We start from the raw sequence: 57671 nt of genomic DNA, 5'->3' as shown, positions 1-57671 counted from the left end.
GATGGCGATGCAGCCGATCACGCCGGCGGTGAGCAGGCCGAAGACCCAGCGGTTGGAGGCGCCGGAGGCGAGCAGCACGCCCAGGATGATCGCCACCATGGCCAGCACCGAGCCGAGGTCGGGCATCAGCAGCAGGATCATGATCGGGACGGCGGCCAGGCCGAGGGACTGCACGACGGTCCGGTGGTCGGGGTGGATCCGGTCCCCCGCGTCCACCTGGGCGGCCAGCATCATGGCCATGCCCAGGATGATCGTGACCTTGAGGAACTCGGCGGGCTGGAGCGAGAAGCCGCCGATGACGAGCCAATTGCGCTGGCCGTTGATCGTCGCCCCGAGCGGGGTGAGGACGACCAGGGCCAGCAGCACCGAGACGCCGTACAGGAGCGGGACGGCGTTGCGCAGGGCGCGGTGGCCGAGCCAGACCGTGGCGATCATCAGGGCGATCCCGATGCCGAGGTTCATCAGGTGCCGGACCAGGAAGAAGTACGGGTCGCCGTGGTTGAGCTCGGTGCGGTTGCGGGTCGCCGAGTACACCAGCAGGGAGCCCAGCAGGGACAGGGCGGCGGCCGCGAGCAGGATCGGCCAGTCCAGCCGGCGGGCGAGCGAGTCGCGGGCGAAGATCCTGGTCCAGCCGGCCCGCTCGGGGCCGTACCGGGAGACGGAGAAGCTGTTCGCGGCGGTCATGAGGGCATCCTCCGGCTTCCCCTCTTCCGGTTCCCGCCACGTCGCCTGCGGGTGTCGCGGTTGCCCGTGGGCGGTGCCGTGGTGGCCGCGGGCTGCTGGTCGTCGCCGTTGGTGGGGTTGTTCTCCTGGGCGGCCTCGGCGTCCTTCGCCGGGTCGCCGGTGACCTTGGGGGCGGCGATGGTGCCGTCGGTGCGGACCTTGGGCAGGCCCTTCTGCGGCTGGGGCAGGAGCGCCTTGCTGTGGTCGATGGAGCCGTCGCCCTGGACGCCGTAGAGCGCGCTGTAGATGTTGCGCACGGCCTCACCGGAGGCGCCGGAGCCGGTGCCGGCCTGGGCGATCGTCATGATCACCGTGTAGTCCTCGGAGTAGGTGGCCAGCCAGGAGGTGGTCTGCTTGCCGTAGACCTCCGCCGTGCCGGTCTTGCCGTGCAGCGGGATCTTGTCCTGCGGCCAGCCGCCGAACTTCCAGGCGGCCGTACCGCGGGTCATGACGCCCGCGAAGGCCTCGTCCATGCCCTTGAGGGTGGCCCGGCTGACCGGGAGCCGGCCGCGCTTTTTGGGCTTGATCTCCTGCACTTTCCTGCCGTCGGGGCTGATGATGGCCTTGCCGATGGTGGGCTGGTACATGGTGCCGCCGTTGGCGACGGCGCCGTAGATCACGGCCTCCTGGATCGGGGTGACGAGCGTGTCGCCCTGGCCGATGGAGTAGTTGATCGCGTCGCCCTCGCGCATCTTGTTGCCTTCGAGGCAGTTCTCGTAGGCGATCTTCTCGACGTACGAGCCGTCCTTCTTGCCGGTCTTGCACCAGGCGTCCTTGTTGGCCTTCCAGTACGCCTGCTTCCACTGGCGGTCGGGGACGCGGCCGGTGACCTCGTTGGGCAGGTCGATGCCGGTCTCCTTGCCGAGGCCGAACTGGTGGGCGGCCTTGAAGAAGTAGTCCTTCGGCCGGCCCTTGCGGGGGTTGATGCCGCCGTCGCGCTTCCACTCCTTGTCGGCCAGGTAGTAGAAGACGGTGTCGCAGGAGACCTCCAGGGCGCGGCCGAGGGGGATGGGGCCGAAGCTCTCTCCTTCGAAGTTCTTGAAGACCTGGCCGCCGACCGAGTACGAACTGGTGCACGGGTAGCGGCCGTCGAACGGGTAGCCGGCCTCGACCGCGGCGGCCGTGGAGACCACCTTGAACGTCGAACCGGGGGCGGCCTGGCCCTGTATGGCCCTGTTCAGCAGCGGGTAGTTGGAGTCCTTGCCGGTGAGCGCCTTGTAGTCCTTGGCGGAGATGCCGCCCACCCATGCGTTGGGGTCGTAGGTGGGGGCGGAGGCCATCGCGACGATCCGGCCGGTCTTGGCCTCCATCACCACGACGGCGCCCGAGTCGGCCTTGTAGTTCTCACCGGTGATCTTGTCGAACTGCTGGCGGGCGGCCTTCATGGCCTTGTCCAGCTCGTACTCGGCGACCCGCTGGACGCGGGAGTCGATGCTGGTGACCAGGTTGGCGCCGGGCCGGGCCGCGTCCGACTCGGCCTTGCCGATGACCCGGCCGAGGTTGTCGACCTCGTAGCGGGTGACGCCGGCCTTGCCGCGCAGCACCTTGTCGTACGTCCGCTCCAGGCCGGAGCGGCCCACCATGTCCGAGCGCAGGTAGGGCGAGTCGGTGTCCTTGGCCTGCTGGATCTCGGCGTCGGTGACGGGCGAGAGGTAGCCGAGCACCTGGGCGGTGTTGGACTTGCCGGGGCCCGGGTAGCGGCGGACGGCCTCGGGTTCGGCGGTGATGCCGGGGAAGTCCTCGGAGCGCTCACGGATCTGCAGGGCCTGCTTGGCGGTGGCCTCGTCGGTGATGGGGATCGGCTGGTAGGGCGAGCCGTTCCAGCAGGGCTGGGGGGTCTTGGCGTCGCACAGCCGGACCTTCTGCATGACCTCCCCGGGGCTCATGCCGAGGACCCGGGCGAGCTTGGTGAGGACGGCCTTGCCGCGGTCCTTCTGCTTCATCAGGTCGGTGCGGGAGGCGGAGACGACCAGGCGGGTCTCGTTGTCGGCGAGGGGCACGCCGCGGGCGTCGAGGATGTCGCCGCGCACGGCGGGGTCGACGACCTGCTGGACGTGGTTGCCGGACGCCTCCTTCTGGTATTCGGCGCCCTCGCGGATCTGCAGGTACCACAGCCGGCCGCCGAGCGTGCCGAGGAGGGAGAGGACGAGGATCTGGATGACGACGAGCCGGATCTGGACCCGCGGGGTCCGACCGGTCTCGGGGATGTTGGTCACTGCGGCTGTCTCCTCCTCTCAGTGCGCGGGCGTCTGGGCGCGGCGTGCGGGTGCGCACAGCGCCGGCGTGCGCACCGCCTGGGCGCGTACGGATGATGAACGGCCGGACGGTGGACCCGCGTTCCGGGAGTGCCGACCCGTTCGGGTGAACTTCCCGCCGCTCACAGCCGCTTGACCCCCTTGATGCGGCCGACCCGGGCGGAGCGGGTGCGGGCCCTGGCCTTGAGGGCGCCGAGGCCGCTGCGCGAGTCGCCGACGCGCAGGCCGGTGCCGGAGGAGAGCCAGCCGGAGGAGATGTCGCCGGCCTTGGCTGCGGGACCGGTCTCGTCGAGCGGGTCGTTCTCGCAGCGCCGGGCCAGCCACATCACCGCGGGGACGACGAACGGGGCGAGCAGCAGGTCGTACAGGGCGGCCGAGAACAGCAGTCCGGGCAGGCCGACGTGGCGGGCGGCGGTGTCGCCGACCAGGGCGCCCACTCCGGCGTACAGGAGGGTGGAGCCGACGGCGGCGGCGACCACGACGGCCATCGGGCCGGTGGCCGACTTCAGCCGGCCGTTCTCGGGCCGGATCAGCCCGGCGAAGTAGCCGATGACGCAGAGCACGAGGGCGTAGCGGCCGGCCGCGTGGTCGGCGGGCGGGGCGAGGTCGGCGAGCAGGCCGGCGCCGAAGCCGACGAGGGCGCCGCCGACGTGGCCGTACACCATGGCCAGGCCGAGGACGGTGAGCAGCAGCAGGTCGGGCACGGCGCCCGGCAGGTGCAGCCGGGCGAGGACGCTCACCTGGATCACCAGGGCCACGAGGATCAGCGCGCTGGAGAGCAGGATCCGGTTGACACGCATGGGACGGCTCCTACTGCTGCTGGTCGGTGACGGGAGCGCCGGCGGACGGGGTGACCGTGACGGTCACGGTCGGCGTCGGGCGCGGCTTCTGCCGGTCCGGCAGGACGGTGTCCCGCGGGTCCTTCTTCGGGCCCTCGACGACCACGCCGACGACGTCGAGCTTGGTGAAGCCGACGTACGGGGTCACGTACAGGGTGCGGGTGAGGCCGCCGCCGGAGGGGTCGACGCGGGAGACCACGCCGACCGGGACGCCCGGCACGAACGGCTTGTCGGCCTGCGAGCCGAACGTGACGAGCCGGTCGCCCTTCTTCACCTCCGCCTTGCCGTTGAGCAGCTCCACGCGCAGCGGGCGGTCGCCCTGCCCGGAGGCGAAGCCGAGTTCGTCGCTGCCCTCCATGCGGGTGCCGACGGTGAAGTCGGGGTCGTTGGCGAGCAGCACGGTGGAGGTGCTGGGGCCGACGGTGGTGACCCGGCCGACCAGGCCGTCGCCGTTGAGGACGGTCATGTCGCGCCGGATGCCGTCGTCGGCGCCGGCGTCGATGGTGATGGTCCAGGAGAAGCCCTGGGCCGAGCCGATGGCGATGACCTGGGCGCCCTTGATGCCGTACTGGCCCTCGCCGGCGATCTTCAGCAGCTTGTCGAGCTGCGCCAGGCGGCTGCGGTTGCGGTCGTCGCTGCCGAGCTTCGCCTTGAGGGCGGCGTTCTCCTTCTCCAGCGCGGCGAGCCGGTCGTGCCGGCTGCCGGAGTCACGGATCGCCGAGACGGCGTTGCCGACCGGGTCGACCGCGGAGGACAGCCCGTTCTCGACCGGGCCGAACACCGCGGCGGCGGCCTGCCGGGCACCGTCGACCGGGGAGTTCCGTCCTCCGCGGATGTCCACCGTGATCAGCGCGAACGCGATGGCGACCAGCAGGACCAGGAGCAGCCGGCTCTCTTTCGTGTCCCTCACGTGCGGCGTGCCGTGCCCTTCCTCAAGTAGGAATCGGGGGACCCAGGGAGGACGCCGGTCAGCGGCGCGGATCCGCAAGGTCTGTTCGGGGAGCTTATGCCTCGATATCAACGATCCGCCGCACGAGAGGGGAACGTCTCGTACGGCGGAATCGAAGCGTTACGTCATCTGCGCGGCTGGGCGTCCAGGACCTGCTGGAGCGCCTCGAACTCCTCGACGCACTTGCCGGAGCCGAGCGCGACGCTGTCCAGCGGGTCCTCGGCGATGTGGATCGGCATGCCGGTCTCCCTGCGCAGCCGCTCGTCGAGCCCGCGCAGCAGCGCGCCGCCGCCGGTGAGGACGATGCCGCGGTCCATGATGTCGCCGGACAGCTCCGGCGGGCACTTGTCGAGGGTCGTCTTGACCGCGTCGACGATCGCGTTGACCGGTTCCTCGATGGCCTTGCGGACCTCGGCGGCGGAGATGACGACGGTCTTCGGCAGTCCGGACACCAGGTCCCGGCCGCGGACCTCGGTGTGCTCGTCGGTGTCCAGGTCGTACGCCGAACCGATCGTGATCTTGATCTGTTCCGCCGTGCGCTCGCCCAGCAGAAGGCTGTACTCCTTCTTGATGTACTGGATGATCGCGTTGTCCAGTTCGTCGCCGGCGACGCGGATGGACTGGGCGGTGACGATGCCGCCGAGCGAGATGACCGCGACCTCCGTGGTGCCGCCGCCGATGTCCACCACCATGTTGCCGGTGGCCTCGTGGACCGGCAGGCCGGAGCCGATGGCCGCGGCCATGGGTTCCTCGATGATGTGCACCTGGCGGGCGCCGGCCTGGGAGGACGCCTCGATGACCGCGCGGCGCTCGACGCCCGTGATGCCCGAGGGCACGCAGACGACGACCCGCGGCCGGGCCAGGTACCGCCGCTTGTGGATCTTCAGGATGAAGTAGCGGAGCATCCGCTCGGTGATCTCGAAGTCGGCGATCACGCCGTCCTTCAGCGGGCGGACGGCCACGATGTTGCCCGGCGTCCGGCCGATCATCTTCTTCGCTTCGGCGCCGACCGCGAGGATCCCACCGGTGTTGGTGTTGATCGCCACGACGGACGGCTCGTTCAGTACGATCCCGCGACCCCTGACGTACACCAGCGTGTTGGCGGTCCCGAGGTCGACAGCCATGTCACGGCCGATGAACGACATTGAGTTCCCCATCCGGATTCATCTGGCCTTCCTGAGCTTTTGAGGGCATGTCAGGTAGGCGAGGCGGGTGCTGTGACGTGAAGGCTTCCATCGTAAACGCGCCTGCACGATCACGGTGCGAGGGTCTCCGCCATTGTCACCAGATGGCGTGCCGCCCCGCTTGTGGAGACGGGCGTTCGGGGACGTCCGTTCCCTCGATCGCCGGTACTCGCGGCAGGAGGGACCGGGGTCCGGGGACGCCCCCCCCGGACCCTGTGACGCGGCGCCCCGCGGGCGTTACGCGCGGCCCGGGAAGAAGATCTTCACCTCGCGCTCGGCGGACTCCTCGGAGTCCGAGGCGTGGATCAGGTTCTCGCGGACGATCACACCGTAGTCGCCCCGGATCGAGCCGGGCGGGGCGGCGATCGGGTCGGTCGGGCCGGCCAGCGCGCGCACGCCCTCGACTACCCGCTCGCCCTCCACGATCAGCACGACGACCGGCCCCGAGGACATGAACTCGACCAGCGGCTCGTAGAACGGCTTGCCCACGTGCTCGGCGTAGTGCTGCTCCAGCGTGGCCCGGTCCAGGGTGCGCAGTTCCAGCGCGGTGATCTGCCAGCCGGCCTTGCGCTCGATGCGGCTGATGATCTCGCCGGTCAGGCCGCGACGGACAGCGTCGGGCTTGAGGAGGACGAGGGTGCGCTGGCTCACGGAGGGCTCCTTACGCGAGGTACGGGTGCGGTGGGACGAGGTTACAGGGCGTTTCGTGGCGCCCGTCACGCAGCGTCAGGCGTTGAGGAGGAGGACTGGGCCTGGGCCGCGAAACGCGCCTTCGCCTCGTCCACCTTCCTCCCGAAGTGCACCGAGGCCCACCACAGCGCCGCGAAGACCGCGCCCATGAAATACATGGTCGGCACGAAGACACCGGAGGCGATCAGGGCGAGCTGCAGGGCCCAGCCGAGGGCCACCCCGCCGGGCCGGGTCACCATCCCGCACAGCAGCACGCACAGCAGCATGGCGATGCCGCTGACCAGCCACACGGTCGAGGTGGACAGGTCCGGGTCCTTCATGGCGACGAGCCCGGCGAAGCCGATGATGAAGAACTCGCCGATCAGGGTCGATGCACAGAGCGTACGCATGGGGCTCTCAGCCCTTCCCCAGCAGCAGCCGGGCCTCGCCGACCGTGATGACGGAACCGGTGACCAGCACGCCGCCGCCCGCGAACTCGCCCTCCTCCTCGGCCAGCGTGATCGCGGCCTCCAGGGCGTCCGGCAGCCGCGGCTCGACCTGCACCCGCTCGTCGCCGAACACCTCGACGGCGATCGCGGCCAGCTCGTCCGCGTCCATGGCGCGGGAGCTGGTGTTCTGGGTGACGACGACCTCGGCGAAGATCGGCTCGAACGCCTCCAGCAGCCCGCGCACGTTCTTGTCGGCGCTGGCGCCGACGACGCCGATCAGCCGGGTGAAGTCGAACGCCTCGCGCACCGCCTCCGCGGTGGCCTCGGCGCCCGCCGGGTTGTGCGCGGCGTCCAGCACGACCGTCGGGGAGCGCCGCACGACCTCCAGGCGGCCCGGCGAGGACACGGCCGCGAACGCCTTGCGGACGGTGTCCACGTCCAGCGGCTCCGCGCGCTGCGCGCCCACGCCGAAGAACGCCTCCACGGCGGCGAGCGCGACGGCCGCGTTGTGCGCCTGGTGGGCGCCGTGCAGCGGCAGGTACACCTCGGGGTACTCGCCGCCGAGGCCGCGCAGGGTGAGCAGCTGCCCGCCGACGGCGACCCGCCGGGAGACCACCCCGAACTCCAGGCCCTCGCGGGCCACGGTGGCGTCGACGTCCACGGCCTTCTTCAGCAGCACCTGCGCCGCGTCCACCGGCTGCTGGGCCAGGATGACGGTCGCGTCCTGCTTGATGATGCCGCTCTTCTCGCCGGCGATCTGCGCGGGCGTCTCGCCGAGCCGGTCGGTGTGGTCCAGGTCGATGGGCGTGACGACGGCGACGTCGCCGTCGATCACGTTGGTGGCGTCCCAGGAGCCGCCCATGCCGACCTCGACGACGGCCACGTCCACCGGGGCGTCCGCGAAGGCCGCGTAGGCCATGCCGGTGAGCACCTCGAAGAAGGACAGCCGGTACTCCTGCGAGGAGTCGACCATCTCCACGTACGGCTTGACGTCCCGGTACGTCTCGATGAACCGCTCGGCCGGGATCGGGGCGCCGTCCAGGCTGATCCGCTCGGTGATCGACTGCACGTGCGGGCTGGTGTAGCGGCCGGTGCGCAGCTCGAAGGCGCCGAGCAGGGCCTCGATCATGCGGGCGGTGGAGGTCTTGCCGTTGGTGCCCGTGATGTGGATCGAGGGGTACGACCGCTGGGGCTCGCCCAGCACGTCCATCAGCGCGGCGATCCTGCTGACCGAGGGCTCCAGCTTGGTCTCGCCCCAGCGGGTGGCCAGCTCCGCCTCGACCTCGCGCAGGGCTTTGTCGACCTCCGGGTCCTCCGGGCGCGCGGGCACGTCGGCCTGCGGCGGGCCGCCCTGGGTGCGCAGGGTGCGGCTGCCGGCCTCGATGACCGCGAGGTCGGGGTCGCGGTGGGTCTCCTCCGCGATCAGGTCGTCGAAGACGTCGAGGGGGTCGGGGGTGTCACTGGTGCCTGGCGCTTCGCTCACGACGCCCAGTCTACGGAGCGGGACCGGCGAAGGGTGCGGGTGGCCTCGGTGCGCCTGCGGACGGCGGCGGCGGGGACGGCGGGCGGGGCCGTGGACCGCCTCGCGCGCTCTCCTCGGCGCCGCTCGGCGGACGTGCGGCGGCCCCGGCGCCCTCGTCAGGGGCGCCGGGGCCGCCGGCGGTGTGCGGGCGCCTACGCCTGCGGCAGCCGGTCCAGCTGGGACTGGATGCGGGTGATGTCCTGCTCCGCCTTGGCCAGGCGGGTGCGGATCTTCTCCACCACGTTCTCCGGGGCCTTCGCCAGGAACGCCTCGTTGCCGAGCTTGGCCGTGGCCTGGGCCTTCTCCTTCTCCGCCGCGGCCAGGTCCTTCGCGAGGCGCTTGCGCTCGGCGGCGACGTCGATGGTGCCGGACAGGTCCAGGGCGACCTCGGCGCCGGCCACCGGCAGGGTCGCCGTGGCCGTGAAGGAGTCGCCCTCCGGCTGCAGGCGCAGCAGCTGGCGGATGGCGGCCTCGTGCGGGGCGAGGGCGGTGCCGTCCAGGGTCAGCCGGGCCGGGACCCGCTGGCCGGGCTGCAGGCCCTGGTCGGCGCGGAAGCGGCGGACCTCGGTGATGACGGACTGGAGGGTCTCGATCTCGCGCTCGGCGTCGGCGTCCCGGAAGCCGCTGTCCTTCGGCCACTCGGCGACGACGACCGACTCGCCGCCCGTGAGGGTGGTCCAGAGCGTCTCGGTGACGAACGGGACGACCGGGTGCAGCAGCCTGAGCGTGACGTCCAGGACCTCGCCGAGGACCCGCTTGCTGACCTCGGCCGGCTCGCCGCCCGCCTGGAAGACCGTCTTGGACAGCTCGACGTACCAGTCGAAGACCTCGTCCCACGCGAAGTGGAAGAGGGCGTCGGAGAGCTTGGCGAACTGGAAGTCGTCGTAGTAGGCGTCGACTTCGGCCACGACCGAGTTCAGCCGCGACAGGATCCAGCGGTCCGTGGCGGACATCTTCGACGGCTCCGGCAGCGGGCCCTGGACCGTCGCGCCGTTCATCAGCGCGAAACGGGTGGCGTTCCAGATCTTGTTCGCGAAGTTGCGGGAGCCCTGGACCCAGTCCTCGCCGATCGGCACGTCGACGCCCGGGTTGGCGCCGCGGGCCAGGGTGAAGCGCAGGGCGTCGGAGCCGTACTTGTCCATCCAGTCCAGCGGGTTGACCGCGTTGCCGAAGGACTTCGACATCTTCTTGCCGAACTGGTCGCGGACCATGCCGTGCAGGGCGATGGTGCGGAACGGCGGGGTGCCGTCCATCGCGTACAGGCCGAACATCATCATCCGGGCGACCCAGAAGAACAGGATGTCGTAGCCGGTGACCAGGACGGAGTTCGGGTAGAACTTCGCGAGCGACTCGGTCTGCTCGGGCCAGCCGAGCGTGGAGAACGGCCACAGGCCGGAGGAGAACCAGGTGTCGAGGACGTCGGTGTCCTGGTGCCAGCCCTCGCCGGTCGGCGGCTCCTCGTCGGGGCCGACGCAGACGACCTCGCCGTTCGGGCCGTACCAGACCGGGATGCGGTGACCCCACCACAGCTGGCGCGAGATGCACCAGTCGTGGAGGTTGTCGACCCAGTCGAAGTACCGCTTCTCCATCTCCTGCGGGTGGATCGTGACGCGGCCGTCGCGGACGGCGTCGCCGGCCGCCTTCGCCAGCGGGCCGACCTTGACCCACCACTGCATGGACAGGCGCGGCTCGATGGTGGTCTTGCAGCGCGAGCAGTGGCCGACGGAGTGGACGTAGGGCCGCTTCTCGGCGACGATCCGGCCCTCGGCGCGCAGCGCTGCGACGATCGCCGAGCGGGCCTCCAGCCGGTCCAGGCCCTGGAAGGGGCCGTGGGCCGTGATGACGGCGTGCTCGTCCATCACGGTGAGGGACGGCAGGCCGTGCCGCTGGCCGATCTCGAAGTCGTTCGGGTCGTGGGCCGGGGTGACCTTGACGGCGCCGGTGCCGAACTCCGGATCGACGTGCTCGTCCGCGACGACCGGGATGGAGCGGTCGGTGAGCGGCAGCTTGACGAGCTTGCCGACGAGGTGCCGGTAGCGCTCGTCGTCGGGGTGGACGGCGACGGCGGTGTCGCCGAGCATCGTCTCGGCGCGGGTGGTGGCGACGACGATCGACTCGTCCCCGTCGCCGTAGCGCATCGAGACCAGCTCGCCGTCGTCGTCCTGGTACTCGACCTCGATGTCCGAGATGGCCGTCAGACAGCGCGGGCACCAGTTGATGATGCGCTCGGCGCGGTAGATCAGCTCGTCGTCGTAGAGCTTCTTGAAGATGGTCTGGACGGCCCGGGACAGGCCCTCGTCCATGGTGAAGCGCTCGCGCGACCAGGCGACGCCGTCGCCCAGGCGGCGCATCTGGCCGCTGATCTGGCCGCCGGACTCGGCCTTCCACCGCCAGACGCGCTCCACGAAGGCCTCGCGGCCCAGGTCGTGGCGGGACTTGCCCTCCTTGCCGAGCTCGCGCTCGACGACGTTCTGCGTGGCGATGCCGGCGTGGTCCATGCCGGGCTGCCACAGCGTCTCGTGGCCCTGCATGCGCTTGCGGCGGGTGAGGGCGTCGATGAGGGTGTGCTCGAAGGCGTGCCCGAGGTGCAGGCTGCCCGTGACGTTCGGCGGCGGGATGACGATCGTGTACGGCGGCTTGTCGCTCTTCGCGTCCGCCTCGAAGTAGCCCCGCTCCACCCAGCGCTCGTACAGCGGCCCCTCTACGTCGGCCGGCGCGTACTGGGTCGGCAGTTCGGTGTCGGGCGCTGTTGGCTGCTGCTGAGCGTTCTCGGTCACGGGGCTCAGTTTAGAGGGGTCACGGGGTGGTCCCGAAACGCGTTTGTTCTGTAACGGTGCGGCCCCCGGTGCCGTGTGCCCGCCTGGCCTGGGCCAGGATGTCAGGAACACATAAGCTTCCGGAGGGGAACGCAGGAATGAGCAACAACCAGCCGGGCCCGTACGGCCAGCCGCCGCAGCAGCCGGGTCCGTACGGCCAGCCGGGTCCCTACGGCCAGCAGCCGCAGGCTCCGCAGCCCGGCTACGGCTACCCCCAGCAGGCCCCTCCGGCGCCGCAGCCGGGCTACGGCCACCCCCAGCAGGGCGCACCGCAGCAGCCGGGCCCGTACGGCCAGCAGCCGAACCCCTACGGCCAGCAGCAGCCGTACGGCATGCCGCAGGCGCCGCAGCCGGGCGGGGGGAAGAAGAAGACCGGTCTGATCATCGGCGCGGTGGCCGTGGTGGCCGCCGTGGCGGTGGGCGTGTACTTCGCCGTCGGGGGCGGCACCGGCGCAGCGGACGACGGCCCGCACAAGCTGACCACTCCGGCGACGGTGCTGACCGAGTACAAGAAGCACAACGGCAAGAGCGACACGATGACGGAGGAGGATCTGAAGGACGCCGAGAAGTGGGGCGTGCACGATCCGAAGGACGTCAGCGCGCAGTACGAGTCCGGTGACGCGAACAACCCGCTGAGCAAGAAGATGATCCAGTTCGGCGGTGTGTACGGCACGATCGACGACCCCGAGAAGGCCGTCGACGCGATGTTCGCGTACATGAAGAGCGAGGCCGAGAAGGACAGCGGCAAGGACGTCGCCCTGAAGGGCGAGCCGAAGGCCTACACGCCGGACGGGCTCGACGGCGCGGTCCTGAAGTGCCAGCAGGCCACGGCGCCCACGGGCGCCGCCTCCGGCGGGCCGAAGGACGTGACGCTCTCGTTCTGCATCTGGGGCGACCACAGCACCCTCGGGTTCGTGATGCCGATGGACATCGCCAACCTCGCGGCGGGCAGGAGCAGCGACACGGCGGCCGACGCGGCGCTCACCGCCAGGTTCCGCAAGGAGGTCCGCGTCAAGGCCTGACGCCCAGCGAGCAGGACGGAGGGGCCCCGGTCGGCTGACCGGGGCCCCTCCGTTCACGTGCGCGGGTGCGGCTACGCCGTCTTCTGCTCGCCCGAGCCGCGGCCGCGGGCGTCGCGGGGGATGAGGGTGGGGTTGACGTTGGAGAGGACCACGTCGGCGGTGATGACGACGCGGGCGACGTCCTTGCGGGACGGGACCTCGTACATCACGCCCTGGAGGACCTCCTCCATGATGGCGCGCAGGCCGCGGGCGCCGGTCTGGCGGAGGATGGCCTGGTCGGCGATGGCCTCCAGCGCCTCGCGCTCGAAGTCCAGCTCCACGCCGTCGAGTTCGAACAGGCGCTGGTACTGCTTGACGAGCGCGTTGCGGGGCTCCACCAGAATCTTCAGCAGGGCCTCGCGGTCGAGGTTGTGGACGCTCGTGATCACCGGGAGACGGCCGATGAACTCGGGGATCATGCCGAACTTGACCAGGTCCTCCGGCATGACGTCCTCGAAGACGTCCTTGGCCTCCAGCTCGCGCTTGGAGAGGATCGTGGCGCCGAAGCCGATGCCCTTCGCACCCGCCCGCGCTTCGATGATCTTCTCCAGGCCGGCGAAGGCGCCGCCCACGATGAACAGCACGTTCGTCGTGTCGATCTGGATGAATTCCTGGTGGGGGTGCTTGCGGCCGCCCTGGGGCGGGACCGAGGCCGTGGTGCCCTCCAGGATCTTCAGCAGGGCCTGCTGCACGCCCTCGCCGCTGACGTCGCGCGTGATCGACGGGTTCTCGCTCTTGCGGGCGACCTTGTCGATCTCGTCGATGTAGATGATCCCCGTCTCGGCCTTCTTGACGTCGTAGTCGGCCGCCTGGATGAGCTTCAGGAGGATGTTCTCCACGTCCTCGCCCACGTACCCGGCCTCGGTCAGCGCCGTCGCGTCGGCGATCGCGAACGGGACGTTCAGCATGCGCGCCAGGGTCTGCGCGAGGAGCGTCTTGCCGGAGCCCGTGGGGCCGAGCAGCAGGATGTTGGACTTCGCCAGCTCGATGGCGTCGTCACGGCCGCTCGCGCCGCCGTTCTCTCCCGCCTGGACCCGCTTGTAGTGGTTGTACACCGCGACGGAGAGGGCCTTCTTGGCGGCCTCCTGGCCGACCACGTAGCCCTCGAGGAACTCGTAGATCTCGCGGGGCTTGGGCAGTTCCTCCCAGCGCACCTCGCTCGTCTCGGCGAGCTCCTCCTCGATGATCTCGTTGCAGAGATCGATGCACTCGTCGCAGATGTACACACCGGGCCCTGCGATGAGCTTCTTGACCTGCTTCTGGCTCTTGCCGCAGAACGAGCACTTGAGCAGATCGCCGCCGTCACCGATGCGTGCCACGGTGTGCTTCCCCTTCGCCTGGGAGACGCCTGGACACGGGGTCCAGCGGCTCCTGGTGCTGCCTTATGTCCGACGGTACCTTGCCGGGCCCGGTGTTCGGGCCCCCCTTGGCAGGGTTCACTTCGGCGTGCACCGTGCCAAGAGGGGCAAAGACCGCGTCGTTCCGCGTCAGCGGACCGCGCTGTTGTTCAGCTTGCGGGTGGAGATGATCTGGTCGACCAGGCCGTACTCCAGCGCCTCCTCGGCCGTGAGGATCTTGTCGCGCTCGATGTCCTCGCGGACCTGCTCGATCGGCCGGTTGGAGTGCTTGGCCAGCATGTTCTCCAGCTGCTCGCGCATCCGGGTGAACTCGTTGGCGATGATCTCCAGGTCGGACAGCTGGCCGCGGCCGGTGGAGCCCGCCGGCTGGTGGATCAGCACGCGCGAGTTCGGCAGCGCCATGCGCTTGCCGGGGGTGCCGGCGGCGAGCAGGATGGCGGCGGCGGAGGCCGCCTGGCCCATGCAGACCGTCTGGATGTCCGGCTTCACGAACTGCATCGTGTCGTAGATCGCCGTCAGGGCGGTCATGTCGCCGCCGGGGCTGTTGATGTAGATCGAGATGTCCCGGTCCGGGTCCATCGACTCCAGGCACAGCAGCTGCGCCATGACGTCGTTGGCGGAGGCGTCGTCGATCTGGACGCCCAGGAAGATCACACGCTCCTCGAAGAGCTTCGCGTACGGGTCGTACTCGCGGATGCCCTGGGAGGTGCGCTCGACGAAGCGCGGGATGACGTAGCGGCTGTCGGGGCGGGGCCCTTCGTACATGCCGCTGGCGGCGCCGGGGAAGTTGCTCATGGGGTGTTCACCGTCCTGGTGGCGTTCTGGGGGCTTGGGTCTCGGCGGTGCGTGGCGTGTCCGGGCCGGTCAGGCGCCGGTGCCGCCGCCGCCCGGAACACCCGAGGCGTGCGTGATGATCTCGTCGATGAGACCGTACTCCTTGGCCTCTTCCGGGGTGAACCAGCGGTCGCGGTCGCCGTCGCGGATGATCGTCTCGACCGACTGGCCGGAGTGGAACGCGGTCAGCTCGGACATGCGCTTCTTGGTGCGCATCAGGTACTCGGCCTGGATCTTGATGTCCGAGACCGTGCCGCCGAGGCCCGCGGAGCCCTGGTGCATCATGATGTCCGCGTGCGGCAGCGCGAAGCGCTTGCCGGCGGTGCCGCCGGTCAGCAGGAACTGGCCCATCGAGGCGGCCATGCCCATCGCGATGGTGACCACGTCGTTCGGGATGTACTGCATGGTGTCGTAGATCGCCATGCCGGCCGTCACCGAGCCGCCGGGGCTGTTGATGTAGAGGTAGATGTCCTTGTCCGGGTCGGCGGCCAGGAGCAGCAGCTGAGCGGTGATCTTGTTGGCGATGTCGTCGTCGACCTGCTGGCCGAGGAAGATGATCCGCTCGTTGAGCAGCCGGTTGTAGACCTGGTCACCGAGGCCACCACCGATGGAAGGCTCGCCGGCGGCGGAGGGCATCAGATTCGTCACGTATCCACCTGCTCGTCTTACGACGGCGCCGGGCCGTCTCACGTCGTCCTGCCGGAGGCTTGGCGGGGGGCTTCAGGAGACTCCCCTGCCCCCGTATTCAAGGACCCTAACGCTCAGGTCCCTCCGGGGAATCCCGGAGATGCGGGTGTTCGCCGGGGGCGTAGCCGCCGGGTGCGGCGCACGGTGACGAACGGGCCCCGGGGAAAGTCCCCGGGGCCCGTCGTACGTGCCTCGCAGGCGCCTCGGCCCGATCAGGCCTCGGTCTGCTCCTCGGAGGTCTCCGTGGCCTCGGCCGCGGTCTCCTCCTCGTCGTCGTCCAGGTCGACGACCTCGCCGTTGCTGTCCTTCACCGTGGCGGCCTCGACCACGACGGCCAGGGCCTTGCCCCGGGCGACCTCGCCGACCAGGAGCGGCACCTGGCCGCCCTCGACGACGGCCTGGGCGAACTGGTCGGGGGACATGCCGGAGGAGGCCGCACGCCGCATGAGGTGCTCGGTGAGCTCCTCCTGGTTGACGTTGAGGTTCTCCTTCTTGACCAGCTCGTCGAGGACGAACTGGGTCTTGATGCCCTTGACCGCGGCCTCACGGGTCTCGGTCTCGAACTCCTCGGCGGTCTTGCCCTGGATCTCCAGGTACTTGTCGAGGGTGAGGCCCATCTGGCCGAGCTGGTGGTGCTCCAGGTTGTGCTTGCGGGTGTTGATCTCGTCCTCGAGGAGCTTCTCGGGGACCGGGACCTCCACCAGCTCCAGCAGCTTCTCCAGGACGCGCTCCTGGGCCTGCGTGGCCTGGTCGAACCGCTTCATGTCGGTGAGGCGCTTGCGGCTGTCGGCCCTCAGCTCCTCCAGCGTGTCGAACTCGGAGGCGAGCTGCGCGAACTCGTCGTCCAGCTCGGGCAGTTCACGCTTGGCGACCTGGGTGACCTTGACGGTGACCTCGGCCTCCTTGCCCGCGGCGGAACCGCCCTTCAGCTCCGAGGTGAAGGTGGCCTCCTCGCCGGCGGACAGGCCCTTGACGGCGTCGTCGATGCCGTCCAGCAGCTCGCCGGAGCCGATGGTGTACGAGACGCCGTTGGCGATGCCGTCCTCCAGGACCTCGCCGTCGACCTTGGCCTGCAGGTCGATGGTGACGACGTCGCCGTCCTCGGCGGCACGCTCGACCGGGGAGGTGGAGGCGAAGCGCTCGCGCAGCTGCTCGACCGACTTCTCCACGTCCTCGTCGGTGACCTCGACGGCGTCGACCTCGACCTCGATGCCGGAGTAGTCCGGGATCTCCAGGGCCGGGCGGACGTCGACCTCGGCGGTGAAGTTCAGCGTCTCGCCGTCCTTCAGCTCCGTGATGTCGACCTCGGGCTGGCCCAGCGGGCTCAGCTCGGCCTCGTTGACCGCCTCGGTGTAGAACTTGGGCAGCGCGTCGTTGACGGCCTCCTCCAGCACCGCACCGCGGCCGAACCGCTGGTCGATGACACGGGCGGGGACCTTGCCCTTGCGGAAGCCCTTCACCGTGACCTGCTGGTTGATCTTCTTGTACGCCGCGTCGAGGCTGTCCTTGAGCTCCTCGAAGGGCACCTCGACAGTGAGCCGAACCCGAGTCGGGTTCAGGGTCTCCACGGCGCTCTTCACGGTTCGGTCTCCTTGTGGCTGACTTCTCGGGTTCTGCCGGAGCCTGACAGGCCCGGCCGATTTCGCCGCCCGGAGGAGTTCGTAGGCCGTGGGGGCCAGGACACACGGGCGCGCAGCTTGCATAGTAACCGCAGCCGGTCAGCGCCCCAAAAGGACGAGCCCCACGACGTCATGAGCTGGTGGTCGGGGTGGCGGGATTTGAACCCACGGCCTTCCGCTCCCAAAGCGGACGCGCTACCAAGCTGCGCCACACCCCGTCTGGTGCGACACGTAGGGTACATGCCGCGGCCGGTCGCGTCGGCCGCTTTGTCGGGGGCGGCGCGGGTGTCCGCGTGGTCCGCTTCGTTGGCCTCGGCGGCGGGCGACCCGCTACGATGCCTCCAGTGCCGCGGTCGCCGACCTGCGGCGCAGTGCTGCGGGCGTAGCTCAATGGTAGAGCCCTAGTCTTCCAAACTAGCTACGCGGGTTCGATTCCCGTCGCCCGCTCCGTACGCCGAAGGCCCAGGTGAGAGGGTGTTTCCCTCTCCCTGGGCCTTCTGCCGCACCGGGGGGCGGTCAGCCCTCCGTGCCCCGGTCCGGGACGCCGGGGTGTTCCCGGTGCCGTCGCCGACCGCGGGTGGCGTCGCGGCGGATGCATGATGCGGCCTTTCCATGACCCGCTGGGCAGCTACTGGGGCTTCCTCATGCCCACGGCGAACGATGCAGCGCCCACCGCGGCGGTGATGAGCCCCGCGACCGAGGTGATGATGGCCGGGACGTCGCTTCCCGACGTGCCGGCGGATGTCCCGCCGTCACCGCCGGACCGGACGGTCTGCGTGACGGTCACAGTCGTGGCGGGGGACGGCGGCTTCGGACCAGGGCTGTCGCCGGCGGTGTCACCGGGCGGGGAGGCTCCGGGGGGCTCCTCCACGGTGTCACTCGCCCCCTCGGTCGGCTCCGTGGGCGTGGGAGGTCCCTCGCTTGCGGTGCTCTCCCCCTCGCTCGGCGAGGCGGACGGCGAGGCCGAAGGGGTCGCGTGACCACCGGTCGGCCTGGCGGACGACGACGCGGAGCCGCCCGGCTCCTGAGCGCCCAGGTCGCCGAAGACGACCACAGCGAGCAGAGCAACGCTGACACACATGAGGACGGCACCGACCCACAACAGGCGCGACCGTCCCGGGTCGCCACGCCGTCGCCCATCCCGCGAGGGATGCCTCGCATCGCGGTCCGTCACGTCTATCAGGTTGCAGCACGATCACGGACCATGCGACATGACCGCGACCCGACGCAGGCCGGACGGCGCCGGGGTGTCTCCCTCCCCCTGGGCCTTCTGCCGCACCGAGGGCGTCCGGCTTCCCGGTACCGCGACCCGCGGTGGCCCCTCCGGCCCGTCCGGGCGGACCGGCCGTGCGGCCCGCCGCCGCACGCGACGGAGCCGGGCGGGACGGCGACGTGCGGCGGGTGGACGCGCGGGAGGCTCCGCGTCAGGACCGGCCGCGCGCGCCGGTCGTCAGCACGGCGGGTTCGCCCGGGTCGCCGTCGCCGCCCGGGCTCCCGTTCGGCGGCAGCACCACATGGGGCCGCCTTCACCCACACGGGTGAGGTGACCGCCGGGTTCGGGCGGGGGTGAGCCGGTCCTCAGCCATGCGCCGGCACTCGTTCGGCGATCGTTCGACGACTCTCCGCGGTCGCCGCGGAAGACGCCGGCCGCTCGGGAGGGGCCGCGGGAGGATGTTCGTGGCGGCGCGGACGCGTCCCGGCGCCGCCGCGGGTCGGGCCGGCGGTCAGAACCTGATGGAGTTGATGGACTCCGCTATCGAGTTCAGGAAGCGGTTGATGGCGGGCGCCATGCCGGTGGAGGCGAGGAAGAAGCCGAAGAGGATGGCGACGATGGCCGGGCCGGCCTTGATGTTCCCCCCTCGGATCAGCACCACCAGGATGATCGCCAACAGCAGCACCACGGACAGTGAAATGGCCACAACTGATCCCACCCTCGGTCGGTCCGCTCTCCCGGCCCGGAGGTACGGCCCGCGCACCCCCGCCAGAACCATCGTGCCACCAACCCGGCCGTCATATGCGGAACGTGACACAACGTCGGCAGGACGCTCGCGCGCACGGCGCGTCGCTCACGAATACGGCGGAACACGCGGCCACTGAATCCGCACGAATTCCGAGAACTTCGTTTCAGCACCCACACATTGACTGGCCGGCACGTCGAAATAGATGACACCGAGGTGCTGTATGCCCGAATTAGTCGGGATTGATCGGTACATCTGGGGCGAACGGACGGCTTGCGTGTGCCCATCGTCACGCGATCAACCAGGTCGAGTTCCATGAACTACGGGGTATCCGAGGGCGATAAGCAGGAATAACAGCTCGGGTTTTACGGAATCCCGCAGCCGACGCTAGGGTGCCTCAGATGTTCGACGCCGCCCCGTCCCACGGCCGCAACCGCAGACCGCTCCCGCCGGCGCAGCCGCCGGTGGACGCAGTGCCCGGTCCGCGTACCCCGACCAGCACCCAGGAGGCGCGCCCCCGGGCCGGGAGACCGGACGGACGGCGGGACGCGTTCTTCGACAACGCCAAGTACCTGGCGATCGTGCTGGTCGCACTGGGGCACTCCTGGTCGCCGCTCAAGAGCGACAACCGGGTCCTGGAGACCCTGTACAACGTCGTGTACACCTTCCACATGCCGGCGTTCATCGTCATCTCCGGCTACTTCTCGCGCAGTTTCGACATGCGCCCGGACCGACTGAAGCGGCTGATCACCGGCATCGCGGTGCCCTACCTGCTGTTCCAGACCGCCTATTCGCTGTTCCGGCGCTACGCCGGCCAGGCCCCCGACCCGATCAGCCTGGCCACCCCGTACTACCTGACGTGGTTCCTGTGCGCGCTGTTCGTCTGGCGGCTGACCACGCCCGTGTGGAAGCTCGTGCGCTGGCCGCTGCCCCTCGCCCTCGGGCTCGCCATGGCCGGCTCGGTCACCCCGGGCATCGACGAGAACCTGGACTTCGGCCGCGTCCTGCAGTTCCTGCCCTGCTTCGTCCTCGGACTGCTGCTGAAGCCCGAGCACTTCGCGCTGATACGGCGACGCCGGGTGCGGATCCTGTCGGTACCGGTGTTCGCGGCGGCGCTGGCCGTCGGCTGGTGGACCGTGCCCCGCGTGGACGGCACATGGTTCTACCGGCAGGACTCCGCCCAGGACATCGGTGCGCCCTGGTGGACCGGGCCGCTGATGACGCTGGCCATGTTCGGCTGCGCGCTGCTGCTGACCGCCTGCTTCCTGGCCTGGGTGCCGAGCCGCCGGACGTGGTTCACCGCGCTCGGCGCGGGAACGCTGTACGGCTATCTGCTGCACGGCTTCGTGGTCAAGAGCTGCCTCTACGCGGGCTGGTTCGACGTCGCCGAGCGGCACGGCGCCGCCGGCGCCCTCGTCGTCACCGTCCTCGCGGCCGCCGCCGTCACGCTGCTGTGCACCAAGCCGGTGCAGCGCGTCTTCCGCTTCGCGATGGAGCCGAAGATGGAGTGGGCGTTCAAGCAGGACGCGGCCGCGCTGGCACGTGAGCGGCACAAGCAGCGGGAGACGGTCAGCGTGTAGCCGGTTCCGTTTCCGGGTCACGACCGAGAAGTGCGCGCATCCGGGCGTACTTCTCGGTCAGCCGTTCCCGGGTCGGCCCGTCCAGGACCGCGAGGCGGTCCGGGTCGGCGTTGTGCGCCAGGTCGGCCTCCTTGACCAGCCGCGCGCCCGGGGTGGCGAGGATGCGGCGCGCGTACGCCTGCGGCGGCTCCCCCGGCCGCTTGGTGAGGGCGCGCACGATGGCCTTCGTGCGCGGGGTCAGCGCCGCCGCCTCCAGCCGCTCGGCGCTGAGCACGCCGTCCTCCACGGAGTCGTGCAGCCAGGCCGCAGCGATCTGTTCCGCGTCGCCGCCGCGGGCGCGCACGCCCTCGGCCACGGCGGCGAGGTGCTCGGCGTACGGCCGGCCCGCCTTGTCGGTCTGCCCCCGGTGGGCGGTGCACGCGAGGGCCTCGACCTCGGCGAGCGTCAGATGCGTCATCCCCCCAGTGTCCACCGGCCCGCCCGCCCGCGTGCGACTCCTGTGCTGTAATGACCGTGATCTGCGTACGGCTGTTACATGCCCGCCTCTGCGCCAGGAGGAGCCATGCCCTTCGCCACCACCGACGACGCCGTACGGGCCTGGGTCCGCGGCTGGGCCCTCTCCCGTGGCGCGGCCGAACCGGCCGTCGAGCCCTGGGGGTTCACCGTCGACGTGGGGCTGCCGCTGCCCAGGGAGGTGGCGCGGCACGTCCTGCCCGCCGCGGACGAGACGACCGTACGCAAGATCACCGAGAACACCGCCGCACCCGGTGTCTGGCTCAAGACCTTCGTGCCTCCGGAGACCCTCCAGGCCTGGCTGGCGCCCGGCTGGGCGCTCGCCGGCGGACCGGGCTTCCTCATGTCCGTCCCGCTGGACGGGCCCGCGGCCGCGCCCGGGTCCCTCGCCCGCGGATACCGGCTGACCGGCTGGACCCGGGGCGGGGTCACCCGGGCCGTGGTGCGGGCCGCCGACGGGTCCTTCGCCGCCCGCGCCCAGGTCGCCGTCACCGGCCGGAGTGCGGTCGTCGACCAGGTGGAGACCCACCCGGCCCACCGGCGCCGGGGCATCGGGCGGGTGCTGCTGCGGACGCTCGCGGACACCGCCGCCCGTGCCGGGTCCACGGCGGCCGTGCTGGCCGCGACACCGGACGGGCGGGCGCTGTACGAGTCGGCGGGCTGGCGGGTGCTGGCCCCGCTGACCGGCGCGACGCGGGTCGCGCCGGACGGCGGGGCGTAGCCCTCAGCGGGCGTTCGCCGAGGACTCGCGGCAGATCAGCAGCAGCGCCCGGTCGTCGTTGACGTCCTTCGCGACCGCCTCGATGAGATGCCAGGCGGCGCCGTGGAAACCGCCGGCGACATAGCGGTCCGCCTCGCCGGTGAGGCGGTCGATGCCCTCCACGATGTCCCGGTCGGAGGTCTCCACCAGCCCGTCCGTGAACAGCATCAGCACGTCCCCGGGGCGCAGCGAGCCCTTCACCGGGTCGAACTGCGCTCCGTCGTACACCCCGAGCAGCGGCCCCTCGGCCGCCTTCTCCTCCCAGCGTCCGCTGCCCGCGCTGAGCTGGAGGCCCGGCGGATGCCCGGCGGAGTACAGCTCGTAGTCCCCCGAGTCGAGGTCCAGGACCAGGTGGATGGAGGTGGCGAAGCCCTCCTCCCATTCCTGGCGCAGGAGGTAGCCGTTGGCGGCCGGGAGGAAGGAGTGCGGGGGCAGGGAGCCGAGGAGGCCGCCGAAGGCGCCGGACAGCAGCAGGGCGCGGGAACCCGCGTCCATGCCCTTGCCGGACACGTCCGTCAGGACGACCTCCAGCGTCCGGCCGCCGTTGGTCCGGGCCGCGACGACGAAGTCGCCGGAGAAGGACTGGCCGCCCGCCGGGCGCAGCGCCATCTCGTGGTGCCAGCCCTGCGGCAGCCTCGGCAGCTTGCTCTGCACCCGGATCCGCTCGCGCAGGTCGAACAGCATGGTGCCGCCGCGCCGCCAGGGCACGCCCACCCGGCTGCGGAACTGCGCGGTCAGCAGCCCGAAGAAGCCGCACGCGGCGACCACCAGGACGATGCCGGGGGTGACGCGGGAGGGGCCTTCGGTGTACGGGCCGAGCCGCACCGACTCCACGATGAGCGCGGTGGCCGCCGCCGCGTACAGGCCGAGCAGGCTGGCCGGGCGCAGCAGCAGGCCGCCCGCGACGATGGGCAGCACCAGGGTGGCCGGCGAGCACCACACCGCGTCGATCAGGGTCATGGCCGCGAGGACGGGGACGGTCAGCAGCAGCCCGGCGAAGGCGACCCAGTCCGAGCCGTCGCCTCGGAAATAGTCCACGGCGCTTTTGCGCAGGCCGACGCGGACCCGGTGCCACTGCTTCCGCCACCGGGCCGTGAGCGTCTCGGCCTTCGAGCGCCGCTGTCGTCCTGCTGCCATCAGTTCGGGACCCTATCCATCGGACCGGCCGCATGACACGGGAGGTCCCACTTGTCCCCCGTGCGGGACTCCGCTTCGCCGCCGGCCGGCGTCGTCCTCACAGTGAACGGCACGCGGGGCCATCGCGCCGCCGCCCGGGGGAAATTGACTGGCTCACCCCCCATCGCCTTGATAGGCATGGCCCATGGGGACTGATCACGGGGTCGAGCTGACGGTGCTGCGCGAGGACGAGTGGGACCGGTGGTACGACACTCTCTACCGGGCCTTCGGCGCCGCTCCGGCGCCGGCCGAGCAGCGGGAACTCGACCGTTCCGTCACCGAGTTCGACCGGTCCCTGGTCGCCCGGGACGGGGACGCGATCGTCGGCACGGCGGGGGCCTTCAGCTTCCGGATGACCGTGCCGGGCGGGGCCGCGGTCCCGGCGGCCGGGGTGACGCTGGTGAGCGTGGTGGCCACCCACCGGCGGCGCGGGGTGCTGACCTCGATGATGCGCCGGCAACTGGACGAGGTGCGGGCGCTGGGCGAGCCGGTCGCCGTGCTCACCGCGTCGGAACCGGCCATATACGGCCGCTTCGGATACGGCGCCGCGACCTTCCGGCTCAGCGGCGAGATCGACACCGCCCGGGTGACGGCGGCGCTGCCCGCCCGCGCCGAGGAGGTGCGGCTGCGGTACGCGGAGCCCGCCGACGTCCTCGACGCGTGCGAGAGGGTGTACGCGGCCCTGGTGCCGCGGCGGCCCGGCATGCTGGTCCGGCAGCCCGGCTGGGAGCGGGCCGGTCTGCTCGACCCGGTGAGCCGGCGCGACGGCGGGTCGGCGCTGCAGTGCGTGGTCGCCGAACTGGACGGCGCGGTCAGCGGATACGCCCGCTTCCGCACCCGGACCGGCTGGAGCGTCAGCGGCGCGGACGGCACCGTGCACCTCAAGGACCTGGCCGCGCTCGATCCCGCGACCGAGGCCGCGCTGTGGCGGTTCCTGTTCGGCATCGACCTGATGACGACCGTGTCGGTGGAGTCGCGGCCGGTGGACGACGCCTGGCCGCACCTGGTCTCCGACCCCCGCCGCTGCCGGCCGCGGCTGCGGGACGACGCCTATGTGCGGCTCGTGGACGTCGGCGCGGCGCTGGCCGCCCGCACCTACCAGACGCCGGTGGACGTCGTGTTCGAGGTCGAGGACGCCTTCTGCCCCTGGAACGCCGGACGCTGGCGGCTGACCGGCGACGCCAAGGGCGCGTCCTGCGCGCGGACGACCGACGCGGCCGACCTGGCGCTGTCCGTGCGGGAGCTGGGTTCGGCGTATCTCGGCGGGGTGACCCTGCTGTCGCTGGCGGCGGCCGGGCGGGTGCGGGAGACGCGGCCGGGAGCGCTGACGGAGGCATCGGTGGCGTTCGGCTCACCGGTGGCGCCGTGGCTCCCCCACGGTTTCTAGGCCGTCGCCCGGATCACTCCGGCTGCGGGCCGCCGCTCGGATTCCGGATCGGTCCGGCCGCGGGCCGTGGTTGGGATCGGTCCGGCCGCGGGCCCGTCGTCCGGATCACTCGGGATGAGGCCCGTCGTCCGGATCGGGCCGGCCGTGGGGTGCGGCGCCTGCCGGCCGCGCCGCTCATGTGCGCTGGCAGCCGGGGCACCAGAACAGGTTGCGGGCGGCGAGACCGGCGGTGCGGATGCCGTCGCCGCAGACGAGGCAGGGCTGGTTCGCGCGGCGGTAGACGTACACCTCGCCGCCGTGGTCGTCCACGCGGGGCGGGCGGCCCATCGCCTCCGGGGTGTGCTCCGGGCGGACGGTGTCGATCCGGTTGTTCCGCACGCCCTGCCGCATCAGCTCCACCAGGTCGGCCCACAGGGCGTCCCACTCGGCCGGGGTGATGTCCCTCCCCGCGCGGTAGGGGTCGATGCCGTGCCGGAAGAGGACCTCGGCGCGGTAGACGTTGCCCACGCCGGCGACGACCGTCTGGTCCATGAGCAGCGCGGCGACGCTCGTGCGGCTGCGGGAGATCTTCCGGTACGCCACGCCCGGGTCGGCGTCCTCGCGCAGCGGGTCGGGGCCGAGCCGGGCGTGGACCGCGTCCTTCTCGGCGTCCGTGATCAGGGCGCAGGTGGTGGGGCCGCGCAGGTCGACGTACGCGGTGTCGTGCGCGAGCCGGAGCCGGACGGTGTCGGCCGGCGGGGGCGCGGGGGCGTCGCCGAAGCCGACCTTGCCGAACAGACCGAGGTGGATGTGGACCCAGTCGGCGTCCCGGAAGCGCAGGAAGAGGTGCTTGCCGTGGGCTTCCGTGGCGGTCAGCTCGGTGCCGTCCAGGAGGGCGGCGGCGTCGGAGAACTTGCCCTGGGGGCTGGTGACGCGCAGGGCCGTGCCGGAGAAGCGGGTGGCGTACTCGTGCGCCAGCCGGTGAATGGTGTGCCCCTCTGGCACGGTGTCCTGTTCCTTCCGGCTCCCCGGGAGGGGGTCCGGTCCGGCACCGGTCCCCTCGGGGGCCTCAGTCCTGCTGCGGGTGGTGGGCCGGCACCGGCGGGAGGTCGCCGGTGGTCTCGTACGCCGACAGCATGCCGATCCGGCGGATGTGACGCTCGTCACCGGAGAAGGGGGTGTTGAGGAAGACCTCGACGAACTTGGTCGCCTCCTCGGTGCTGTGCATGCGCGCGCCCACGGCCACCACGTTGGCGTCGTTGTGCTGGCGGCCGAGCGCCGCCGTCTCCTCGCTCCAGGCCAGCGCGGCGCGCACGCCCTTCACCTTGTTCGCGGCGATCTGCTCCCCGTTGCCGGACCCGCCGATGACGATGCCGCAAGAGCCCTGGTCGGCGGCGGTACGCTCCGCGGCACGCAGGCAGAACGGCGGGTAGTCGTCCTGGGCGTCGTAGACGTGCGGCCCGCAGTCGACGGGCTCGTGGCCGGCGGCCTTCAGCCACTCGACGAGGTGGTTCTTGAGTTCGTAGCCCGCATGGTCGGAGCCGAGATACACGCGCATGCCACGAGTGTGACACGCGCCCTCCGGGGCAGCAGCCCCGGGTGTCCCGGGACGAACCGGCCGAAAAAATGTGAGGCACACCATAGAAGCCCAAGCAAACCTCAAGTAACAATCCGGATTCAGAGGTTTCTGAATTCGTTCGCCTCGGATTCACTGGACCGACTCGTACACCGCTCGTACGGGCAGCTCCACCTGGCGCAAAGGAAATCCGTCCATGACCCCTGGTTCGGGCCTCCAAGCAGGACTGAAAAACCGCCACCTGTCGATGATCGCGATCGGTGGCGTCATCGGAGCCGGCCTCTTCGTCGGCTCCAGCTCCGGTATCGCCACCGCGGGACCCGGCATCCTCCTGTCCTACGCCCTCGTCGGCACGCTCGTCGTGCTGGTGATGCGCATGCTGGGCGAGATGTCCGCGGCCAACCCGACCTCCGGCTCCTTCTCCGCGCACGCCGACCGCGCGCTGGGCCGCTGGGCCGGGTTCTCGATCGGCTGGCTCTACTGGTTCTTCTGGGTCGTCGTGCTCGCCGTCGAGGCGACCGCCGGCGCCAAGATTCTCGAAGGGTGGATCCCGGCCGTCCCGCAGTGGGGCTGGGCACTCATCGTGATGATCGTGCTGACCGCGACCAACTTGGTCTCCGTCGGCTCCTACGGCGAGTTCGAGTTCTGGTTCGCCGGGATCAAGGTCGTGGCGATCGGCGCGTTCATCGTCGTCGGCCTGCTCGCCGTGTTCGGCGTGCTGCCGGGCGTCGACGCCGAGAAGGCGTCCTTCGGCAACCTCACCTCGCACGGCGGTTTCCTGCCGCACGGTCCGGGGGCGATCCTCACCGGCGTGCTGCTGGTCGTCTTCTCCTTCATGGGCAGCGAGATCGCGACCCTGGCGGCCGGCGAGTCCGAGGACCCGCAGCGGGCGGTCACCAAGTCCACCAACAGCATCATCTGGCGGATCGGCGTCTTCTACCTCGGCTCGATCCTCGTGGTGGTCTCGCTGCTGCCGTGGAACGACCCGTCCATCGCGAAGGACGGCTCCTACGTCGCCGCCCTGAACTCGCTGGGCATCGCGCACGCCGGTCAGATCATGAACTTCATCGTGCTGACCTCGGTGCTGTCCTGTCTGAACTCCGGCCTCTACACCGCCTCCCGCATGGCCTTCTCGCTCGGCGAGCGGGGCGACGCGCCCAAGGCGTTCGCGCGGGTCAACAGCCGGGGCGTGCCGATGGCGGCGATCCTCGCGTCGGTGGTGTTCGGCTTCGTCGCCGTCTTCTTCAACTACCTGTCGCCGGACAAGATCTTCCTCTTCCTGGTGAACTCCTCGGGAGCGGTGGCCCTGTTCGTGTGGCTGGTGATCTGCTTCTCGCAGCTGCGGATGCGGAAGATCATGCAGCGGGAGGCGCCGGAGAAGCTCATCGTGAAGATGTGGCTGTACCCGTACCTCACCTGGGCCACGGCCGCGATGATCGTGGGCGTCCTGGTGTACATGCTCTTCGACACCGAGCACGACGGCCGGGAGACCGTGCTGCTGTCGCTGCTGGTCGCGGCGATCGTCCTGGGCATCGCCGTGGTCAAGGAGCGGCTCGCCGCGGGCCGGGCCGCCGTCGAGGCGCCGGCCGACAAGGTGTCCGTCGGCTGATCCGGTTCCGGTCCCCGCACGGCCGCACGGCCCGACGACTCCCGTCGGGCCGTGCGGCCGTCCGCGTTCTCCCTGCGCCACCGGCCCGGGTGGCAGCCCACACTCCGGGCAACTCGCCCCCGACGGGCGGGGCGCGGCGATGCCGCCGGACACGGCGCCTGTCAGCGCCTCGGACGTACGCCGTTCCGGGGCGCTCGGCCTGGCGGCGCTGCGGCAGGACCGGCACCCACGTGACACCGCGGGCCGAGACGGCTGGGCCGCCCCGGCCCCGAAACCCGGCGGTGCTCCGGCGCGACACGGCCGGCGGTCGCGCGCAGGCCCACCTGCTCGACAGCGCCGCGGAGGGACGCAGCCCGAGGGAGCTCGGCGGGCCTACCGACACTTGACGGCACCGCGGCGGCAAGGCTCGGCGGCCATGCCCCGACGCGGTCGACGGTGCCACGGACGGACACGGCCCGAGGGCGCCGCGGGCTACCGGGCCCGGAGCACCCCGGACCGGCAAGGCCCGACAGGACCCCGCGCCCACAAAACCCGACCGCGCTGCAACAGACCGGGGTCGGCAGCAGCGCGGCCCGCCCATGCGCACCGCACCCCCGGCACCCGGCGCACCCCGGCACGACACGGCCCGGCGGTAACGGGCGGGTCGCCGCGGGCTCGGCGCTGCCACGGACGGACACAGCCCGAGGGCGCCGCGGGCTACCGGACCTGGCAGCACCCCGGACCGGCGCGACCCGACAGGACCCCGCGCCCACAAAACCCGACCGCGCTGCAACAGACCGGGGTCGGCAGCAGCGCGGCCCGCGCACACGCACCGCGGCCCAAGAACCCCCGCACCCCCGACACGCGGCCGCACCCCGGCGCGACACGGCCCGGCGGGAACGGGGCGGGACCCCGCGGCTCCGCGCTGCCACGGACAGACACGGCCCGAGGACGCCGCGGGCTACCGGGCCCGGAGCACCCCGGACCGGCGCGACCCGACAGGACCCCGCGCCCACAAAACCCGACAGCGCTGCGGCAGACCGGGGTCGGCAACAGTGCGGCCCGCCCATACGCACCGCGGCCCCGGCACCCGACGCACCGCGGCGCGACACGGCCCGGCGGTAACGGGGCGGGACCCCGCGGCTCCGCGCCGCCGCTGGCGGACACAGCCCGAGGACGCCGCGGGCTACCGGGCCCGGAGCACCCCGGACCGGCACGGCCCGACAGGACCCCGCGCCCAGGAAACCCGGCAGCGCTGCGGCAGACCGGGGTCGGCAACAGTGCGGCCCACCCCATACGCACCGCGGCCCGAGAGCCCCCGCGCCCCGGTATGACACGGCTCGGTTGTCGTGCCGCGCCGGCGGACAGGCGGTGCCGCAGAAAGGTGCGGGACGGAGGCGACTCGCGGTCCGGCGGAGCGGCTGCGGGGCCCTGCCCTCACCGGCAGGGTCCTCTTCCGTGCCCGTGCCCCGGACATCCGATGGAGTTCCGGGCGGAGTCGGGACGAGCGTGGAGCAGGAACCGCGCCGATGCGTTCGGGGCTGCGGCCCGCCCGAGTCCGTGCCGGCCTCGCGTGTGTGAGCCGGGCGGCGGAAGGGGCGGGGAGGCACCGGTCCGGACGTGGAAGAGGCCCGCCGGGTCGCAGTCACGCGACCCGGCGGACCTCTTCCGCGGTGCCTGCGGTGTCAGCGCCGGCCGACGAGCTTCCACGCGGTGGGCAGGACGCCCATCGCCAGGGCGGCCTTGAGGGCGTCGCCGATGAGGAACGGGGTCAGGCCGGCCGCGATCGCCTCGGAGGCGGAGAGGTGGGCGGCCAGGGCCAGGTAGGGGACGCCGACGGCGTAGATGATCGCCTCGCCGAGGAGCATCGTGCCGGCCATGCGCAGCGGGGAGCGGTCGGCGCCGCGGCGGGCCAGGGCGCCCACGGCCGCGGAGGCGAGCAGCATGCCGATGACGTAGCCGAAGGAGACCATCCCGGCGCCGGAGGCGCCGTTCGCGAACCACGGCACGCCCGCCGCGCCGGCGAGCGCGTACAGGGCGAGGGAGAGGAAGCCGCGGCGGGCGCCGAGGGCGGTGCCGACGAGCAGCGCGGCGAAGGTCTGGCCGGTCACCGGCACCGGGGAGCCGGGCACCGGGATCGACAGCTGGGCCGCGAGACCGGTGAGCGCGGCGCCGCCGAGGACGAGGGCGGCGTCCCGGATCCGGGCGGGGGCGGCGCCGTGCGCGAGCGAAGCCGAGAGCCGGGGCGAGGGGAGCAGGTCGGCGAGGACTGCGCCGGGGCGAGCGGTGGCGGTGGCGGTGCTCATGGGGACTCCGCGGGGTGATGTGGGCACGTCGGGACACCGTGACGCTATCCCAGCGCCCGTACGCCGATCACCGTCGGCGCTCGACAAAGGGGGGTTCGGCGCGTTGGTGCGCTTCGCACAAAGGGCGCCGCGTACACCTGGCCGGGCGTGACACCGATCACTGGGAGGATGACGTTCCGGTCACTCCGCCTCACCGGACGGGAACTGTATGGTTCCGCCAAAGACCCGGCGAAGCCCCGGCGAGGTCCGGGCGGCGCCCGCCACGGCGACCGCGGGCCGCGGGGTGACCGGGCGCTCACCCTGCGTGCGGCGGATGTCCGGATAGTGGGCGGCCGCTTCGCCCGGGTGGACATGCCGCCCAGACTGTGGGCGTTTTTGCCCCTCTATCGCACCGGGACGAGGCGCGCCCATGCCCAGCAGCACGCAGACCGACACGCCACCCCAGGAACAGGGGGCCTCCCTGTCCCACGGCCTCAAGCAGCGCCACCTGTCGATGATCGCCCTCGGCGGCGTCATCGGCGCCGGCCTGTTCGTCGGGTCCGGAGCGGGCATCGCCGCCGCCGGCCCGTCCATCGTGATCGCCTACACGGTCTCCGGCCTCCTGGTGATGCTGGTGATGCGGATGCTGGGCGAGATGTCGGCCGCGTATCCGTCGTCGGGGTCCTTCTCGGCGCACGCCGAGCGGGCGATCGGCCCGTGGGCGGGCTTCGCCGCCGGGTGGTCCTTCTGGGTGCTGATGTGCACGGCCGTCGGCCTGGAGGGCATCGGCGCCGCGAAGATCGTCCAGGGCTGGGTGCCGGGCACCCCGCAGTGGGTCTGGGTGGCGCTGTTCATGGTGGTGTTCTGCGGGGCGAACCTGGCCGCCGTGAAGAACTTCGGCGAGTTCGAGTTCTGGTTCGCGGCCCTGAAGGTCGGCGCGATCTGCCTCTTCCTGCTCCTGGGCGTGCTGGCCATCGCGGGGGTGCTGCCCGGCACGGAGGCGCCCGGCGCGTCCCATCTGCGCGACTTCCTGCCGCACGGCAGCGAGGGCCTGCTGGTCGGCCTGCTCGCCTCGGTGTTCGCCTACGGCGGCCTGGAGACGGTCACCATCGCGGCGGCCGAGTCGGAGGACCCGGTGCGGGGCGTGGCGAGCGCCGTCCGCACCGCGATGTGGCGCATCGCGGTGTTCTACATCGGTTCGATGGCGGTCGTGGTCACCCTCCTCCCCTGGGACTCGGAGGAGCTCGTGGCCAAGGGCCCGTACGTCGCCACCCTCGACCACCTGGGCATCCCCGGCGCGGGCGAGCTGATGAACGTGGTCGTCCTGGTCGCCCTGCTGTCCGCGATGAACGCGAACATCTACGGCTCCTCGCGCATCGCCTACTCGCTGGTCGAGCGCGGGCAGGGGCCGAAGGCGCTGGCGCGGCTGTCCGGCGGGGTGCCCCGGATCGCGGTGCTCACCTCGTGCTTCTTCGGCTTCGTCTGCGTCCTGCTCAGCTACTGGCGTCCCGACGACGTCTTCTCCTGGCTGCTGAACATGATCGGCGCGGTGATCCTGGTCGTCTGGGCCTTCATCGCGGTCTCCCAGCTCCTGCTGCGCCGCCGGATCGAACGCGAGGCGCCCGAGAAGCTGATCGTCCGCATGTGGGCGTTCCCGTGGCTCACCTGGGTCGCCCTGGCCGGCATGACCGCGATCCTGGTCCTGATGGCCCGTGAGCCGGACACCCGCCGGCAGCTGTACGCGACGGGCGGGATGACGCTGGTCCTGGCGGCGGTGGGGTACGTGCGGCAGCGGGTGCGCGAGCGCCGCTGACCCGGACTCCGCCGGTCCGTACTGCGCCGATCCGGATCCGTACTCCACCCGAGGGCCCCCACGCACGACACGTGGGGGCCTTTCTGTTGCCCCGAAGCTCTTGTTGCTAACGTGTAGTTGCAAGTAACTTGCAATAAGGCTCCGGAGGGGGACACCCATGCCCGTCTACACGCTGCCCGAACTGCCCTACGACTACTCCGCGCTGGCCCCCGTGATCAGCCCCGAGATCATCGAGCTGCACCACGACAAGCACCACGCGGCCTATGTCAAGGGCGCCAACGACACGCTGGAGCAGCTCGCCGAGGCACGGGACAAGGAGGCGTGGGGCTCGCTCAACGGCCTGGAGAAGAACCTGGCCTTCCACCTCTCCGGACACATCCTCCACTCGATCTACTGGCAGAACATGACCGGTCCGAAGGACGGCGGCGGCGAGCCGCTGGCCGCCGACGGCGTGGGCGAGCTCGCGGAGGCGATCAAGGAGTCGTTCGGTTCCTTCGCCGCCTTCAAGGCGCAGCTGTCCAAGGCCGCGGCCACCACCCAGGGCTCGGGCTGGGGCGTGCTCGCGTACGAGCCGCTGAGCGGGCGCCTGATCGTGGAGCAGGTCTACGACCACCAGGGCAACGTCGGCCAGGGTTCCACCCCGATCCTGGTCTTCGACGCCTGGGAGCACGCCTTCTACCTGCAGTACCGCAACCAGAAGGCGGACTTCGTCGAGGCGATGTGGCAGGTGGTGAACTGGCAGGACGTGGCCCGGCGGTACGAGGCGGCCCGGTCCCGCGCCGACGTGCTGCTGCTCGCGCCCTGAGCGGCGACCGATCGTCCTGCCTCGTGATCGTCTTCTCACCCTTCACGGCGGCAGGCGGATGAGCGGAAGGCCCCCGCGAGGACGTGACTCGCGGGGGCCTTCCCCTGTGCGCGGGCCCGGCGCCGGACCGGGCCCGCGACCGGCCTCTACAGGTTGCTGAAGTCGGGGCCCTTGGTGCGGGTCCGCTTGATCTCGTAGAAGCCCGGGACCGAGGCCACGGCGAGCGTGCCGTCCCACAGGCGGGCGGCCTCCTCGCCCTTCGGGGCCGGGGTGACCACCGGGCCGAAGAAGGCGATCTGCTCCCCGCCGGGACCCGGGACCGCGATCACCGGGGTGCCGACGTCCTGGCCGACCTTCTCGATGCCCTCCTTGTGCGAGGCGCGCAGCTCGGCGTCGAACTCGAAGTCCTCCTGGCCGGCGTAGTCGATCAGGTCGGCGGGCAGGCCGACGTCGGCGAGCGCGCCGGCGATGGCGTCCAGGGTCACGTCCTCGCCGTTGTTGTGGAAGCGGGTGCCGAGCGCGGTGTACAGCGGGCCGAGGATCTCGGCGCCGTGCTTCTGCCAGGCGGCGGTGACCACGCGCACCGGCTGCCACGCCTTGGTGGCGAGCATCTCGCGGTACTGCTCGGGCAGCTCGTCCAGCTTGTCCTCGTTGAGGACGGCGAGGCTCATGACGTGCCAGCGGACCTCGATGTCGCGGAGCTTCTCGACCTCCAGCACCCACCGGGAGGTCATCCAGGCCCACGGGCACAGCGGGTCGAACCAGAAGTCGACGGGGGTCTTGCCGGACGAAGTGGTGGTCTCGGACACGTGAGCTCCTCAGCGAAACGTCTTTGTCCGGCTCAACCAGGTCGCCGCCACCCGCATTCCCCGCTGTCCGCCGCCAGGGCCGCATGGCAGGATCGGCGCTGTCCGGCCGCCAACACGCGATCACGAGGGAGTGCCGTCCGTGCCCGGTGAGAATCTGTCCCGCGACGAGGCCCGGGAGCGGGCCGCCCTGCTGTCCGTCGACGGGTACGAGGTGTTCCTGGACGTCCGCTCCGCCGTCGGCGGCCGGGACGGCGAGCCGCGCACGTTCCGCTCGGTGACCACCGTCCGCTTCCGCTGCAACGAGCCGGGGGCGTCCAGCTTCGCCGACCTGATCGCGCCCAGCGTGACGGCCGTGTCGCTCAACGGGCGGGACCTGGACCCGGGCGAGGTCTTCGACGGCTCCCGGATCGCGCTGGAGGACCTGGCCGCGGAGAACGAGCTGGTCGTGGACGCGCAGTGCGCCTACTCGCGCACCGGCGAGGGCCTGCACCGCTTCGTCGACCCGGAGGACGGCGAGGTCTACCTGTACACGCAGTACGAGCCGGCCGACGCCCGGCGCGTGTTCGCGAACTTCGAGCAGCCGGACCTGAAGGCGCCGTACCGCTTCGAGGTGCGGGCGCCGGAGGGCTGGACGGTGTGGAGCAACGGCGCGGGCGGACTCGCCGACGGGGTCTGGCGGTTCGCGGAGACCAAGCCGATCTCGACGTACATCACGTGTGTCGTGGCGGGCCCGTACCACTATGTGACGGACACCTACACCCGCACGTTCGAGGACGGCACGACGCTGGAGGTCCCGCTCGGCGCGATGTGCCGCAAGGGCCTCGCCCCGCACTTCGACGCCGACGACGTGTTCCTGGTGACCAAGCAGGGCCTGGACTTCTTCCACGACCACTTCGGCCACCCGTACCCGTTCGGGAAGTACGACCAGGCGTTCGTGCCGGAGTACAACCTGGGCGCGATGGAGAACCCGGGCCTGGTGACCTTCCGGGAGGAGTTCATCTTCCGCGGCAAGGTGACGCAGGCGTCGTACGAGGCGCGGGCCACCGTCATCCTGCACGAGATGGCGCACATGTGGTTCGGCGACCTGGTCACCATGGTGTGGTGGGACGACCTGTGGCTGAAGGAGTCCTTCGCGGACTTCATGGGCACGTTCGCGGGCGTCGGCGCGACCCGTTTCACCGACGCCTGGATCACCTTCGCCAACCGCCGCAAGGCGTGGGCGTACCGCGCGGACCAGCTTCCGTCCACGCATCCGATCACCGCGGACATCCGCGACCTGCAGGACGCCAAGCTGAACTTCGACGGCATCACCTACGCCAAGGGCGCCTCGGTGCTCAAGCAGCTGGTGGCGTACGTCGGCCAGGACGCCTTCCTGGAGGGCGCCCGGCGGTACTTCGCACGGCACGCGTACGGCAACACCCGCCTCGGCGACCTGCTGTCGGTGCTGGCCGAGACCAGCGGCCGGGACATGTCCGGCTGGGCGCGGTCCTGGCTGCAGACGGCCGGCGTGAACGCGCTCACCCCGCAGGTGCTGCTGGACACCGAGGGCGGCCGGATCGCCGAGCTCGCGGTGGTGCAGGAGGCGCCCGAGTCGCACCCGGAGCTGCGCCCGCACCGGATCGCGGTCGGCCTGTACCGCCGGACGCCCGCGGGCGCGCTGGAGCGGTACGCGCGCGTGGAGACGGACGTCGAGGGCCCGCGCACGGTCGTGACGGAACTGGCGGGCAGCGAGGCGCCGGAGCTGGTACTGGTCAACGACGACGACCTCACCTACTGCAAGACCCGCTTCGACGAGACGTCGCTGGTCACGCTCCGCTCGCACCTGGGCGCGCTGACGGACCCGCTGGCCCGTGCCCTGTGCTGGTCGGCGCTGTGGAACATGACGCGGGACGCGCTGCTGCCGGCACGGGAGTTCATCGGCCTGGTGCTGAGGTTCGCCGGCCGCGAGTCGGACATCGGCGTGCTGCAGATGCTGCACGCCTGGGCGAACACGGCGCTGGTGCACTACGCGGCCCCGGCGTGGCGGGAGACCGGCGGGGAGCTGCTGGCCGAGGGCGCGCTGCGGGAGCTGCGGGCGGCGGCGCCGGGCAGTGAGCACCAGCTGGCCTGGGCGCGCTTCTTCGCGGCCGTGGCCCGCACCGAGTCCGACCTGAAGCTGCTGGCGGAATGGCTGGACGGCACCACCGAGGTGGAGGGCCTGACGGTGGACCAGGAGCTGCGCTGGGCGTTCCTGGAGCCGCTCGCGGCGTACGGGGTGGCCGACGAGTCGGTGCTGGCGGCCGAGCTGGCCCGGGACGACACGGCGTCCGGCGAACGGCACCAGGTGCGCTGTCTGGCGGCCCGGCCGTCGGCGGAGGTCAAGGCGCGGGCGTGGGCGCAGGTGGTGGAGTCCGACGGGCTGTCGAACGCGCTGGTGGAGGCGACCATCGCGGGCTTCGCCCAGCCGTCGCAGCGGGAACTGACGGCGCCGTACGCGCAGTTGTACTTCGCGGCGATCGAGCGGGTGTGGCGGGAGCGGTCGATCCAGATCGGCATGGACGTCGTCCGGGGCCTGTTCCCCTCGTACCAGGACCGGCAGGAGACGCTGGACGCGACGGACGCGTGGCTTCAGGCGCACCGGGACGCGGCGCCTGCGCTGCGCCGGCTGGTGCTGGAGGCGCGGGACGACCTGGCACGGGCGCTGCGCGCACAGGCGTGCGACGCGCAGGCCGCGGACCACTGACCTCTGGCCTGAGGCGCCCGTCTCGGTGACCGTTACGGAATCCGGGCAGACAGAGCCGTAACCCCTGGCCCCCACCCGAGGGGACCAGGGGTTTTCCGCCCCCGGTCGGCATCCGCACACCTGACCTTCCGTCCCGTCCTGTCCGCGTTCTTCGACGACCCTGTAACAACGGTTCCGGAGGGGACCGGGCGCGGGAATCTCGACGCCATGACGCACGACACCCCCCTCTCGCCCCGCCCGCTGCGCCACCTGTCCGACGTCCACCGCCGCGTCCTGACGGCGGCCCGGCTGCGCGCCCACGGCGTGACGCCGGCCGAGCTGTCCGAGCGGTGCCGCCCCGGCGGACCCTGGCAGCTCCTCCTGCCGAACGTGGTGCTGCTCCACTCCGGCCCGCCGACGGACGAGGAGCGGCTGCACGGCGCGCTGCTGTACGCGGGGCGCGAGTCGGCGCAGGGGGTGCCGGCCCAGCCCGGCGCCGGGGAGGCGCACCGCCCGGCGTACGCGGAGGCGGTGCTCACCGGACCAGCGGCGCTGGCCCTGCACGGCCTGTCGACCGCGAAGGCGCTGCTGGCCGACGCCCCCGTGGACGTCCTGGTGCCGCGCATGCGGCGGCTGCGCTCCACGGGCTGCGTCCGCATCCTGCGCACCGCCTCCCTGCCGGCGCCGGAGGCGGTGACGGGGCTGCCGGTGGCGCCGGTGCCGCGGGCGCTGGCGGACGCGGTGGCCGAGCTGACGGACGCCGAGGCGGTGCGGCGGCTGCTGACGGAGGCGGTGCGCGGGGGCCACTGCGAACCCGCCGCGGTGGTGCGGGAGCTGACCCGGGCGAAGCTGCTGGGCCGGCCGCACGTGGTGGACGCGGTGGACTCGCTGCTGGCCGAGGGCCGCTCGATCGCCGAGGACCGCCTCTACCGGATGGTCCGCGAGCACGGCCTGCCCGACCCGGTGTGGAACGTCGACCTTCGCCTGCCCGGCGGCCCGCATCTGGGCGGCCTGGACGCCTACTGGCCCGACCAGGCGGTCGCCGTCGAACTCGACACGCGCGCGCCGCGCCAGGACGACGACCCGTCGTGGCCGGAGTACGCCCGCAAGCGCGAGCTGCTGGAGCGGCTGGGGATCACGGTCGTGCACATCGCGCCGAAGAAGCTCCGGGACTTCCCGGAGCAGCAGGCCGCGGTGGTGCGGACGGCGCTGATGGCGTCCGGTGACCGTGACCCGGCGGTGTACGTCGTGGTCGAGCCCCGGCAGTGACGGCTCCGGCACGAGCACCCCGGGCCCGGCGCGGCCGGACGGCGCAGGAGCGCGGCGGAGGGGCCGCCGGGCCGGTTCCGGCGGCCCCTCCCGGTGCGTTCAGACGGCCGGGGAGGCGGACGCGGCGGGGCCGCCGGGGCGCGGGGAGGAGGGCAGCGCGGGCAGCGACGCGCACAGCCGGGCCGGGAATGCCGGCTCCTTGCGCCGCACCTCCCGGCAGCCGCCGGCGGTGTCCCGGAGGAACGGCCTCCATCCGGACTTCTCCGCCCGGAAGAACCAGCGGTCGCCCAGTGAGGACGAGCAGCCCGGGGCCGACGCTCCGCCGCACACCGGCCCGGTACGCCAGGTGAGGTCCAGCACCAGCCACCTCCCGTCGCACCCCCGGGCGTCCGGGTAGGTGTGGTCGGGTGCGTCGACCGCCTTCAGCGCCTGCTCGTAGGAGGCCGTGGTGCAGCCGGTCCGCGGCGGCCTGCAGCCCAGCGGCCCGCACAGCCGCAGCGCGGGCGGCTCGGCCCCGTCGCGGGTGAAGTGCGCGTCGTGGTCGACGATCACGTCGCGTCCGCCCAGCGGCCGGGGCAGCCTGACCCGCGTCGTGGCCGGCCTCTCCCGGGGGCACCCCGCTCTCCTGTCCATGGACGGGGAGGAGAAGGTGACCTGCACCCACACGGCACCGTTCACCTCGTCCGTGACCACGGCCCTCAGGTCGCGCACGCACGCCCGCCCGCCGCCGGGCACCTGGGCGCCGATGGTGAGCGTGCGGTCGTCGCGGCCGACGCGGACCGTGCTGACCGCGGTGGGCGCCATGGTCCTCCACGGCAGGTGCGACGTCCCGCCCGTCCCGCCGGCCCGCTCCCGGCCGCACGCACCGAGCAGCAGCGCGGCGACCGCGCAGAGCACGGCGGCCACGGCCGCGCCGCGTCGTCGTCCACCGGACCGCACACCCACTCGTCGTCCCCCCAAGCACCGGCACCCCGCGCCGCCCCTGCCGTCCGGACCGCCGCGCGGTGTCACCGTACCGAGCCGCCCGGCCGGCCGCGCACGGGTTTCAGCCCTTCTTCAGCACCAGTTCGGTGTTCCGGTCGGTCGCGCTGCCCGCGAAGGTCCGGGAGGCGCCGGGGGCGTTGTAGGACAGTTCGCGGTACAGGGCGGCGAGACCGGTCTGGGAGAGGTCGGCGTAGTCGGTGCGGTGCGGGGCCGCGGACTCGATCAGGGTGGTGAACAGGGAGACGGTGCCGTCCTTGTTGTCCACCAGCTCGATGATCCGGGCGAGCTGCGGGTAGTCGATGTGCGAGGCGGTGGAGATCTCCCAGAACGCGTGCCCGCCGGAGGCCCGGTGGGGGGTGATGACGTTCTTGTGGACGTGGCCGTTCACCCAGGCCAGGACGTTGCGGTGCGCGCCGACGAGGGAGAGGACCTCGGCGCCGTCGTGCCGCTTCTCGCGGGGACGCGCCGGGTCGGGCCGGGTGTTGGTCATGGTCTTGCTGGTGTGGTGGCTGAAGACGATCGCGTAGGAGTCCTTGTTGTCCTTCAGCGTCCTGTCGAGCCACTTCAGCTGGGCGGTGCCGACCGAGCCCAGGTAGTGGCCGCCGGGGTCGGTGGTGTCGAGGCTGATGCCGATGACGTCGTCGCTGACGCGGAAGGAGTAGTACTGCGTGCCCGCGTCCAGGTTGGCCGGGGAGTAGCCGTGGCCGGCCGGGCCGTGGCCCCGGTGCGCCGGGTCGAGGTGGGCCGCGAGGTAGTCGGCCTGGGTGTACGGGGCGCGCCGGTCGTCCGGGGTGACCGAGCGCATCGAGCGGGCGTGCGCCTTGAGGAAGTCCCGGTAGCCGGTGCCCTTGGGGTCGGTGGCGTGGTTGATCGTGTCCAGGAGTTTCTTGGCGTCGGCGGCGGAGACGTTCATCAGCTTCTTGCCGCCGACGGCCGCCTCGGCGAGGTAGCGGTCGCCGTGGGAGCCGTAGCAGCCGAGCGGGAGGGCGTCGTGGTTGCCGACGGTGGAGTACCAGGGCAGGTTGAGGCCGGGGCTGCGCACCTCGCGGATCGCGGCGGCCAGGAAGCCGGGGAGGTGGGGGAAGCCGAGCGCCTTGTCCTGGTCGCGGCCGGTGGAGCCGGGCTGCCAGTACTGCCGCAGCCCGCTGTTCTGCACGCCCTCGTAGTGCCTCGGGTCGCCGGTGTTGGGGGTGATCCGGCCACCGCTCATCACCTTCATGAACCACTCCAGCTCGGAGTGGGCGTTGTTGTCGGTGTTGTCGCCGGTGGTCATCACGAAGCGCAGCGGGGCGCCGGTGACGGGGCCGGCCCGCAGGGCGTTGACCCGCTCCACGAGACTGACGGCGCCGGGCACGGTGAGCGCCTCGTGCGGGCGCCAGGAGTGCACGTCGGACGCGCGCAGGAACTCCCAGCGCAGGGGGTGCTGGACGTCCATCAGGTGCAGGTCCGTGAACTGCACGAACGCGGCGAGTGCCGTACGCCGGTCGGCGCGGCCGGACGCGGGCGCCGCCAGCTCGCCGCGCACGACCCGCTTCCAGCCGGGACCGTCGCCGAGGCGGCGGTGACCGGAGCCGTTGCGCGGGGCGGCGACGGAGGCGACGGTGGTGCCCCGGGTGTAGGGGGCGAGCGGGGCCGGCGCGGCGGCCGGCCGGGAGGAGGGGGTGTCGGGTGCGCCGGGCCCGGCATCCGGGGCCTCGGTGGCGGCCCGGCTGCCGGTGGGCCGGAGGGCGAGGCCGGCGCCCGCGGAGAGCGAGAGAGCTCCGGCGGCGGCGAGGACGGTACGGCGGCTGGCCTCCGGAGCGGAGGCGGCGGCAGAGCGTGTGCGCTTCATGGCGCGATCTCCCCGAGTGCGGACGCGTCGGCTGTGGTCGCGGACCGCCGTGGACGTGAACGACCCGCTCATGGGGGATCGTTGGCAGCGGGGATGGCCGGCGCGTGAACGCGGCGGCAACGGGTGACGCCGATCACCGTACGTGGATCACGGGGTACCCGGCGCGGTCACGCGGTGGACCGCCCCCGGCCGGGGGCCGGTCACTCCTCGTTCGTCCGCCGGGGCAGGGGACGGTCCGCGAGGCGTCCGCCCTCCGGTCGTTCGCGCCACAGCCGCAGGCCCACGTCGACCAGCCGCACCCGGTTCAGTCCGGGCACGGCGTCCAGGTCCTGCCACGCGGCGAAGTCGGTGGAGCCGCCTATCTCGTGGCGGAGCCGGCCGCCGGCGACCCGGCCCTCGTAGACGATGCGCACCCGGTGGTGGTCGGTGCGGCTGCGGAGGCGGGGGCGGGTGAGGACGCGGCGGGCGGAGTCGATGCCGAGCAGGCCGGTCACTCGATGCGGTAGCCGGTCTCCTCGGCGACCTCGCGCCGTACCGTGTCGTACGGGTCCTCGCCGTGCTCCATGCCGCCGCCGGGCAGCACCCATTCGGGCTCGCCTCCCGACGGCGCCGGTGAGCGGGCGAGCAGGATCCGTCCGTCGCGGACGCACACGGCGTAGGCCGCCACCCTCAACTTCCTTCGCATCCGTCGACGTTACCGGCCGGGGGCGCGTCCGGCACCGTGTGCGCCCGCCGACTGCGGCCCAGGTGCGATCGCCTGACGCCCCCTCGGCGCGGAGCGGAGCCGGGGTGAGGTCGCTGCGCGACGGGGTGACCCGCACGGCAGGGGCGGCCGTCCGGACGGACACCCGCCCTCCTTCGCGTCCGCCCCCGCGCCCTCCCCGTGCCCTCCCCGCGGCACGGGGCGACGGTTCGGCAGCCGCGCCGGGGGACGGGGCTCAGGAGCAGGACGTGTGCCGGGACCCCGCCAGCGCGTCGGTGATCCGGGCGCGGGCTTCGGCCACGCGGGCGTCGCCGACGGCCCACAGGCCCGCCGTCTCCTCGCCGCGCGCGACCCGCACCAGCACGTGCTGCCCGACGCGGGGCGCCGGTTCCGCGTCGCCGTCGAGCAGGAAGCCGACCTCGGCCGGGCCGTGCGCGGGCTTGTAGGAGCGGAGCACGGTCAGCGTCACCCGGCTCGACGGGGAGCCCCGCTCCCGCCGCACCCGCGCCACCGTGCCCTCCACCACCAGCCGCGAACAGGCCAGCACGCGCTCCGGTTCCGCCGACTCCGCCGCGTCCCCGGCCGCCTTGCCCCCGGCGTCGGCCGCGCTCCGGGCCGCCGCACCGCCGCCGGCGCTGTCACCGGCTCCCGTCACCAGCCGGCCGAGGCCCAGCGCCAGGCAGAAGGCGGCGACCCCGGCGAGCGACCCGACCGCGACCCGCCGCGCCCGCCGGCCGCCCCGGACCCGGCCGCGGGAACGACGGCCGCCCCCCGGCCGAGCCCCCTCCCCGGCCGCGTCGGCCACTCCTCCCGCACGGGCCCCCATCAGCTCGCCCGACCCCGCACCCTCGCCGGTACGCACGACATCGCCTGTGGCCGGAAACCCGCCGGGCCGCCCGGCCGCGCTCGAAGCCGAACCGTCACCCGGGCCCGGGGCCGGTGCCTGCCCCGGGACCGGGGGCCGGCCCGGGGCCGGCGCCTCCCCCGAGGCCGAGGCCACACCGGGCACCGGCGCGTCACCCGGGTCCAGAGCCTCACCCAAAGCCAGGTCCTCGCCCAGAACCGGGGCCTCGCCCGAAACCGAAGTCCCGCCCGAGTTGGGGGCCGAAGTCCCACCCGAGTTGGGGCTCGAAGTCCCGGCCGAGGCCGGAACCTGGCCCCGGACCGAAGCCTCGCCCGAGGCCGGGGTCTGCCCCATGGCCGGTGCCTCGCCCAAGGCCGTTGCCGGGGCCGCGGCCTGCCCCGAGGCCGGGGACTGCCCCGCGGCCGGGGCCTCGCCCGAGGCCGCTGCCGGGGCCGGGGTCTGCCGCGATCCCCGGGCCGGGGACTCCGTGGCCGGGGACGCCACTGCCGGGAGCGGGGAGGCCGTTGCCGGAGCCGGGGACTGCCGCGATCCCCGGGCCGGGGACGCCACTGCCGACGCCGGGGACTGCCCCGAGGCCGGTGCCTCGCCCGAGGCCCCTGCTGAAGGCGGGGTCCGCCCCAGGACCGGGGCCGGGGACGCCGTTGCCACGGCCGGGGACTCCGGGGCCGAGGCCTGCCCCGAAGCCGTTGCCGCGCCCAAGGCCATTGCCGGGGCCGGGGTCCGTCCCGAGGCCAGGGCCGGGGACTCCGGGGCCGGGGTCTGCCCCGAGGCCGTTGCCGCGTCCAAGGCCGTTGCCGGGGCCGGGGACTGCCGCGATCCCCGGGCCGGGGACTCCGTGGCCGGGGTCTGCCCCATGGCCGGGGCCTCGCCCGAGGCCGTTGCCGGGGGCGGGGTCCGCCCCGAGACCTGGGCCGGGGACTCCGGGGCCGGGGACGCCGCCGGGGGCGGGGGCGGGGAGGGGGCTGCCGGGGGCGGGGTCGGGTGGGCGCCGGTCAGGGCTTCGGCGAGGTGGGTCAGTCCGGTGCGCAGGCGCACCACGTCCCGCTCCGCCGCCCGGTGCTCGGCGAGGAAGGCGGGGTCCCGGTGGGCCTCCGCCGGCAGGGGATCGCCGGTGATCGCAGCCATCAGGGCGTCCATGCCGCCGTACTCCCCGGCACCTTCCGTGTCCCGCGCACCCTCGTGTCCGGCGGTCACGTCACACCACCTCGTCCTCGTGGAGCCGGTCGCGCAGCGCGCGGACCGCCGTGTGCAGCCTGCTCTTGACCGTGCCCTCCGGGATGCCCAGTTCCTCGGCGATGCCGCGCACGGGCAGGTCCGCGAAGAAGCGCAGCACGACCACCTGCCGCTGCGCGGCGGGCAGTTCGTCCAGCCCCCGGGCGACGGCGAGGGACAGCAGGCTGCTCTCCTCGCCGGAGGGGTGCGCGGGCTCGCCGAGCGCGGCGAGCCGCTCCCCCAGCCGCTCCTGGCGCCGCTTGGCCCGGTGCCAGTCCATGGCCAGGTTCGAGGCGACCACCGCCGCCCACGCCGACACGTCACGCGGCGCCTCACGACCGCTCGCGACCCGCTCCAGCAGCCGCAGCCGTACCTGCTGCACCCCGTCCGGCAGGTCCGACTGCGGCACCCCGCCGAGCGCGAGCACCGCCCGCACCCGCCGTTCCTGGGCCGCGTCCAGCGGATCGTCGCCGCAACGGTCCGTGCCGCCGGCGTACGCCCCCTGCTCGCGGCGCGTCTTTCCGCGCAGCACACGCCACCCCCTCCCGCGTCTGCCCCTACGACGCGGCAGCGGGCCGGAACGTTCGGCCGGCGCCGGGCGTCCGCAGAGGCGTACGTCACACCCCCGTACGGCCGGGAGCCGCGCGGGCGGGGGCGGGGCGGCACAGCTTGCGGCGCGGGCGGCCGGCGGAGGGAATTCCTGCAGTCCGGCGGGGGTGCGGGCGGAGGTTCGCAACCGCGCTCCGCTCGCGCGTGTCCCAGTCCTCGGGCACAGGCCGCAAAGAATTGGACAGGTGGACCGGGGTCGGCCGCATGATGGAAAAGCCCCGGTCAGGCAAGAGACACGTAGAGGGAGTCGCTGTGAGGGTCGGAATCGTCGGAGCCACCGGTCAGGTCGGCACGGTCATGCGCAGGATCCTCGAGGAGCGGAACTTCCCGGTCACCGAGCTGCGCCTGTTCGCCTCGGCCCGCTCCGCCGGGACCGTGCTGGACGGTGTGACGGTGGAGGACGCGGCGGGCGCCGACTACACCGGCCTGGACATCGTCCTGTTCTCCGCGGGCGGCGCGACCTCCAGGGCGCTGGCCGGGAAGGTGGCCTCCCAGGGCGCCGTCGTGATCGACAACTCCTCGGCCTGGCGCCGCGACCCCGACGTCCCGCTGGTGGTCTCCGAGGTCAACCCGCACGCGATCGCGGACCGCCCCAAGGGCATCATCGCCAACCCGAACTGCACCACGATGGCCGCCATGCCGGTCCTGAAGCCGCTGCACGAGGAGGCGGGCCTCGAGGCGCTGGTCGTCGCCACCTACCAGGCGGTGTCCGGTTCGGGTCTCGCGGGCGTGGCGGAGCTGCACGGCCAGGTGCAGAAGACGGCCGCCGAGGCCGACCGGCTCACCCACGACGGCCGGGCGGTCGACTTCCCGGAGCCGCAGGTCTACAAGCGCCCCATCGCCTTCAACGTGCTGCCCTTCGCCGGCAACCTCGTCGACGACGGTCTGAACGAGACCGACGAGGAGCAGAAGCTGCGCAACGAGTCCCGCAAGATCCTGGAGATCCCCGAGCTGAAGGTCTCCGGCACCTGCGTGCGCGTCCCGGTGTTCTCCGGCCACTCCCTCCAGGTCAACGCCCGTTTCGCCCGCCCGATCACCCCGGAGCGCGCCACCGAGCTGCTCGCGAAGGCGCCGGGCGTCGCCCTCTCCGACATCCCGACCCCCCTCCAGGCGGCCGGCCAGGACCCCTCGTACGTGGGCCGGATCCGACGCGACGAGACGGTGGAGAACGGCCTGGCCCTGTTCGTCTCCAACGACAACCTCCGCAAGGGAGCCGCGCTGAACGCGGTGCAGATCGCGGAGCTCGTCGCGGCGGAGCTGTCCGCCGGCTGACGGGCCGCCGAGGGCGCGGAGCGCCCTCGCGCACGGGGAAGGGGCGGCCGCCGGCCGCCCCTTTTCCGGCTGCCCGGAGCCTCCGGCGGGGGCGTCGTCGTCCGAGATGCCGGGTCCCAGGGCGGCGGCTAGCGTGGGAGAGAGGGCCGCGATCGGGGGATGTGCCCGCCGTCGGCGAGTGCCCTGGTCATCGGGCGGACCGCCGGCCGGGCGACGGCCGGCTCCGGCGTCCCCCGCGGCGACACCCACGAACCGCGCCCGTGCGCACGTCCGCGGCCGCGGCCATCGCCCGCGCCGCACGACGTCCGCGGGGGCGTGGAAGGAAGGCAGGCCCATGAAAGCATCACACGCGAGGCGACTGTTCGCGACCACCGCGGCCGGCATGCTGCTGGCCGGTGGCGCCGCGATCGGCACGGCGGGCACGGCGTCGGCGGCCACCCCGGACCAGGTCTCCACCAACCGCGGCTGCTACGACCGCGGCGGCTACTGGTACGACGACTGCAACCGCGGCGACCACTACCGCACCGGCCTGGTCAACGGCACCGTCGTGGTGATCGTGGTGAGCTGACCGCGGTCGCCGGCCGCCGGCTGCCGCCGCACCCCGGCCGGACGGCGCTGCTGCCGTCCGGCTCCGGCGTGCCGCGGTCAGGGCCGGTGCACCTCGTACAGGAAGCACCCGTACTCCACCGCCCGGACGTGCACCAGCGCCACCCGCGGGTCGGCGAACGCCTCGGCCAGGCCCGGCTCGAAGCCGTCCGCGGACTCGACCAGGCGACCGCCGAGGATGCGCCCGTCGGCCGAGTAACGGCGCAGCACCCGGTGGGAGCCGGTGAAGGGCAGGGCGTCCCCGGACGGCCCCGGGCAGTCCTCGGCGTGGATGAAGACGGGGCCCTGTTCGTCGTAGGCGCCCGGGTCGGCGCCGGTCCGCTCGGCCCAGCGGCGCAGCGGCGCGTAGGCGACCAGGGCGATCCGCTCGCCCGGCCGGCTGCGGTTCAGGCAGCAGCGCAGGGGCGCGCCGCCCTCCGGGTCGGTGAAGGGGGCCGTGGGCCGGCCGGCGTCGTCGGCCGTGCGCAGTTCCTTCAGGGTGTCGGCCGGGACGGGCCGTGCGGTGTACGTGGTCATGGCCCCAGCGTCGCGCTCCGCCGCCGCGCTCACCGGCGGTATGCGGACATCGCCTTCCGTGCGGCTCGCATGGAAGGATGACGCAACCGACACATCACGAGGAGATGACCGCGTGCCTGGCACAAACCTGACTCGCGAAGAGGCGCAGCAGCGGGCCGAGCTGCTCACCGTTGACTCGTACGAGATCGATCTCGACCTCTCCGGCGCGCAGGAGGGCGGTACCTTCCGGTCCGTGACCACGGTGCGTTTCGACGTGGCCCGCGGCGGCGCCGAGTCCTTCATCGACCTGGTGGCCCCGGCGGTCCACGAGGTGGTCCTCAACGGCGACCACCTGGACCCGGCCGAGGTCTTCGCCGACTCGCGGATCGCCCTGCCGGGCCTGCTGGAGGGGCGCAACGTGCTGCGGGTGGTCGCGGACTGCGCCTACACCAACACCGGCGAGGGCCTGCACCGCTTCGTGGACCCGGTGGACGAGCAGGCGTACCTGTACACGCAGTTCGAGGTGCCGGACGCCCGCCGGGTGTTCGCCTCCTTCGAGCAGCCGGACCTCAAGGCGACCTTCCGGTTCACGGTGAGGGCGCCCGAGGGCTGGACCGTCGTCTCCAACTCCCCGACGCCCGAGCCGCAGGGCAACGTCTGGTCCTTCGCGCCGACGCCCCGGATCTCGACGTACATCACCGCGCTCATCGCCGGCCCGTACCACTCCGTGCACAGCGTGTACGAGAAGGACGGGCGGAGCGTGCCGCTCGGCATCTACTGCCGGCCCTCGCTCGCCGAGTTCCTCGACTCGGACGCGATCTTCGAAGTGACCCGGCAGGGCTTCGACTGGTTCCAGGAGAAGTTCGACCACGCCTACCCGTTCGAGAAGTACGACCAGCTGTTCGTGCCCGAGTTCAACGCGGGCGCGATGGAGAACGCGGGCGCGGTCACCATCCGCGACCAGTACGTCTTCCGGTCCAAGGTGACCGACGCGGCGTACGAGGTCCGCGCGGAGACCATCCTGCACGAGCTGGCCCACATGTGGTTCGGCGACCTGGTCACCATGGAGTGGTGGAACGACCTGTGGCTGAACGAGTCGTTCGCCACGTACACCTCCATCGCCTGCCAGGCCGCGGCGCCCGGTTCGAAGTGGCCGCACGCGTGGACCACGTTCGCCAACTCGATGAAGACCTGGGCGTACCGGCAGGACCAGCTGCCGTCCACCCACCCGATCATGGCGGACATCCGCGACCTGGACGACGTGCTCGTCAACTTCGACGGCATCACCTACGCCAAGGGCGCGAGCGTGCTCAAGCAGCTCGTCGCGTACGTCGGCGAGGAGGAGTTCTTCAAGGGCGTGCAGGCCTACTTCAAGCGGCACGCGTTCGGCAACACCCGCCTGTCCGACCTGCTGGGCGCCCTGGAGGAGACCTCCGGACGCGATCTGAAGACCTGGTCGAAGAAGTGGCTGGAGACGGCCGGCATCAACGTGCTGCGCCCGGAGATCGCCACCGCGGCCGACGGAACCCTCACGTCCGTCGCCGTCCGGCAGGAGGCGCCGGCCCTGCCCGCCGGCGCGCAGGGCGAGCCGGTCCTGCGCCCGCACCGCATCGCGATCGGCCTGTACGACCTCGACGCCGGATCCGGCAAGCTGGTGCGCACCGAGCGGATCGAGCTGGACGTCGACGGCGAGCTGACCGCCGTGCCGCAGCTGGCGGGCAGGCGCCGCCCGGCCGTGATCCTGCTCAACGACGACGACCTGTCCTACGCCAAGGTCCGCCTGGACGAGGAGTCGCTGAAGACCGTCACCGAGCACCTCGGCGACTTCGCGGAGTCCCTGCCGCGCGCCCTGTGCTGGGCGTCGGCCTGGGACATGACGCGGGACGCGGAGCTGGCCGCCCGCGACTACCTGTCCCTGGTGCTGTCCGGTATCGGCAAGGAGTCCGACATCGGCGTCGTGCAGTCCCTGCACCGCCAGGTCAAGCTGGCCATCGACCTGTACGCCGCCCCGTCCGCCCGCGAGTCGCTGCTGGCCCGCTGGACCGAGGCCACGCTGGCCCACCTGCGCACGGCCGCTCCGGGCAGCGACCACCAGCTGGCCTGGGCGCGGGCGTTCGCGGCGACCGCGCGCACCCCGGAGCAGCTGGACCTGCTGGAGGCCCTGCTGGACGGCACGCAGACGGTCGAGGGCCTGGCCGTGGACACCGAGCTGCGCTGGGCGTTCGTGCAGCGGCTCGCGGCCGTCGGCCGGTACGACGAGGCGGAGATCGCGGCCGAGTACGAGCGGGACCGGACGGCGGCGGGCGAGCGGCACGCGGCCACCGCCCGCGCGGCCCGGCCCACCGCCGAGGCGAAGGCCGAGGCGTGGGCGTCGGTGGTCGACTCCGACAAGCTGCCGAACGCCGTGCAGGAGGCCGTGATCGGCGGGTTCGTGCAGACCGACCAGCGGGAGCTGCTCGCGCCGTACGCGGACCGGTACTTCGAGGCGCTCAAGGGTGTCTGGGAGTCGCGTTCGCACGAGATCGCGCAGCAGATCGCCGTCGGCCTGTACCCCTCCGTGCAGGTCAGCGAGGAGACCCTCGCCAGGACGGACGCCTGGCTGGCCTCGGCCGAGCCGAGCGCGGCCCTGCGCCGCCTCGTCTCGGAGTCCCGCGCGGGCGTCGAACGCGCCCTGAAGGCCCAGGCGGCGGACGCCGCGGCGGCCGGCTGACCCCCTCGGAGGCGCCCGGTGCGACACCGGGCGCCTTCCCGGGCGGGCGCGGGCGACCCGTCTACCGGCGCAGCGCCGGAGCCGCCGGCTCGGGCGCTCCGGAGCGGCGGTGCGCCCCGGCGGAGACGGCCGGCCGGCCCTCGCCGCCGGTCTGCCCGGCCACCGTCGCCCCGAACGCCAGCGCCATGCCCGCCATCTGCACCGGCGTGAGCGTCTGGCCGAGCGCGGCCCAGCCGACGGCCGCCGCGGTCAGCGGGGACAGCGGTCCGAGGAAGCCGGCCTGGGTGGCGGTGAGCCGGCCGATGCCGCGGAACCAGAGCCAGTAGGCGACGGCCGTGTTGGCCAGCGCCAGGTACAGGTAGCCGCCGGCGGCACGGGCGTCGAGCGCGGGCGGGGCGCCCTCGGCCAGGACCGCCGCGGGCAGGATCAGCAGGCCGCCGGCGGTGAGCTGCCAGCCGGTGAGCGCCAGCGGGCCGACCCCGTCGGGACGGCCCCAGCGCTTGGTCAGCACGGTTCCGGCGGCCATGGCGGCCGTGGAGCCGACGGCCGCGAGGACGCCGGCCGGGTCGAGCGCGCCTGCGCCCTTCAGCACGACGAGGCTGACGCCGAACGCGGCCGCCAGCCCGGTGACCAGGGTGCGCGGGGCCGGCCGCTGCCCGAGCAGCAGCGCCGTCAGGCCCACGACGAACAGCGGTCCGGTGGAGCCGACGACCGCGGCCATGCCCCCGGGCAGCCGGTACGCCGCCACGAACAGCAGGGGGAAGAAGGCGCCGATGTTCAGCGCCCCGAGCACGGCCGCCTTGGCCCACCAGGCGCCGCGCGGCAGCACCCGGGTGACGGCGAGCAGCAGCAGACCGGCGGGCAGGGCCCGGATCAGCGCGGTGAACAGGGGGCGGTCCGGCGGCAGGAACTCGGTGGTGACCGCGTAGGTCGTGCCCCAGGAGACCGGGGCGAGCGCGGTGACGGCTATGACGGCGGTTCCGCCCGGGCGACGGATGGCCATGGCAGGCCCCTTCCGGAGAAGCGGGTGGGGGCAGCGCGGTCGCTGCGCGCGCTCTGGACGAGTCCGGACGAGCGCCGATATTTAGCTTATCGGTAAGCTACTTAGCGTCAAGTGTCTTGCAAGTGACTGACTTGCGGCCGACCGGAATCGGACCCATACTCTCCGCATGCAGCGACAGGCAGCGGATTCCGTCGACGCGATCGTGGAGCAGTGGGCGCGGGAGCGCCCCGACCTCGACACCCGGGCGATGGAGGTGTTCGGCCGGATCTTCCGGCTCTCGCGCGCGATGGGCGACCGGATGGAACAGGCGTACAAGCCCTACGGCATCTCCCGCGGGGAGTTCGACGTCCTGGCCACCCTGCGCCGCTCCGGCGAGCCCTACACCCTCTCGCCCCGCCAGTTGTCGGACACCCTGATGCTCACCACCGGCGGGATGACCGGCCGCCTCGACAAGCTGGAACGGGCGGGGCTGCTGCGCCGCTCCCCCGACCCGCACGACCGGCGCGGTCTGCAGGTGACCCTCACCGACGAGGGGCTGCGGCTGATCGACGAGGCGGTCGGCGCGGGCCTGGCGGAGGAGAGCGCCGCGCTGTCCGCCCTGGGCCCGGAACAGGCCGGCCGGCTGGCCGAGCTGCTGCGGGAGCTGCTGAGCGCCACGACCGGGTGACCGGCCGCGGGTGACCGGCCGCGGGTGACCGGCCGCGCGGATGTCCGGCCGCGGGCGGCCGGCCGTGTCAGCCGACGGGGCCGAGGTGCCGGGCCAGGGCCTCCTCGATCTGCGCCGGTGCGGGCCGGTCGGCGGCCCAGGCCGCGTATCCGTCGGGGCGCACCAGCACGGCCGTCCGGCGGGCGCCCGCCCACCGGGCCACGGCCAGCCGGTCCGCACGCCCCGCCCCCGCCTCGTACGGCTCCGGCGTGATCAGCACGAACCGGCCCCCGCGCAGCGCCTCGTGCAGCCGGCCGCCGCCGGCGAGCGCGACGTCCGGGACGCGGGCGCCGGTGAGGCGGTGGGCGCCGCGGGGCGCGGGGTAGCGGTAGCCGACGCCGGTGACCTGCCCGGCGAGCCTGCGCTGCGCCGGACCGACCGCGTCCAGCAGCACGGTGAGGGCCGCGCGGGCCGCCAGCGTCCAGGGGTGCTTGGCCATGGCGAGGCGGACGATGCCGCCGCTGCTGCGCAGCACGGCCCGGCCGACGGGGTGCCGCTCGCTCTGGTAGGTGTCGAGCAGTCCGGCGTCCGCGTGGCCGCCGACGACCGCGGCCAGCTTCCAGCTCAGGTTCGCCGCGTCCTGCAGGCCGGTGTTCATGCCCTGGCCGCCGGCCGGGGTGTGCACGTGCGCGGCGTCCCCGGCGAGGAAGACGCGGCCGGCCCGGTAGGCCGGCGCCTGGCGTTCGTCGCTGTGGAAGCGGGACAGCCAGCGGGCGTCGTGCATGCCGTAGTCCCGGCCCAGGACGAGGCGGGTGATCTCCTTGACCTCGGCGAGCTCGACCGGCTCGGTGTCCGGGACGTCACGGCCGCGCTGCCAGCCGATCACCCGGTAGTAGCCGTCGCCGAAGGGCGCGAGGAAGGCGAACGCGTCGCCGACGGCGTCGGCGGTGAGCAGCGTCGCGGGCTCCTCGGCGAGCCGGACGTCGGCGAGCACGACGGACCGGATCACCGACCGCCCCGGGAAGGGCAGCCCGACGGCCTGCCGGACGGCGCTGCGCATGCCGTCCGCGCCGACGACGTACGCCGCGCGCAGGGTCTCGGCACGGCCGCCGGGTCCGCGGGCCTCGACGGTCACCCCGTCCGCGTCCTGGGTGAGGCCGGTCACCTCGGTCTCGTACCGGAAGCGGGCGCCCGCCTCGACCGCCCGCCGCTCCAGCGCCTTCTCCACCTCGTACTGCGGCAGCACCAGCAGGTGGCGGAAGCGGGAGGGCAGGGCGGAGAGGTCGAGGGTGAGCCGGCCGAAGAGACGGAGGCGGTCGAGCGGCCGGCCGGCGGCCTCCAGTTCCTCGGCGAGTCCGCGCGCGTCGAGCTGTTCGAGGGTGCGGGCGTGCAGGACGAACGCGCGCGAGAGGTTGCTGATCCGGTGGGGGCGCTTCTCCAGGACGGTGACCGGCACGCCCGCGGTGGCGAGGTCACCGGCGAGAAGGAGCCCGGTGGGTCCGGAGCCGACGACGACGATGTTTCCCTGAGTGCCGTTCATGGGGGCCTCCTCGGGCGCCGGGCGCGCCGGCCGGGTCGACGTACGTAGGCCAACGCTTGTTGGCAACAACGGTACGCCGGTGCCGAGGATCGAGTCAACGCTTGTTGGCACACACGTGTTGGCCTACGCTCGTCGGCATGGTCACCCGCCGCTCCGACGCCACCCGTGCCGCCATCCTCGCCGCCGCGCGCGAGCGCTTCGCCGCCGAGGGCTACGAGCGGGCCACCATCCGCGCCGTCGCCAAGGACGCGCGGATCGACCCCTCCATGGTGATGCGGTACTTCGGCAGCAAGGAGGGGCTGTTCGCCGCCGCCGTCGCGGTCGATCTGCGGCTGCCCGACCTGTCGCAGGTGGCGCGCGAGGAGGTGGGCCGCGCGCTGGTCGGCCACTTCCTCGGCCTGTGGGAGGAGAACGAGGAGCTCACGGCCGTCCTCCGGGTCGGGGTCACCAACCCGGCCGGGGCCGAGCGGATGCAGGGGATCTTCCGCGAGCAGCTGCTGCCGGTGGCCCGGCGGGTGTGCCCGGATCCCGAGCAGGCCCCGGCGCGGGCCGCGCTGTGCGCCGCGCAGTTGCTCGGGCTGGCCCTGACCCGCTATGTGCTGCGCCTGGCGCCGGCCCGGGCGCTGACCCGCGAGGAGCTGCTGGCGTGGCTGGCGCCGACGGTCCAGCGGTATCTCACCGCGCCGGAACCCTGAGCGCGGGGCGCGTCGGGGGGCGCGGAAACGCCGGGCGCCGGTCCACCACGGGCAGGCGTGGGCGTACCCGTGGTGGACCGGCGCCCGGCGAAGGAACCGGCGGTCCGGTCAGGCCTTGGCCTGGGCGTCGGACCTGACGTTGATGTTGGACGTGGTCGTGTCCTTCTTGGTGTGGGACCTGTCCAGCACCATCACCAGGCCGGCGATGACGGCGAACAGCACCAGCGGGGCGACGACGTACAGGCCCAGGGTCTCGACGACGCTCAGGCCCTTGCCGGGGTCGTCGCCGTCGTCGCGGGTCAGCGCGAGCGCGGGGGACGACATGAGCAGCATCATCAGCGTCGTACCGGCGGCCAGGGCGCCGGCGCGCAGGGCGTTCTTCTTGTCCACGGTCCCCAAGTTAGCGAACCGCCCGGGAGGGTGCGCGCCCGGGGTGCCGCTAGGGGTCTGGCTCGGACCGGGCCGGCCCCGCGCTGATCCGGACGCCCCCCACACCCCGCGACGCCGGGGGGTACGAGCGACGGGGCCGGGGGCCCGACTCCCCGGGCCGTCGTGCCGGGGAGCGGCGGCCGCGGCCGCGCCGGCCCGCCGCGGCCGGCCCGTCCGCCCCCGCTCAGCCGCCGGACGGGCCGGGCCGGAGCACCTCCAGCAGGGCCCGCAGCCGCGGCGAGGCCACCAGGTCCTCCAGCGGCAGCGGCCGCCCGTCGGCGTCCGCCACCGGCAGGCGCCAGTTCGGGTACTGGTCCCAGGTGCCCGGCAGGTTCTGCGGGCGGCGGTCGCCGGCGCCGTCCGGGAGCCAGACGCCCACCAGGCGGGCGGGGGTGCGCAGCAGGAAGCGGTGGACGGCGCGGATCTCCTCCTCCTCGTCGGAGCCGGGCGGTCCGGCCGCCGGACGGTCCAGCAGGCCGAGACTGCCGAGCAGGGCGAGCCATTCGGCGGCGTCGGCGGCGGCCTCGGCGTGTTCCTCCGCCGCCGGGCGGGTGAGCAGGCCCAGGCGGTCGCGCAGGTCGACGTGGTCGCCGGTGAGCCGGGCCGCGGTGGGCGGCAGGTCGTGGGTGGTGGCGGTGGCCAGGCAGTCGGCGCGCCAGCGTTCGGGCGGCAGCGGGCGGCCGTCGCCCTCCCAGTCCCGCTCGAACCACAGCACCGAGGTGCCGAGGACCCCGCGCCGCTGCAGCGCCTCGCGCACGCCGGGCTCGACGGTGCCGAGGTCCTCGCCGATCACGACGGCCCCGGCGCGGGAGGCCTCCAGGGCGAGGACGGCCAGCATGGCGTCGGCGTCGTAGCGGACGTAGGCGCCCTCGGTGGGCGGGCTGCCCGCGGGGACCCACCAGAGCCGGAACAGGCCCATGACGTGGTCGATGCGCAGGGCGCCGGCGTAGCGGAACAGGGCGCGCAGGAGATCGCGGTAGGGGGCGTACCCGGTGGCGGCGAGCCGGTCGGGGCGCCAGGGCGGCAGGCCCCAGTCCTGGCCGCGGGCGTTGAAGGCGTCGGGCGGCGCGCCGACGGACATGCCGGCGGCGAACACGTCCTGCTGGGCCCAGGCGTCGGCGCCGGACGGGTGCACGCCGACGGCGAGGTCGTGCACGATGCCGACCGGCATGCCCGCCTCGCGGGCCGCGCGCTGGGCGGCGCGGAGCTGGCCGTCGGTGAGCCAGGCGAGGCGGGTGTGGAAGGCGACGCGGTCGGCGAGTTCGGCGCGGGCGCGGGCGGTGGCGGCCGAGCGGGGGTCGCGCAGCCCGTCCGGCCAGCGGTGCCAGTCGGAGCCGTGGATCTCGGCGAGGGCGTACCAGGTGGCGTGGTCGTCCAGGGCTTGTCCGTGTTCGGCGCGGAAGTCGTCGTACGCGGCCTGGCGGCCCGGGCCCAGGGGAACCTCGTGGACGAGTTCCAGCGCCTCCCGCTTCAGCTCCCACACCGCGTCGCGGTCGATCAGGGCGCCCTTGTCGAGGACGTCGGCGCGCAGCCGGCCGGCGCGTTCCAGCAGGGTGTCCAGGCGGTCGCGGTCCCGGACGTACGCGCACTCGGGGACGTCCTCGACGCGCAGGTGGACGGGGTCGGGGAAGCGGCGGGAGGAGGGCCGGTACGGGGACGGGTCGGTGGGGGCGCCGGGCACGGCCGAGTGCAGCGGGTTGACCTGGACGAAGCCGGCGCCGGCGGCGCGTCCGGCCCAGCCGGCCAGTTCGGCGAGGTCGGCGAGGTCGCCCATGCCCCAGGAGCGGCGGGAGAGCAGGGAGTACAGCTGGACGAGGAGGCCGTAGGACCGGCCCTCGGGCGTCGGCAGCCGGTCCGGGGCCACGATGAGATGCGCCTGCCGGCTGCGGCCGTCGGGGGCGGTGGCGGTGAGCCGGTGGACGCCGGGCTCCAGGCCCTCGGTGGTGTCCAGCAGCGTCTCGCCCTGCTCGGTGTCGACGCGCAGCCGGGTGCCGGGCGGCAGCGCGGCCAGGACGGCGGGCAGCGCGGTCGGGCCGGGCCCGGCCGGGGAGGGCGCGGCCGGGGCGGCTGAGCCGTCGTCCGGCCGGCTCACCACCGTCGGCGGCAGCAGGCGTTCGCGCAGTTCCCGGTCGCGGGCGGCGAGGGCGGCGCGGGCGGCCTCCGGGGTGGCCGCGTCGACGCCGAGGGCGGCGAGGGCGGCGACGACCGCGCCGGGCGCGGCGGGGACGGTGCGGCCGGGTCCGGGGCTGTAGGAGGTGGCGACGCCGTGCGACTCGGCGAGCCGGGCCAGCTCGGGCGGCAAAGCGGCGGGGGTGTCGGGGGTGTCGGGGGCCTGGTCCGGCCCGGGGTCGGTCATCTACGACTCCGCGCGGAAGTGGGAGCCGGAGGCGTCCTGCGGGCCGGACGGGCCGCCGGCGTCGGACTCGCTGGTCAGCCGTGCGGCCTCGCGGAGCGGGGGTTCGCTGGTGAGGGGTTCGGCGCCGGGCAGGGGCGGCTCGCTGGTGAGCGGGGCGTGCGCCCGGGAGCCCTCCGCGTCCAGGGCGCACGGGCCCGCGTCCGGGGGTGTCCGCGGGTCGGGGAGCGCGTCGGGGGGCGGTGGCGGACGGTGGTCCGGGGCGGCGGACGGCGCCGGTTCGGAGCGGGCCGGGAACGGAAGGTGTGCCGGAGCGGCCACGGTGGCCTCCTTCTCGGGTACGGCGGCGGAGCGCGGTGCGGCGGACGCGCGGCCGGTGCGGCGCCGCGCCCGGCCGCGGCGTCCGGCGGGTCATCGCGAGCCCTACCCCGTGCGCGCGGCGGCAGACGTACGGCGCCCGATGAGGCAGCTCTTGTCACACTTCGTCCCCGTGCGAGCGCCCCGGCGCGCACGCCGGTGCGCATGGGGCGGGCGAAGCTCTCCCGGGGGCGGGGCGTGCGCGGCTCGTCCCGCAGGGGTCATGCGCGTCACTTCGGCCACATCCGCCACGGCCGAGGCGGGCGGCGCCGCGACCTATGTACCAGCTTGGCGTAAAAGCGACGGGCCGGAAAGCCGAAAAAAGGCACATGGGAGACGGCAATAGAACCAGCCTCCGGGATACAAAAAGTTGACGCTACATGAAGCCCACTGATAGTTTTCGCGCCGGGCCATGATCACTTGGCCACACGGGGGATCGGGGGATGAGGGGGGCTCTCTTTCTTCATCGGTACCTGTCCCGTGCATTCACGAACGAAGGAACAGGGAAAATGAAGCGCAGCGCGCGTATTTCCATGGTCGCCGGCACCGCCGCGGTGATCACCCTGGCACTGGCCCCGATCGCCGAGGCCAACTGGGACAGCTCCATAACCGCCGCCAGCGTGGGCTTCGAGTCGCGCCGCTGGACGGACGAGCTCTACTCGCAGATCACCTTCCACGGCTGCCACACCGACGGCGCCAAGAGCACCGACGTGCAGGTCTGGAACGACATCTCGCTCGCGCCCGACAAGGCCTACGACGCCAAGACGTACACGGCCTGCTTCAACGGCGGTGTGAGCAACGGCGAGTGGACCGACCTGCCGTCGGGCATGCGGGACTACTACTTCAAGATCGCGAAGATCGGCGGCTCCACCTTCGGTCCGCAGCTGACCGTGGACTACCTGGTGGTGGACACCACCAAGGCCGACGGCTGACGAACCCAGCGCCAGGGGCGCCCCGCCGGGGCGCCCCTTGCCGGCCAGCGAGTAGTTCGGTGAGATTCCATGAAATTCAGCACCACCCTGCGCAGCGGTAGTGTGCGGTGGGCCGCCCCGGTCGTCCTGCTTTTGACGGCACTCTATTACGTGTCCGGAGAGACGGCCCCGCTCTCGAGTTATTACCATTACGCGCCCACCATTGTCTCCGCGCCGTTGGAGACGCTTTATGCGCTGGCGTACGCGGTGGCAGCCGCACTGTCCTGCTGGGAAAGCGGCCGGCTGAAAAGCGCGCGGATCTGGGCCCTGGCCCCGGCACGTTCCCGGTACCGGATCGCGGCCAACGCCCTGGTCCCGGTGATCCTGCTCTCCTGGTCCGTCCTGCTCCTCCCGCCGGCGGTCTCACTCGCCCGGTCGGCGACGATGCCGACGCCGGACAGCCTGCGGCTGCCGCTGGCCGGCATGGTGCTGTGCATGGCCCACGCCGTCCTGGGGTTCGCCGTCGGCTGCCTGGTCCCCCGCATCATCGCCACGCCGATCCTGGCCGTGGCCGACTGGATCACCGTGGCCTTCACCCGGGCGGTGCTGCCCTACTGGCCGCGTCATGTCTCGGGGCAGTTCGACGCCGCCGGTTTCGGTGAGGTGCCCGACCTCGTCACCACGGCGGTGCCGGTGCTGCTGGCCGGCGGCATCGCGGTCGGGCTGATGATCCTGTGGCTGCCCCGCGGCTGGTTCGTCCTGCGGGTCGCGGTCGCCGCCGCGGTCGCCGTGGGCGGCGTCCTCGGGGCCTACCGCACGGCCGCCGGCTGGTCGGCCGCGGCGCCGATGAGCACCGGGCACGTGGCGATGAGCTGCGCCGGCAGCGCCCCCCGCCTGTGCGCGCCCGCGTTCGACGCGCGGTACCTGCCGCGCACCCAGCGGGAGACGGCGAAGGCGCTGCGGGTGCTGCGTGACGCCGGGGCGACCTCGGCCCGTCCGACGCTGATCACCGACAGCTACGCCGACGGGCGGCGGCCGCGGCCGTCCACGGCCGCCGAGTGGCGCATGCCGCTGACCGGTTCGATGCGCAGCGGGGACGCCGTGTACCAGGTCGTGGTGCGGTCCCTGCACTTCCGCTGCCAGAAGGTCGACGCCCGCACCGCCCACGCGGTCTGGCTGTGGGCCGCGGTGAAGACCGGGCAGGAGCCGTCGTACCGCAAGCGCCGACAGCGTGAGGACCTGGGCCTCGGCACCCGGAAGCTGGAGCAGCAGGTGCGTTCCGACGT

General features: G+C 73.0%; 46 protein-coding genes, 2 tRNA genes and 1 pseudogene (2 of these 49 running past the window's edge). 17 read left to right on the top strand and 32 right to left on the bottom strand.

The window, feature by feature from the left end:
• The 9 genes from rodA to ABZ261_RS08480 form a co-directional block, all read right to left on the bottom strand.
• Positions 1-684: the 5' portion of a rod shape-determining protein RodA gene (rodA, locus tag ABZ261_RS08520; protein WP_356856665.1), read on the bottom strand. The gene continues 513 nt to the left of window position 1, outside the view; 684 of the gene's 1197 nt are visible here — the first part of the coding sequence; its start codon is at positions 682-684; its stop codon lies beyond the left edge, outside the window.
• Complete coding sequence (mrdA, locus tag ABZ261_RS08515) at positions 681-2939, bottom strand: penicillin-binding protein 2 (protein ID WP_356856664.1); 2259 nt, start codon at positions 2937-2939, stop codon at positions 681-683. The genes rodA and mrdA overlap by 4 nt, the downstream gene beginning before the upstream one ends.
• A gap of 161 nt (positions 2940-3100) precedes the next feature.
• The gene (gene mreD / locus ABZ261_RS08510; RefSeq protein ID WP_356856662.1) at positions 3101-3778 is read right to left on the bottom strand and encodes a rod shape-determining protein MreD; all 678 of its coding nucleotides are present in this window, start codon (positions 3776-3778) and stop codon (positions 3101-3103) included.
• Positions 3779-3788: 10 nt separating this feature from the next.
• The gene (gene mreC, locus ABZ261_RS08505) at positions 3789-4727 is read right to left on the bottom strand and encodes a rod shape-determining protein MreC (RefSeq protein WP_356856660.1); all 939 of its coding nucleotides are present in this window, start codon (positions 4725-4727) and stop codon (positions 3789-3791) included.
• 164 nt (positions 4728-4891) lie between these two features.
• On the bottom strand, positions 4892-5911 hold the full coding sequence (locus ABZ261_RS08500; protein ID WP_014672705.1) for a rod shape-determining protein: 1020 nt from the start codon (positions 5909-5911) through the stop codon (positions 4892-4894).
• Between the two features lie 276 nt (positions 5912-6187).
• Entirely contained in the window at positions 6188-6601 is a 414-nt protein-coding gene (ndk, locus tag ABZ261_RS08495) for a nucleoside-diphosphate kinase (RefSeq protein ID WP_356856658.1), read from the bottom strand.
• A 65-nt stretch (positions 6602-6666) separates the two neighbouring features.
• Complete coding sequence (locus tag ABZ261_RS08490) at positions 6667-7029, bottom strand: DUF4233 domain-containing protein (RefSeq protein WP_356856656.1); 363 nt, start codon at positions 7027-7029, stop codon at positions 6667-6669.
• 7 nt (positions 7030-7036) lie between these two features.
• Positions 7037-8551: a folylpolyglutamate synthase/dihydrofolate synthase family protein gene (locus ABZ261_RS08485; protein WP_356856654.1), complete on the bottom strand. Its 1515-nt coding sequence runs from the start codon at positions 8549-8551 to the stop codon at positions 7037-7039.
• 191 nt (positions 8552-8742) lie between these two features.
• Complete coding sequence (locus tag ABZ261_RS08480; protein WP_356856652.1) at positions 8743-11367, bottom strand: valine--tRNA ligase; 2625 nt, start codon at positions 11365-11367, stop codon at positions 8743-8745.
• A 137-nt stretch (positions 11368-11504) separates the two neighbouring features.
• Between ABZ261_RS08480 and ABZ261_RS08475 the strand changes: the two genes are divergently transcribed.
• The gene (locus ABZ261_RS08475; RefSeq protein WP_356856650.1) at positions 11505-12428 is read left to right on the top strand and encodes a hypothetical protein; all 924 of its coding nucleotides are present in this window, start codon (positions 11505-11507) and stop codon (positions 12426-12428) included.
• 71 nt (positions 12429-12499) lie between these two features.
• Here ABZ261_RS08475 and clpX read toward each other — a convergent pair whose 3' ends face one another.
• The 5 genes from clpX to ABZ261_RS08450 form a co-directional block, all read right to left on the bottom strand.
• Positions 12500-13786 carry an ATP-dependent Clp protease ATP-binding subunit ClpX gene (gene clpX, locus ABZ261_RS08470; RefSeq protein WP_014672712.1) on the bottom strand — a complete coding sequence of 429 codons (1287 nt, stop codon included), beginning with the start codon at positions 13784-13786 and terminating at the stop codon, positions 12500-12502.
• A 168-nt stretch (positions 13787-13954) separates the two neighbouring features.
• Positions 13955-14620: an ATP-dependent Clp protease proteolytic subunit gene (locus ABZ261_RS08465; RefSeq protein WP_030648613.1), complete on the bottom strand. Its 666-nt coding sequence runs from the start codon at positions 14618-14620 to the stop codon at positions 13955-13957.
• Between the two features lie 69 nt (positions 14621-14689).
• Complete coding sequence (locus ABZ261_RS08460; protein ID WP_356856705.1) at positions 14690-15295, bottom strand: ATP-dependent Clp protease proteolytic subunit; 606 nt, start codon at positions 15293-15295, stop codon at positions 14690-14692.
• 263 nt (positions 15296-15558) lie between these two features.
• Entirely contained in the window at positions 15559-16926 is a 1368-nt protein-coding gene (gene tig / locus ABZ261_RS08455) for a trigger factor (protein WP_356856647.1), read from the bottom strand.
• Between the two features lie 180 nt (positions 16927-17106).
• A tRNA-Pro gene (locus tag ABZ261_RS08450) sits at positions 17107-17183 on the bottom strand.
• Positions 17184-17341: 158 nt separating this feature from the next.
• Here ABZ261_RS08450 and ABZ261_RS08445 point away from each other — a divergent pair.
• Positions 17342-17412: transfer RNA gene (locus ABZ261_RS08445), tRNA-Gly, on the top strand.
• 1277 nt (positions 17413-18689) lie between these two features.
• Here ABZ261_RS08445 and ABZ261_RS08440 read toward each other — a convergent pair.
• A complete protein-coding gene (locus ABZ261_RS08440; protein ID WP_356856645.1) occupies positions 18690-18884 on the bottom strand; it encodes a hypothetical protein in 195 nt (64 codons plus the stop codon).
• Positions 18885-19324: 440 nt separating this feature from the next.
• On the opposite strand from ABZ261_RS08440, the gene ABZ261_RS08435 reads away from it, so the two are divergent.
• The gene (locus ABZ261_RS08435; RefSeq protein ID WP_356856643.1) at positions 19325-20503 is read left to right on the top strand and encodes an acyltransferase family protein; all 1179 of its coding nucleotides are present in this window, start codon (positions 19325-19327) and stop codon (positions 20501-20503) included.
• On the opposite strand, the gene ABZ261_RS08430 is transcribed toward ABZ261_RS08435, so the two are convergent.
• Positions 20493-20960, bottom strand: coding sequence for an HD domain-containing protein (locus tag ABZ261_RS08430; protein WP_356856641.1), 468 nt, complete (start codon positions 20958-20960; stop codon positions 20493-20495). The two genes, ABZ261_RS08435 and ABZ261_RS08430, sit on opposite strands and share 11 nt — an antisense overlap.
• A 105-nt stretch (positions 20961-21065) precedes the next feature.
• Here ABZ261_RS08430 and ABZ261_RS08425 point away from each other — a divergent pair, with 105 nt between their 5' ends.
• Positions 21066-21737 (top strand): GNAT family N-acetyltransferase, encoded by a 672-nt coding sequence (locus ABZ261_RS08425; protein ID WP_356856639.1) that lies wholly within the window; start codon positions 21066-21068, stop codon positions 21735-21737.
• 3 nt (positions 21738-21740) lie between these two features.
• Here the strand turns inward: ABZ261_RS08425 and ABZ261_RS08420 are convergent, their stop codons facing one another.
• Complete coding sequence (locus ABZ261_RS08420; protein WP_356856637.1) at positions 21741-22913, bottom strand: PP2C family protein-serine/threonine phosphatase; 1173 nt, start codon at positions 22911-22913, stop codon at positions 21741-21743.
• 184 nt (positions 22914-23097) lie between these two features.
• On the opposite strand from ABZ261_RS08420, the gene ABZ261_RS08415 reads away from it, so the two are divergent.
• Entirely contained in the window at positions 23098-24339 is a 1242-nt protein-coding gene (locus ABZ261_RS08415; protein WP_356856635.1) for a GNAT family N-acetyltransferase, read from the top strand.
• A 174-nt stretch (positions 24340-24513) separates the two neighbouring features.
• On the opposite strand, the gene ABZ261_RS08410 is transcribed toward ABZ261_RS08415, so the two are convergent.
• Complete coding sequence (locus ABZ261_RS08410; protein WP_356856633.1) at positions 24514-25323, bottom strand: DNA-formamidopyrimidine glycosylase family protein; 810 nt, start codon at positions 25321-25323, stop codon at positions 24514-24516.
• Positions 25324-25387: 64 nt separating this feature from the next.
• Complete coding sequence (locus tag ABZ261_RS08405) at positions 25388-25876, bottom strand: ribose-5-phosphate isomerase (RefSeq protein WP_356856631.1); 489 nt, start codon at positions 25874-25876, stop codon at positions 25388-25390.
• 214 nt (positions 25877-26090) lie between these two features.
• Between ABZ261_RS08405 and ABZ261_RS08400 the strand changes: the two genes are divergently transcribed.
• On the top strand, positions 26091-27503 hold the full coding sequence (locus ABZ261_RS08400; protein WP_356856629.1) for an amino acid permease: 1413 nt from the start codon (positions 26091-26093) through the stop codon (positions 27501-27503).
• A gap of 1664 nt (positions 27504-29167) precedes the next feature.
• Here the strand turns inward: ABZ261_RS08400 and ABZ261_RS08395 are convergent.
• Positions 29168-29788 carry a biotin transporter BioY gene (locus ABZ261_RS08395; RefSeq protein WP_356856627.1) on the bottom strand — a complete coding sequence of 207 codons (621 nt, stop codon included), beginning with the start codon at positions 29786-29788 and terminating at the stop codon, positions 29168-29170.
• Positions 29789-30197: 409 nt separating this feature from the next.
• On the opposite strand from ABZ261_RS08395, the gene ABZ261_RS08390 reads away from it, so the two are divergent.
• On the top strand, positions 30198-31580 hold the full coding sequence (locus tag ABZ261_RS08390) for an amino acid permease (RefSeq protein WP_356856625.1): 1383 nt from the start codon (positions 30198-30200) through the stop codon (positions 31578-31580).
• 157 nt (positions 31581-31737) lie between these two features.
• Positions 31738-32385, top strand: coding sequence for a superoxide dismutase (locus ABZ261_RS08385; RefSeq protein WP_356856623.1), 648 nt, complete (start codon positions 31738-31740; stop codon positions 32383-32385).
• 146 nt (positions 32386-32531) lie between these two features.
• Here ABZ261_RS08385 and ABZ261_RS08380 read toward each other — a convergent pair whose 3' ends face one another.
• The gene (locus ABZ261_RS08380) at positions 32532-33194 is read right to left on the bottom strand and encodes a DsbA family protein (RefSeq protein ID WP_356856622.1); all 663 of its coding nucleotides are present in this window, start codon (positions 33192-33194) and stop codon (positions 32532-32534) included.
• 139 nt (positions 33195-33333) lie between these two features.
• Here ABZ261_RS08380 and pepN (ABZ261_RS08375) point away from each other — a divergent pair, with 139 nt between their 5' ends.
• Positions 33334-35916 (top strand): aminopeptidase N, encoded by a 2583-nt coding sequence (gene pepN, locus ABZ261_RS08375; RefSeq protein WP_356856620.1) that lies wholly within the window; start codon positions 33334-33336, stop codon positions 35914-35916.
• 207 nt (positions 35917-36123) lie between these two features.
• On the top strand, positions 36124-37164 hold the full coding sequence (locus tag ABZ261_RS08370; RefSeq protein WP_356856618.1) for a hypothetical protein: 1041 nt from the start codon (positions 36124-36126) through the stop codon (positions 37162-37164).
• 99 nt (positions 37165-37263) lie between these two features.
• On the opposite strand, the gene ABZ261_RS08365 is transcribed toward ABZ261_RS08370, so the two are convergent.
• From ABZ261_RS08365 to ABZ261_RS08345, 5 genes and pseudogenes are all read right to left on the bottom strand, one after another.
• The gene (locus ABZ261_RS08365) at positions 37264-38070 is read right to left on the bottom strand and encodes a hypothetical protein (protein ID WP_356856616.1); all 807 of its coding nucleotides are present in this window, start codon (positions 38068-38070) and stop codon (positions 37264-37266) included.
• 139 nt (positions 38071-38209) lie between these two features.
• Complete coding sequence (locus ABZ261_RS08360; RefSeq protein WP_356856614.1) at positions 38210-39979, bottom strand: TIGR03767 family metallophosphoesterase; 1770 nt, start codon at positions 39977-39979, stop codon at positions 38210-38212.
• Positions 39980-40179: 200 nt separating this feature from the next.
• Positions 40180-40664, bottom strand: a pseudogene (locus ABZ261_RS08355) (NUDIX hydrolase).
• A gap of 253 nt (positions 40665-40917) precedes the next feature.
• On the bottom strand, positions 40918-41544 hold the full coding sequence (locus ABZ261_RS08350) for a hypothetical protein (RefSeq protein ID WP_356856612.1): 627 nt from the start codon (positions 41542-41544) through the stop codon (positions 40918-40920).
• 1198 nt (positions 41545-42742) lie between these two features.
• Positions 42743-43291: a sigma-70 family RNA polymerase sigma factor gene (locus ABZ261_RS08345; RefSeq protein ID WP_356856610.1), complete on the bottom strand. Its 549-nt coding sequence runs from the start codon at positions 43289-43291 to the stop codon at positions 42743-42745.
• Between the two features lie 329 nt (positions 43292-43620).
• Here ABZ261_RS08345 and ABZ261_RS08340 point away from each other — a divergent pair, with 329 nt between their 5' ends.
• Both ABZ261_RS08340 and ABZ261_RS08335 read left to right on the top strand, forming a co-directional pair.
• The gene (locus ABZ261_RS08340) at positions 43621-44640 is read left to right on the top strand and encodes an aspartate-semialdehyde dehydrogenase (protein ID WP_356856608.1); all 1020 of its coding nucleotides are present in this window, start codon (positions 43621-43623) and stop codon (positions 44638-44640) included.
• Between the two features lie 334 nt (positions 44641-44974).
• The gene (locus tag ABZ261_RS08335; RefSeq protein WP_356856606.1) at positions 44975-45208 is read left to right on the top strand and encodes a hypothetical protein; all 234 of its coding nucleotides are present in this window, start codon (positions 44975-44977) and stop codon (positions 45206-45208) included.
• Between the two features lie 77 nt (positions 45209-45285).
• On the opposite strand, the gene ABZ261_RS08330 is transcribed toward ABZ261_RS08335, so the two are convergent.
• A complete protein-coding gene (locus ABZ261_RS08330; RefSeq protein WP_356856604.1) occupies positions 45286-45762 on the bottom strand; it encodes a DUF1203 domain-containing protein in 477 nt (158 codons plus the stop codon).
• Between the two features lie 112 nt (positions 45763-45874).
• Here ABZ261_RS08330 and pepN (ABZ261_RS08325) point away from each other — a divergent pair, with 112 nt between their 5' ends.
• Positions 45875-48451, top strand: a complete 2577-nt coding sequence (gene pepN, locus ABZ261_RS08325; protein ID WP_356856602.1) for an aminopeptidase N — start codon at positions 45875-45877, stop codon at positions 48449-48451.
• Between the two features lie 61 nt (positions 48452-48512).
• Here pepN (ABZ261_RS08325) and ABZ261_RS08320 read toward each other — a convergent pair whose 3' ends face one another.
• Positions 48513-49454 (bottom strand): EamA family transporter, encoded by a 942-nt coding sequence (locus ABZ261_RS08320; protein WP_356856600.1) that lies wholly within the window; start codon positions 49452-49454, stop codon positions 48513-48515.
• 166 nt (positions 49455-49620) lie between these two features.
• On the opposite strand from ABZ261_RS08320, the gene ABZ261_RS08315 reads away from it, so the two are divergent.
• A complete protein-coding gene (locus ABZ261_RS08315) occupies positions 49621-50121 on the top strand; it encodes a MarR family transcriptional regulator (RefSeq protein ID WP_356856598.1) in 501 nt (166 codons plus the stop codon).
• Positions 50122-50188: 67 nt separating this feature from the next.
• Here the strand turns inward: ABZ261_RS08315 and ABZ261_RS08310 are convergent, their stop codons facing one another.
• Positions 50189-51640 carry an FAD-dependent monooxygenase gene (locus ABZ261_RS08310; protein WP_356856596.1) on the bottom strand — a complete coding sequence of 484 codons (1452 nt, stop codon included), beginning with the start codon at positions 51638-51640 and terminating at the stop codon, positions 50189-50191.
• Positions 51641-51777: 137 nt separating this feature from the next.
• Between ABZ261_RS08310 and ABZ261_RS08305 the strand changes: the two genes are divergently transcribed.
• Positions 51778-52335 (top strand): TetR family transcriptional regulator, encoded by a 558-nt coding sequence (locus tag ABZ261_RS08305; protein WP_356856594.1) that lies wholly within the window; start codon positions 51778-51780, stop codon positions 52333-52335.
• Between the two features lie 108 nt (positions 52336-52443).
• Here ABZ261_RS08305 and ABZ261_RS08300 read toward each other — a convergent pair whose 3' ends face one another.
• From ABZ261_RS08300 to ABZ261_RS08290, 3 genes are all read right to left on the bottom strand, one after another.
• Positions 52444-52725 (bottom strand): hypothetical protein, encoded by a 282-nt coding sequence (locus tag ABZ261_RS08300; protein WP_356856592.1) that lies wholly within the window; start codon positions 52723-52725, stop codon positions 52444-52446.
• A 223-nt stretch (positions 52726-52948) separates the two neighbouring features.
• Positions 52949-55120, bottom strand: coding sequence for a 4-alpha-glucanotransferase (gene malQ, locus ABZ261_RS08295; RefSeq protein WP_356856590.1), 2172 nt, complete (start codon positions 55118-55120; stop codon positions 52949-52951).
• Positions 55121-55438, bottom strand: coding sequence for a hypothetical protein (locus tag ABZ261_RS08290; protein WP_356856588.1), 318 nt, complete (start codon positions 55436-55438; stop codon positions 55121-55123).
• Between the two features lie 545 nt (positions 55439-55983).
• On the opposite strand from ABZ261_RS08290, the gene ABZ261_RS08285 reads away from it, so the two are divergent.
• Entirely contained in the window at positions 55984-56406 is a 423-nt protein-coding gene (locus ABZ261_RS08285) for a hypothetical protein (RefSeq protein WP_356856586.1), read from the top strand.
• 216 nt (positions 56407-56622) lie between these two features.
• Positions 56623-57671, top strand: the 5' portion of a protein-coding gene (locus ABZ261_RS08280; RefSeq protein ID WP_356856584.1) for a hypothetical protein. The gene runs 85 nt beyond the window's last position; 1049 of the gene's 1134 nt are visible here — the first part of the coding sequence; its start codon is at positions 56623-56625; its stop codon lies off the right edge, out of view.

Origin of the sequence: Streptomyces sp. NPDC006193, from assembly GCF_040613915.1 — a bacterium.
Taxonomy (GTDB): domain Bacteria; phylum Actinomycetota; class Actinomycetes; order Streptomycetales; family Streptomycetaceae; genus Streptomyces.
This window is presented reverse-complemented; position numbering and strand designations above follow the sequence as displayed.

Bases quoted from the DNA above. Each gene is read 5' to 3' on its own strand.
- ABZ261_RS08305 (WP_356856594.1), top strand. From the start codon at position 51,778: ATGGTCACCCGCCGCTCCGACGCCACCCGTGCCGCCATCCTCGCCGCC.
- ABZ261_RS08425 (WP_356856639.1), top strand. From the start codon at position 21,066: ATGCCCTTCGCCACCACCGACGACGCCGTACGGGCCTGGGTCCGCGGC.
- ABZ261_RS08335 (WP_356856606.1), top strand. From the start codon at position 44,975: ATGAAAGCATCACACGCGAGGCGACTGTTCGCGACCACCGCGGCCGGC.
- ABZ261_RS08435 (WP_356856643.1), top strand. From the start codon at position 19,325: ATGTTCGACGCCGCCCCGTCCCACGGCCGCAACCGCAGACCGCTCCCG.
- ABZ261_RS08490 (WP_356856656.1), bottom strand. From the start codon at position 7,029: ATGCGTACGCTCTGTGCATCGACCCTGATCGGCGAGTTCTTCATCATC.
- ABZ261_RS08390 (WP_356856625.1), top strand. From the start codon at position 30,198: ATGCCCAGCAGCACGCAGACCGACACGCCACCCCAGGAACAGGGGGCC.
- ABZ261_RS08500 (WP_014672705.1), bottom strand. From the start codon at position 5,911: ATGTCGTTCATCGGCCGTGACATGGCTGTCGACCTCGGGACCGCCAAC.
- ABZ261_RS08310 (WP_356856596.1), bottom strand. From the start codon at position 51,640: ATGAACGGCACTCAGGGAAACATCGTCGTCGTCGGCTCCGGACCCACC.
- ABZ261_RS08460 (WP_356856705.1), bottom strand. From the start codon at position 15,295: ATGCCCTCCGCCGCCGGCGAGCCTTCCATCGGTGGTGGCCTCGGTGAC.
- ABZ261_RS08320 (WP_356856600.1), bottom strand. From the start codon at position 49,454: ATGGCCATCCGTCGCCCGGGCGGAACCGCCGTCATAGCCGTCACCGCG.
- malQ (WP_356856590.1), bottom strand. From the start codon at position 55,120: ATGACCGACCCCGGGCCGGACCAGGCCCCCGACACCCCCGACACCCCC.
- mreD (WP_356856662.1), bottom strand. From the start codon at position 3,778: ATGCGTGTCAACCGGATCCTGCTCTCCAGCGCGCTGATCCTCGTGGCC.
- ABZ261_RS08430 (WP_356856641.1), bottom strand. From the start codon at position 20,960: ATGACGCATCTGACGCTCGCCGAGGTCGAGGCCCTCGCGTGCACCGCC.
- ABZ261_RS08465 (WP_030648613.1), bottom strand. From the start codon at position 14,620: ATGAGCAACTTCCCCGGCGCCGCCAGCGGCATGTACGAAGGGCCCCGC.
- ABZ261_RS08330 (WP_356856604.1), bottom strand. From the start codon at position 45,762: ATGACCACGTACACCGCACGGCCCGTCCCGGCCGACACCCTGAAGGAA.
- ABZ261_RS08395 (WP_356856627.1), bottom strand. From the start codon at position 29,788: ATGAGCACCGCCACCGCCACCGCTCGCCCCGGCGCAGTCCTCGCCGAC.
- ABZ261_RS08315 (WP_356856598.1), top strand. From the start codon at position 49,621: ATGCAGCGACAGGCAGCGGATTCCGTCGACGCGATCGTGGAGCAGTGG.
- ABZ261_RS08475 (WP_356856650.1), top strand. From the start codon at position 11,505: ATGAGCAACAACCAGCCGGGCCCGTACGGCCAGCCGCCGCAGCAGCCG.
- ABZ261_RS08370 (WP_356856618.1), top strand. From the start codon at position 36,124: ATGACGCACGACACCCCCCTCTCGCCCCGCCCGCTGCGCCACCTGTCC.
- ABZ261_RS08415 (WP_356856635.1), top strand. From the start codon at position 23,098: ATGGGGACTGATCACGGGGTCGAGCTGACGGTGCTGCGCGAGGACGAG.
- ABZ261_RS08360 (WP_356856614.1), bottom strand. From the start codon at position 39,979: ATGAAGCGCACACGCTCTGCCGCCGCCTCCGCTCCGGAGGCCAGCCGC.
- ABZ261_RS08420 (WP_356856637.1), bottom strand. From the start codon at position 22,913: ATGGCAGCAGGACGACAGCGGCGCTCGAAGGCCGAGACGCTCACGGCC.
- ABZ261_RS08385 (WP_356856623.1), top strand. From the start codon at position 31,738: ATGCCCGTCTACACGCTGCCCGAACTGCCCTACGACTACTCCGCGCTG.
- ABZ261_RS08285 (WP_356856586.1), top strand. From the start codon at position 55,984: ATGAAGCGCAGCGCGCGTATTTCCATGGTCGCCGGCACCGCCGCGGTG.
- ABZ261_RS08405 (WP_356856631.1), bottom strand. From the start codon at position 25,876: ATGCGCGTGTATCTCGGCTCCGACCATGCGGGCTACGAACTCAAGAAC.
- ABZ261_RS08400 (WP_356856629.1), top strand. From the start codon at position 26,091: ATGACCCCTGGTTCGGGCCTCCAAGCAGGACTGAAAAACCGCCACCTG.